Genomic DNA, 57,671 nt, shown 5'->3' with positions numbered 1-57,671 from the left:
GAATCAATTAAATTTATTAAAGAAGATTTACCAACACCAGACTGGCCAATAAAAGAAGTTCTTGAATTTTTCAAAACCTCCTTTATTTCGTTAATGCCCTCAAAAGTTTTAACAGAGGTTTTTAAAACCTTGTATCCTAAATTTTCATAAATTTCAGAAAATTCTTCAACCTTTTGACTTATTCCTTTATCAATTTTATTAATCACAATAATAGGAACAATATTTTGCTCTTCTGCAACAACAAGAACCCTGTCAATAAAAAAATTTTTTATCTCAGGAAAGTTGGCAGAATTTACAATCAAAACATTATCAACATTAGAAACAATTGTCTGTCTAAGATCTGCTTTTCTGTTATAACGCCAAAGAATATTTTTTCTACTTAATCGCTTATCAATATACACTTTGCGAGAGCCATAAATATACCCTAAGACCACATCTCCTGGAACTAAAGGACTATACTCCTTACAACCTGTTTCTAATATCTTACCTTTAAAAATTCCTTCATAAATTAATTTACTGCTAAGCTCTAAAATAGAATATATATTATTAACTCCCCAAATAACTTCAAATTCAAGATAATTCAAACTATCATTCCTTTAAAGTGGAGGTTATATTTTTTGCAAAAATTTTGATAAAAAGTAAAATTTTCATTACTAGTTAAATAAAACTCATCTGCAAAGTCAACATCATTTTTATAATAGCTATCTTTATATTTAGAAAAATTTATTGATCTAATAAGATTTTGTACCACTAATTCACGATTCTCATAAACAGGAATTTTTAAAAAATCTTCTATCATTGACTTAAGATGTAAATAATGTGTACACCCAAGAAAAACAATTTCTCTACCGGTATTTACAACTTCAGATTTTAAAGCCTCTAAGCATCTCAGGGCATCTTTTTTGTACTTCTTCCCATATTCAACAAAATTAACAAGCTCTCCAGCTGCTTTTACAATCAAATCATTATGCATATTTACTTGATCCTTAACAAATTTGCTCTCAAGAGTAGTATTTGTTGCAATCAAAAGAACTCTTTTTAAAGCAAGATCAGAAACCAAGCTTACCTCTGGCAAAGTATAAACTACTGGAAAAACAAAATTTAATTTATTGTATACACTAACAGAAATTGTATTGCAAGCCAAAATTAATGCATTAACATTATAAATTTTTTTAAGTCTCTCAATCAAAAACAAAACTGCTTCTAAAAGATACTCAGGGCTCTTCTTCCCATAAGGAAAATTTTTATTATCAGCAACATAAACATATTGACACCCCCCTAATTTACTTTTAATATATTCAAAATAAGAAAGTCCCCCTATTCCTGAATCAAAAATAATTATTACTTCTTTGAAATTTTTCATTACACAATAATAATCGCCCCTAAAAAATAAAGTATAAATATTAACAAAGTTAATTTCAAGAATTAAAATAATAAAAATTATTAAATGTTTTTTTAAAAAAAGTTTTAAACTATAATAAAATTAATTTAACAATATTAATAAGTATTTGGAGTGATAAATAAAATGTTTGCAAGCATTAAAGATATTTTAGAAAATCCAATTTTAAACAACAATGTTACAATAAATGGTTGGATTAGAACCAAAAGGAGTAATGGTAAGATTGGATTTATAGAAGTTAATGACGGCTCAACTCTTAAAGGAATTCAAGCTGTAATAAACGAAGAAGAAAATCAATTTGACGAAAAAGATCTAAAAAAACTAACAACAGGAGCAAGCATATCGTTAACAGGCCTATTAGTAGAAAGTCCTGCAAAAGGACAAAATTATGAAATAAAAACATATAGTTTTAATGTAATAGGAGAAGCAGATCCAAAAACTTACCCATTACAAAAAAAAAGACATACTTTCGAATTTTTAAGAGAAATAGCTCATTTAAGAATACGAACCAATACATTTGGGGCTGTAGCTAGGATAAGAAACAAAATTTCATACAAAATTCATGAATATTTCCAAAAAAATGGTTTTTTTTATATTAATACACCAATAATTACATCAAACGATGGAGAAGGTGCTGGAGAAATGTTTAGGGTTTCCACACTAAAATTTAATAAACTAAACAATTCACTTAGCAATATTGATTTTAAAGACGATTTTTTTGGAAAAGAAGCTTTTCTCTCTGTCACCGGCCAGTTACACGGGGAAGCATATGCAATGGCTTTATCTAAAATATATACATTCGGCCCAACATTTCGAGCAGAAAATTCTAACACCACACGCCACGCTTCAGAATTTTGGATGATAGAACCAGAAATGGCTTTTTACGAGCTTAGCGACAATATTATCTTAGCAGAAGATCTCTTAAAATATCTTTTAAGTTCAATTTTAAACGAATGCCCTCAAGATATGGATTTTTTAGAAAATTACATTGAAAAAGGATTGATTAAAAAACTAGAAAACGTAATAAATTCAAGTTTTGAAGTTATTACCTATACTAAAGCAATTGAAATTCTTGAAAGCTCAAAAAAAAGTTTTGAAATAAATCCTTACTGGGGAGTAGATTTACAAACAGATCATGAGAGATACTTAACAGAAGAGATTTTCAAAAAACCAGTAGTGGTTATTGATTATCCAAAAAATTTCAAAGCATTTTACATGAAAATAAACAAAGACAATAAAACCGTAAAAGGAATGGATGTACTTGTTCCAAGAATTGGAGAGATTATAGGGGGAAGCGAAAGAGAAGATGACTTACAAAAATTAGAAAATAGAATAAAAGAATTAAACCTAAACATTGAGCATCTAAACTGGTATCTTGATCTAAGAAGGTTTGGTTCCACTCCTCATTCTGGCTTTGGACTTGGACTTGAAAGATTGGTGCAATACTCAACAGGAATATCTAATATAAGAGATTCAATACCATTTCCAAGAACTCCTAAAAATCTTTATTTTTAACCAAACAAAAGGAAACAAGGAAATGAAATTAACAAAACTCTATAAATTAATACTGCTCTTTCTTTTTACATTAAGATTATTTTCAGTAAAAGACGAAAAATTAAAAAACAAATTAGAATTATTTTCCAACGTAGAAAAAAAAATAAAAAAAACCTCTAAGATTCACAATTCAAACTCAAGCTTCAAAAATACTAAAAAAGAATCGATTTTTAAAAAAGATATACACGGTGAAAAAAATATAAATTCCAATATATACATACAAAAATCAAAAAAAATTAATTACCCTAACAAAAATTCAAACAATAAAATTAATCAAAAAACTGCAAATAATGGAAATTATACAACAAATCGCTATGTTAAAGTTTATTCTAGCTATGAAAATGATAGCTTTAAAGCAATTAAAAATACTAATGAATTCCCAGTTAAAACCGAAAAAACTCATGTGCTAATCGGTCCGATATTAAAAGATAATCTGGGAATAATAATAAAAATGTTAAAAGCAAAAGGATACACTTTAATAGAATATATAGAAGACAATAATTAAGATTTATTTTTTGACAAAAATTTTAAAATCTCATCAAGCTCATCATCTATATATTTAAAACTATTCTTATATTCACTTTCATTTAATCCTGTCAGCTCATGATTTCCATAATGAATCCAGGTATTTAATTCTTCTTGGGTAGAATATTTATTAACATAATAATCAGGAATATAATCTACAAATCCATGATCCTTATAATCGTAAACTGCTATTTTAACATTTTTATTTTCTATACCCTTTTTTAGAACCTCACCCCTCAAATAAACAATAGTACGACCTGTATCAAAAATATCATCGACAAATAAAACCTTATCACCTGCCCTTAAATATTTTGGATCATAAGTCCAACCATCTATCATTATCTTTTTCTGTTCATTAAAAATATCATAAGATCTAGCAACAACAGCAGCATATAAAAGGGGTTTATCTACTTTTACAAATTTAAAAAATTCACTAATAATATTGCCAAGATAGGCTCCCCCTCTCAAAGAGACATACATAATATCTGGTATAAATCCATCTTTATAAATTTTATAAGCAAGCTTAAACCCATTAACTCTTATCTCTTCATAAGAAATATATTTTTTCATAATTTAAACTTATTCCTTCTTAATAACAATAAATTTTATTTCATCAAAATACTTAACTTGCAAATTAACAGATAAATACTTACACAAAATATAACATTACAATATAAAACAAAGCTTAATAAATTATACATAAAATAAAAAAGGGCTAAGATCAACTCTTAACCCAAAACTAAAATTTACTAAAACGTAATTTTAAAAGAATCATTTCCCCTTAAAATTTTATAAGTATTTTTTCCAATCTCAAGAGCATCATAAAATTCTCTTAAATTAGAAACACTTTTCGAATTTACATCAAGAATTACATCTCCTGACTTCATCTTAATATTTGATGCTAAATTTTTATCAATATAATCAACAACAACACCTTTAATCCAATTTCTTAAATTAAGCTGAGCTTTAATATCTTCAACTAATGGATACACAACAAAACCTGGAAACATTTTTGAAGAAGAAAGTTCTTTATCCTTAGGTCTAACAGCAAGAACAATCTCAATATTTTTTTTAACATTGCCTCTTAAAATTTCTACACTTATTTTCTCACCAGCATAAAAATCGCTAATATATGATGTAACGTCTTGAAAAACACTCATAGAAACACCATTAACCTTCATAATAATGTCTCCTGCTCTAAGGCCTGACTTAATAGCAGGTGAACCTGGATAAAGAGAGGCAATAATTGCAGATGAAACATCATCACCTTGAACCCCCAGGCTTTTTAATACCTCAACATCTCTTGTCTTTAACGGATAAAAAGAAATTCCAAGCCATGCTGATTCAATTTTTTTACCTTTAAGGAAAAAATCTACAGTGCTTTTAATATTATTAACAGGAATTGCAAACCCTAGCCCAATATTTCCACCAGAATTTGAAGCTATCCAAGCATTAATCCCAATAACTTCACCTTTTGTATTTACAAGAGGCCCTCCTGAATTACCTCTGTTGATTGCAGCGTCAGTTTGAATAAATAAATTCCTTGATTGTAAATTAGGATTCGCAGAACGTTGCAATCCGCTGACAATACCTGCTGTAACTGTAAAACTAAATTGAAAAGGACTACCTACCGCCATAACCCAATCACCTATTTCAAGCTTATCACTATCCCCAAGATCAGCTACCTTAATAGTTGAATCGTCACTTTCAAAACTAATAAGGGCAATATCCTTTTTTTCATCTTTGCCAATTAACTTAGCCTTGTGCTTTTTCTTATCATAAGATACAACTTCAAGTTCAGTTGCCTTATCCACTACATGACTATTTGTAACCACATAAAATAATGATTTTTTTTGGGAATCTCTACCAATTATTACCCCAGACCCTGCCCAATTGCTTTTTCTCTCAGAATCAAATTCTGGCATATCAAAAAAGAAAAATGGAATAGGAAAACTCTGTTTAATTACTCCTGTTGCATGAACTTCTACAGATGATGGTAAAATTTTCTTGGAAACTTCTCTAAAAGAATCTTGTAGGGTTTGTACTGTACTGCCCTTTTCTTCTGCAAAAACAATATTGCTTCTATTAGAAGCTAAATAATGCATTCCAATAAAAAACCCAATACCCAAAGCCAAAAAACTGAGAATAAATCCAGAAAAAAACTTTTTTTCCACTTTCATAACCTCCACATAATTAATTAATTTTATAAACAATATTTTTAATATTTGATTAATTTAAAATTTAAACTTCACTTAAAATCAAAGGCAGCCCATCAACAACAGCAACGGTGTGTTCAAAATGTGCAGAACAACTAAGATCAGATGCATAAACAGTCCAACCATCGCTTTTTATTGAAACCTCATGCCCCTTTAAGTTTACCATAGGCTCAATAGCCAAAACCATACCTTCTTGAATTCTAATATTTTTAAAAAAAGGAGCATAATAATTTGGAACACTCGGTTCTTCGTGAAGTTGAAATCCAACACCATGACCTGTATATTCTCTAACTATTCCAAAACCAAATGGTTTTATATACTCTTCTATTGCTTTTGATATATTCAAAATTCGATTTCCCACTTTCATCTCAGCAATACCCTTGTAAAGAGAAGCATTTGTAACTTTTAAAAGTTTATCTATGCTAGGATCCACACTTCCCACTTTAAAAGTTTTTGCCATATCACTATAAAATCCATCAAGAATAACTCCACAATCAATACTAACAATATCTCCATCAGCTAGTTTTCTTTTCCCGGGAATACCGTGAATAACCTCTTCATTAACAGATGCACAAATAGTTCCTTTAAACCCATGATAACCTTTAAAAGCGGGCTTAGCTTTATTTTTAATAATAAAATCATAGGCTATTAAATCAAGTTCTTTAGTGCTAATACCAGGAACAATATTTCTCTCTACTTCTAACAAAGTAAGCGCTAATAAGCTCGCTGAAGCTTTTATTTTTTTAATCTCGTCTTTAGATTTCAATCTCAGTTTAGTCAAAATTCAACTTCCTTTCTCTAAGTGTATCTATCATATTTTTATAAAGCCTTCCTTCATCGGTTTTGTAAAAAGAATAAGAAGTTAAAATAGACTCTTTACCTTTTTCCATTTTTCCCAAATAAAGATAATTAATTCCTTGTTTTAAATAGATTTTTGCTACAAGCTCACGCTCATAATGGGTATTAGCATCTTTATCATAAAAACTACTAGGCAATAAAGATATTCCTTTATTAAAATATTTTTCTGCTTCATTATAATCTTTCTCAGAAAATCTCAAAACTCCAAGATTATAATAAACTCCAAACATATATTTTGATGATTTATTGTCAAAAATTACCCTTTTTGAACTAATAAAATCTCTTTTAAGGAAAAAATAATAAAATTTATAAAAATCATACCAATCTTGTTTATTTCCAGAAAAACTATAAATTTTAAAAAATAAATCTAAGTCCTTTAAATCTGAATAAAGCAACAAATTCCAAGCCAAAAATTGGGCAATATTAGAATTGTAGTCTGTCTTGTAAAATAGTCGCCACAAATAAGATTTTTTTGCCTCATACTCAGAATTTGCATAATTTAATGCAAAATAAATTTTAAAAAATAAAGGGTCTTCCTTGTAATTAGCTATAATTTCATTAGCTTTAAAATAATTTTTCATTCTAAAATATATGTTTGCTAAATAATAATTTATTATTTTATTGTCCTTAAACACCTCAATAGCCTTATTTAAATAGGAAATCGCTCTTTTAGGATCATTCTCATTATTAGCTATAATTGCAAGATTTAAATAAACAAGAACATTATAATCAGGAAATTTTGTATAAAGCTTTAAATATTCATTTTTGGCATTCTTAATATCTCCTTTTTTAAAATAAGCATCAGCAAGCAAAAAAAGTAAGGTAGGGTCATCTCCATTTTTAAAAAACTTAAGATTGGAAATGGTAAAATCTAAATCATTAAGATTGTATGAAATATATGCAAGCTCTTTGAAAAAGTTTTTGTCTTCTTTAATTTTAAAAAGTATGCGCTTAGCAGCATCCATATTTTTTTTATCTATATATAAAAGCATTGCATTTACTAAAAATGCATTATTCTTAAGATTTAAACCTATCTCTTCAAAAACACGAGCATCCTTTTCTTTATAGATTTTATCAATAAATTTGTTCAAATCTAAAACCTTATTATCTGCACTTAAATTTTTCATAAAAACTTCATCGTAAAGACTTTGATACTCTTCACTATTTAAAAGATATTGATTTGCAATTCTATAAGCATCTTTTAAAGATCCAATTTTAAGCTTAGAATAAACTTCTAAAGCTCTTAACTTCAAATTACCCGGTAAAACTTTAACACTAAGATTTACTATATCCCTCATAAGATGATAATCGCCTGTGTTTAAAGCCCAAACTTTAGCCCTTTTAATAAGAGCTAACCATTTAAATTCAGTATTAGCATAATATGATGAAAACCGTATTGCTTTTTTAGCATCAGCAAATTTCTTTTTATCGATATAAAAATCAATTCCTATAATAAGCTTACTAAAATCTTTTTCACCTTTCAAAAAATATAAAATATTGGGATTGAAATATAAATAAAAACCACCTAAAAAAACCGATAATAAAAATAATAAAATAAACACCAAAGTTTTATTTTTTTTCAATACAATTCTCCATATTTTTTAATAAAGCATCAAGTATGCCATTTATAAACTTGTAAGAATTCTTACTCCCATATTTCTTGGCAATCAAAATTGCATCATCAATTACAGCACGCTTTGAATTTTCAAAATTTTGGAACTTCAAAGAATAGACACCCATTCTAAGTATTGCAAGATCAACCTTATCCATTCGATCTAAAGACCAATTCCAAGAAATATTCCTAATCAAGCTATCAATATGCTCTAAATTATTAAAAGTACCATTTACTAAAGAAGAATAAAACGACTTAATAGATTCATTTTCTATATCAAATCCTTTATCCTCAATATTGAAAATATCAAAAATATCATCCATTGCGCTTTGATTAATATCAATACTATAAATCTTTTGAAAAGCCAAAACTCTAACTTCATGCATTAAATCCATACCAAAATTATATAAATAAAAATATGTTTTATTGTAAACTAGAATCCAAAATTTGTATATTTGCAGATTTATTAAGCTTACCATACACATCTTGCTGCACTTGGACAACAATTTGCTGTTGCTGAATATTAACCATGTTATTTCTTATTGCATCTTTGACAATTAAATCTGTAGTAGGAGATACTTTATCATTCAAGCCTAAAAATCTCTGCGCATATTTTTCTGTAACTTTAACAATATGAAACCCTTCCTTTGAAGCAATAGGCGAAGATATATCACCCTTATTAAAATTAAAAACCTCTTTTATAAAATCAGATCCAAGAAGATTTTGAGCATTTTGATCATCCCTTGACAAAAACCCAAGATCGCCGTTTTTGGCTTTAGAAGACTCATCATTTGAATATTTTCTTACAGCTTCTTCAAAAGTAATTTTTTTTGATCTTATTTGGCTTAAAATATTTTTTGCTTGATCTAAAACATCTGATCTCTTTTTATCCTTAGTAGAAAAAAATACATGACTAACTCTTGAAATATCGGGATTTACAAATTTAGTTTTATTAGCCTCATAATACTCAATAATTTCTTTCTCGCTAGGAGTTTTAACTTCAGAAAACTTAGGCTGAGCCTGCTTTAAAATAAGTTTTTGGGAAGACAAAGATCTTTTCATTGAAGACAAAAGCTCACCCCAATTTGTACCTTGTTTTTCTATCATCTGCTTAATTTGCTCATCAGTAAAATTTACAAGCCCAAATTGAGTTCTAATAGTTTGTATAACCTCATCATCTGAAATTTTAATTCCTTGCTTTGAAGCCTCTTGGCTAAAAAGAACATCCGCTATTAAAACTTGCAAAACTTGCTTTTTCTCAGCAGTAGTCAAGTCTCGACCTTGGGTCTTTTTAAATATATCAACCTTAGAGTCAAAACTGGTTTTAGTAATAATTTCATTTTTATATAAATTAATAATAGCAACAGGAGTATTTTGAGCAAAAGAGTTAATCCCCACAGTTCCCAATATTACCAAAAATAAAAAACTCTTCATAACATAACCTCTTATTAATGAATCACTTACCCACTAATTTAACAAAATTTTACATTTAAATCTAGTTAACAAAACATTTTCATCTATACAAAAAACTAGAAATTCCTTGTCCACCGCCAACACAAACAGATACTATTCCTTTTGTTTTATTCTTCATTTTCATAGAACGAGAAAGTGTTAATAAAATTCTTGAACCACTAACTGCAAATGGATGTCCTAAAGCAATAGCCCCACCATTTACATTAATAATATCACTAGTCATATTGTATTTTTTAAACAAAGCCTTTTCAATGCTTAATGCTTGAGCTGCAAATGCTTCATTCACCTCAATCAAATCTATTTCGCTAGGGTTTAAACTTAATTTATTAATAATACCTTCAATAGCTGTATAAGCTCCAAAACCCATATAAAGCGGATCAAACCCTACACTTTTAAATCCCCCAATATAAGCTAATGGCTTTGCTCCTAAGCTTTTTACTCTCTCCTCACTTGCTAAAATTAAAAAACAAGCCCCGTCATTTAAACTAGAAGAATTTCCAGCAGTTACTGTACCCGATTCTTTAAAAACAGGCTTAAGAGATGCCAATTTATTCGAAGTTAAATTATCTCTTAGTTCCTCATCGCTTGAAACAACCCTACTAGAATTAGTCTTCTTATCAAAAACAGTCAGAGGATAAATTTCATCTTCAAAATATCCAAGTTCTCTTGCCTTTAATGCCTTCACATGAGAATTATATGCAAATTCATCTTGCATCTCTCTTGTTATTCCATATTTTTCTGAAAGATTTTCCGCTGTAAGTCCCATGGAAATAAAATTTAGAGAATCTATTAAGGCATCCTTTTGAATTGAATCTTCTAGTTCAAAATTACCCAATTTAAGACCATCAAATCTAATCTTTCTGGGCAATAAATAAGGAGCATTGGTTAGATCTTCCACTCCTCCAGCTAAAACAATATCATTGTTTCCAAGAACAATAGAATTAAATGCAAGCTCTAAAGCCTTAAGACCAGAACCACAAACTTTATTAACACTAAATGCAGGCACACCACTGCCCAAACCAGACTTTAAAGCAATTTGCCTTGCAATATTTTGACCAAGTCCTGCAGATATTACATTCCCAATGATAACCTCGTCCACTTCACATAAATTATTTCTTCCAAGCAAAGCTTTAACAACTTTTGAAGATTCATCAATAATATTTAAAGCCCTAAAAGAACCTCCGAACTTGGTATTAGGCATTCTAAGTCCATCAATAATAGCTACTTTTTTCATCAAAACTACTCCTAAAGTCTTAGTAAACTATATTGAATTATACAATACAATATCACTATAAAAACTAAGCTTATTAATAAAAATAAACTATCTAACTTAAATTGCTTAATAATAGCACTAAAGTGTTATAATTTTTAAGTGCGCTTTAAAAAAATACTTTTCACAATATTTATAATTTTTGCTTTAAAAGCCTATTCTTATAATTATGCAATCCAATACAAAAATGAAGGCATTGATAAATATTATTTCGAAATATTAAATGATGGATTCGGATTTTCATTAAGCGATTTTTTTGATGATTTAAGAAGTGGCTCTCTAATTTTCACCTACGCCTCAAAATACAATTTTATAATAAACTTAGAAGCACACATGTTAACTTTTAGAGGTTATAAAGACTCGTCAAAATCTTTAATTAGTAGAACAGACTTAATTGAAATAGGGTTCATGTACTACTTTCCAATATTATTGCTAATTAATGAAAAAAATTTTGGAGAAATAGACTTGGGAATTGGAATTAAAAACTTATTATTTGGAGACTGGGGAGGGCATTTAATGCAAAGCATAATCCACCTCATTTTAAATCAACACCGTCCAATTCCAAGCATAAAAAGCTACGATGGCTACAATTATAGAGGGTTTTTAAGCTTTGCTCTAAATTACTCATACATGAATTTTTTAAATTTAGAAAATTATATAGATTTATCTTATTTTGCAGATTATTTTATCAAAAACAGTATTGGAATTACTTTAAAAAACGAAAATATTGGGTTTGATATAAAACTTTACACCCAAATTCAAAATCAAATCAAAAGCCTTAAAACATATTCAAAAATACAAGAAGCTGAAACTGGAATTGGAATAAATTACCAACTTTACTCTAAAAATTTTTTCATAACAAACAATTTAAACATTAAAAATTTTTCAACAAAAGAAAATTTCTTAAGCGTTGGGGGATTTGGAATAATTATTACGCCTGAAGAATATATAAAAATATCAGAATCAAAAAATGAATTTAATATTATAAGTAATAATTTTTACTTTGGATTTGATATTATGATTCCATTTAAAATAAGAAATTCAATATTTTATAAAATAAACGAAAACATCAACTATTATTTTTCAATATCAACAAATTATTACACTAATTACAATGAAACTAATAGCTTTACAAATAGAGTATCATCTGGCATCATGTATGAATTTTTACCCCAAAAAACATTCAATCCTTACCTCATTGCAGGTTTATTTTTTGCCTACAACCAAAATAACCAAGATATTAAAAGCATCTTCAGGCCAATAAGAATAAAAAACGTTTTTCAAGCTGGAATTGAAAATGAATTAGGATTTTTATTTAAAATGCTAAAATACCGCAATACCGAATATATTTTCAAAATATATTCAAAAGTAAGTTATGTCCCCCTAGCTTACAACCTAGATGAAAAAAAATTAGAAAAACATTCTATTAACTTTAATTATTTAGGAATTGGAATAGTAATTAAATAGCATATTAAATTTAATTAATACTGATGATCTTTGTTAACAAACTTAGTAATGTGTGGCAAAAATAATATATCTGCCCTGCCTGTGGGACCATTTCTATGCTTTGCCACAATAACCTTAGTTTCTATTGGTTCTATCTCAGTAGAAGACTCAAATTTAAAATCCTTATCTCTATGAAGTAAAATTACAATATCGGCGTCTTGCTCTAATGCTCCTGACTCTCTTAGGCTAGCAAGATTAGGTTCTCGCCCTTCTGTATCTCTTGTAAGCTGAGATAATGCAATAATAGGAATCTCAAGCTCTCTAGCAAGCTCTTTAAGAGATTTACTAATCGAAGCAACTTGTTCATGCCTTGGAAGATTTTTTGTTTCAAAAGAAATCAGACTGATATAATCAACAAATATTATATCTATACTATAAAACCGCTTAAGCTTCCTAGCTTGAGTTGCTAAAGTTAGCAAACTAATATTGGGAGTATCTTCAATATAAAGCTCAGCATCACTAATCTCATTTACAACATCATTTAATGATTTTATCTCTTGTCCAGATAAAATGCTATTTTGAACTTTAAAGCTATCAATACAAGATTGAGACGATATTATTCTTTTTATTAAAGCATCCGCTGTCATTTCAAGAGAAAAAAATCCTACTTTTTTCTTTCCTTCTTTTCTCAATGCTATAGCAGATGCAATGTTTAAAGCAAATGCTGTCTTACCGATACTAGGACGAGCACCAACTATAATAAAATCACTATTTCTAAAGCCCCCAATAAGAGAGTCAACTTTTCTAAAACCACTTGGAATGCCAAAATTTGCTTCCTTTTTCTTCATACTACGTTCATATATTTCATTATGAACACGTTCTGCAATAACTTTAGCATGATAAAGGTTTTTACTAGAATAATCTAATTCAATTGAAAGAATCTTTTGTTGAGATTCTTCAACAATCTCATTAATAGTTTTTGTAGAATCATTTATATAGTCATTAAGTTCTTTAGAAACATTTAAAATACTTCTACGAACACTCTGCTCTTTTACAATTTTTGCATAAACATTTATAGTTCTATCTGTTGGCAAATAAACTGAAAGTGAGTCTAAATAATCTGGCAAATTAATTAAATCTTTTTTAATCAAAAGTTGTGTTTTTGATACATGCTTAGATACTTCTTCAAAAACAGTAATAGGATCAATATTTTCTCTTTTTTCATAAAGCGAAACCATTGCTTTGAAAATCAACTTGTGGGTTTCGTTGTAAAAATCGTCAGCTCTTACATGAAAAGCAATTTGCTCTAACTTATCTGAATTATAAAATATACTAGAAATTACCGCCTTTTCTGCACCATCATTAAAAAGAAGTGTAGAATTTGAAAAAGCTGCTAAAGCCACAAACTATACCCTTTCTCTTTCAGCTTGCTCATCTACTTTATTTAACTTTTTATTTAAAGACTTTTTATCCTCTTGCTTTTCTTCTTTTTTTATCTCTACTTTAATAATAGAGCTAATGCCTTCATAAAGCTTAATTGTTACATCATAAGTTCCAAAAGTCTTTAAAGTTCCACGATGTATATCTATTTTTTTTCTCTCTATATCAAAACCAAGTTTAAGAAGTTCCTCGGCAATATTTAAACTGTTAACACTATGAAACAATTTACCAGAATCATTAGATTGCATAAAAAATTCTAATTTAACAAGATCAAGTTTAGATTTCAGATCGTTGGCAATTTGTTTTTTTGTTTCTTGCTTTTTTAATATTGATCTTCTTTTTTGATTAAAAATTTCAACATTATGTTTATTTGAAAAAACTGCAAAACCTTTGGGTAATAAATAATTTCTTGCAAATCCATCTTTTACCTCTACAATATCTCCTTCTCTTCCAAGATTAATAAAATCTTCTTTTAAAATCACTTTCATAATTACCCCTAAATAACTATTTTTTTACAAAAGGCAATAAAGCCATATATCTTGCCCGTTTAATTTCTAATGCCAATCGCCTTTGATGTTTAGCAGAAGTTCCAGTAATTCTTTTGGGTAAAATTTTACCTTGTTCGGTAATAAATTTTTTAAGAAAATCAAAATCTTTATAATCCGGATGTTTACCAGAATCACAAAACTTACACGATTTTCTCTTAAAAAATCTGAAATTTGGATTTTTTTTAAAACCATCCTGCTGATTTTCAAATCTTGAATCTCTTTGATTTACATCTCTATCTTTATACATAAACTTAAACTCCATTAAAAAGGTATATCTTCATTAAATTTATCATCATCAATATCAATATCCTTAATTACATCTTCTCTTTTATGATTTGGCAAACTATTAACATCTGAATCTTGTTGCATTTGAAAAGTATTAGAACCTGAGCTAAACATTTGCAAATTGTCTACAAATATATTTACCTTACTCCTCTTATCACCCGTATTCCTATCTTGCCAGCTTTCATACTTAAGAGATCCACTTACTACAACTTGCTTACCCTTTTTCAAATACTCATTGAGACTTTCGGCTCTTTTTGAAAAAATAACACAATCGAAATATTGCGGATAATCAATCCATTCATCATTTTTTTTCATTCTTCTATTATTAGCTAAAGAAAACCTAAGAACAGCCATACCACTTTCTGTATAAGAAAGCTCTGAATCTCTTGTAAGCCTACCCGATAATACTAATGAATTAATATCAGCCATTTAAAACCCTCTTATTTTTCCTGAACATCTGCACTTTCAGAACTTATTGGTGTTTCGATCTTAGAGCCACTTTTAGGATTTTCTTTGTCAATATTATCTCTAAATTCTCTAAAATTTCTTCTTTTAATTTTTTTAGTATTAATCTTTCTAACTATTTTGACCAAAATCATATACCTAAGTAAATTTTTAATTAACTTAAGCCTTGATTCAAGCTCTTTTAAATTATTACCTTCCATACTAAATTCTATTATTTCATAACGACCCCTAGCTTGCTTTTTAATAGGATATTCTAAGGCCCTCTCCCCAATAAAATTGCTAATAATATCAGTTGCACCGAACAATTCTAGGGATTTTTTAACCTCTTCTAAAGAACCTTTATATTCAAACTCTTCACTTTTAAACAAAAAACATGCCTCATACCTTTTAATCATCATTTAAACTCCTCATGGTCTAACGCATTGCAAAACATGCAACAAAGGTTACTTTGTTAGTATATAAGAGAGACTAATTTTTTTCAACAATAAAAATTTATTTATAACGCAGAATAAAACTAAAGCATGATCTAAACTCTTAATCTTCTTCTAATTCACTAAGCTTATAAGCTTTTCCTAATTTACCTTGTTTTTCAAGTTTTTTATCTTCTTTCATTTCAATATAAGTCTTAAAGCCTTTTTTAACATTGTCAACTGCAACCATAACACTAGCTTTAAAAAGACTTTTTGGAGAATAGGTATCAATAGCCTTTTTAATATAAAAAACATTAGATCCATAAAAAAGCTGCACTTTGCCATTAACAAACCCTATCTTAAGAACTCCGGCTTCTTTAAGCAAATCATTATCAACAAGCTCAGTATTAATAACATCTACATGTAACCTTGTAGAACAAACATCAAGCTTTGTAATGTTATCAAATCCACCAAGACCTTGAATTAAAAGATGTGCAATTCCAAGACCCTCTAGCTTGCCTTCTTGACCTTCAAAAAATGGATCATCTGCAATAAATATTTGAAAATCAAAATATCTATAAAGACAACTAAAAGTAAAATAATAAAGAGCAAAAAAGACCGCCCCCAAAGGTACCATACTAATCCAATTTGTCTTAGAATTTCCTTGAAGCATTCCAAACATAAAAAAATCCAAAAATCCATTAGAAAAAGTATTACCAATCGTAACATCAAAAAAATTAGCAAGCAATAATGCAAATCCCGAATAAATGGTATGAACAAAATAAAGCAAAGGCGCTGTGAAAATAAATAAAAATTCTAAAGGCTCAGTTATTCCTGTAAAAAAAGCCGTCAAAGCGCCAGAAAAAAGAAGAGCTGCAATCCTACTTTTATTCTCATGAACAATGCCCTTGTAAACTCCTAATGCTGCTCCAGGCAATCCAAACATAATAGATAGATAAAACCCACTACCAATCTTAGCAAAGCCTGATGAAAATTTAACAAGTGATGGGTCTAATAACTGCGCGTAAAATATATTCTTAAGACCCCTAACAGTATTACCATTAATTGTCTCCACTCCACCTAAAGAAGTAAACTCAAAAGGAAAAGATAAAATAGAATGCAATCCTAAAGGCAATAGCAGCCTATTTAAAAATCCATAAAGAAAACTACCAAAATATTCAAATCTAAAAACAAACAAGCCTAAAGATGTAATTAATTTGTCAAAACTTGACCAAATTAAACAAAAAAATATCGCTAAAATAACACAAAAAGGCAAAAGTATTACTGTGGGCATAAAATGACACTCTGAAAAAAATATAAAAGGCTTTGGCAGCTTCATATTATAAAATTTATTATGCAAATAACCAACCAAAAGCCCTACCGCTAAAGAACCTGCAATTCCCGTATTTAAAGTTTGAACGCCAAGAAAATTTATACGCCCCACAGAAGACATTACCTCTGCTTCAACAAGGCCTGAAAAAGTTTCAATAAAATAATTTCCAGTAATATTAAATGTTAAATAACCAATAAGCCCTCCTAAAGCTGCTATTCCCTGTCCCATTCTTGCAACTCCAACAGCAATTCCAATAGAAAAAATTAAAGGCATATTGAGAAGAATAGCATTGCCTATAGCCTTCATTAAACCCAAAACATCTTGAAAAAAGAATTTATCAATATAAACAACATTAGAAGGATTTGAAAATACAGACCCAATACCAATCAACAAACATGAAACTGGTAAAATAGAAATGGGCACTCGTAGTGCTTTAGAAAATTTTTGCAAACTTGAAAAGTTAATTATTTTAATAAAGTTAATCATGCTAAGCCTCTCCAATGCTAATTTCAGCAAACACTATTTATTATAAAGCTTTTTTTACAAAAAAAAAATTATTTATGAAACAAGCTAAATAATAAGATTAAATAAATCAAACAAGACAAGATTTAATTTGATCTTGAGAAAAATTTGCAATTAAAGTAATGTATTATAAGTTTTTTATAAATACATGATCAACCGGAGGCAAAATTATGCTTACAGAAAACAAAATTAAAAATTATTCATTAAGTAATGTTAATACAAGTAAAATACCAAAGAATGAGCTTTTTAGTTCTATATCGCATCTTTTTGGAATAATTTTGTCTATAATTGGAACAACAATTCTTATTACAATATCTACCCTTAAGAAAAAGGATTTACATATACTTGTATTCTTTATTTACGGATTTTCAATGACTCTATTATATGTAATGAGCACTCTTTACCACATATTCCCAAAAGGAAGTAAGATAAAAAAAATCTTTAGAAAATTTGATCATATTTCAATATTTATTCTAATAGCAGGAACATATACTCCTGCATGTGCAATCCTTGTGCCAAACAAATCAGGACTAATAATCTTATCTATAGTATGGAGCCTGGCTATAATCGGAATCATTTTTAAAGCAATATTCACAAATAGCCCGGGTTGGTTTAATGGGTCTATATTTATAATCATGGGGTGGCTCATCCTTTTTAAAATTAAGCCCATTTACAATGCTCTTAACGGAAAAGGATTTTTTTGGTTAGTTTTTGGTGGAATCGTATATACAATAGGCGGAATAGTATATATTTTAAGTAAAAAATTCAATCCAATAATTAACATGAAAATGCATGATGTATTTCACATATTAATAATAATTGCATCGGTATCTCACTTTTGGCTTATGCTAAAATACATTTCTAATTTTTAATTTAGTATATGTAAAAGGCCCTTAAGATCATTAAAAAGGCCTAAACCAAAAAGAAACAGCGCTAAAAAAATACCAAAACTATAAAAAGAATAAATGGTTTTAGCCTTAAATCTTTTTCCACGTAAAAGTTCAATAAAGCTAATAAAAATTTGTCCCCCATCAAAAACAGGTATTACAATAAAAAACAAATTCATACCAGCAAGAATTAAGCTTAAAACAGAAATGTTATTAATCCAATACAATAGTCCTAAAGAATAAGATGAAGAGAGAACTCCTATAATTCCAATAGGGCCTGACACACTCTTAGAAGTATTTAAAAAATTTGTTAACAATAAAAAAATAGAATATAAAATGTCTTGCATAGCACTTACAACCTTAAAAAAAGAATTTTTAATAGCACTTGAAACATTTTCTACTTTAATTATCCTTTTTAAAGGTGGCGAAAAATATATTCCAATCATTTTACTTTTATCCTGAAATACTAATTTTGAAGAAAAAATTTCTCCATTCCTAGAAAACTTAATCTCCACAACATCCGAGTTTAAATTCTTAAGTAAATCATCTAAATCTCTTTTATTTTTTAAAAGAATATTATCAATGCTAATTATTTCGTCACCCGATTTCATTCCCGCAATCTTAGCAGGCGAATTTAAAACCACATCCGCTATCACAAGATCAATCCAAGGACCAATTTCTTTTAAAAAACCTTGCAAACTAACGGTCTCTTCAAAAGTAATACTTTCTTTCCCCCTTAAAACATCAAATGTAACTGTAGATTCTTTTTCCGGAATAATATTTCTCAAATCCGAAAAATATTCAATTTTTTTATTATTAACCTTTAATATAATATCACCATCTCTAAATTTATCTTTTAAAAAAGAATTTTTATTTAAAATACTAACCCTTGAAGAATGATCAAAATATATAACTCCCATCATACTTATAAAAATGAAAACAATAAATGAAAAAATTAAATTAAATAAAGGGCCTGCAAAATATATTAAAATTTTTTTAAAATGTGAAATTCCAAACAAAGAATCTTTATCTGCTTCTAATTCTTTATTTACCTTAAGTTCCTTTTCTAGATGATCAAATCCTTTAAGCTTACAATATCCTCCTAGAAGGATTGGAGAAAGTCTATATTCAGTATTATTAATTTTAAACTTTAATATACTAGGACCTATACCCACAGAAAAAACTTCAACCTTAACTTTAAAAAGTTTAGCAAATAAAAAGTGACCCAGCTCATGAATAAATATTATAAAACTAAGAGCCAAAACACTAAAAAGAATATACATGAAAATTTCCTCCAAAAAGCACTAAGATAAGTATAAATAAAATATTGGGCCTGTCAAAAGAAAAGAATCAATTGAATCAAGAGCCCCACCTCTACCGGGAATGATTTTCCCAGAATCTTTTACCCCAGCACTTCGTTTTAATCCAGATTCAAACAAGTCACCAACAATAGTAAAAACTCCAATTAAAATGCCAAAAATAATAGATTCTCCATAGCTTAAATTTATTAATCTAAAAACTACCGCAAATATAGCAGTAAACACAGAAAACAAAATGCCCCCAAAAAACCCCATTAATGTTTTATTTGGACTAATAATAGTAGGACGATAACTGTTTTTTCCTAAAAAATAGCCAAAAAGATATGCAAAAGTATCGTTTCCACTTACCATAGCAAAAAGTATTAACATTAAAAATGGAGCCTTAGGCAAAGTTGTAATAGAAACTATAAAAGACATTAATGCCCCAGGATATATAAGTATAAAAAGTATTGACGTTGCTTGAGATAAAAAGTTTCCAATCTCATGTTCTTTAATAAACACTAAATTAACAATCCAATTACTAAACACCAACGCTATGACTAAGTAATATACCACATTCATGCCTAAATAAAAAACATTAAAATGAATATACGTTAAAATTGGGGGAGTAAACCCTAAAAAAAAAGATAATATATTCGAAAGTCCTGATGATTTAAATTTTAATAAATCATTAACTTCTTTTGCTGCAAAACCACTAAACATAAAAATTAAAATATTAAGCAATAAATAATTTTTAAAATCTAAAAATATTAAAAATAAAATCAAAGGAACAAAAAATAAAAACGTTCCCAACCTTGCAAAAAAAGCAAATCTCTTAGCCTTACTCAATAAATCATCTCCCAAAATTTCTTCTTCTAAATTGAAAACAATCTAAATCCTTACTATACCTATTACCATAATATTCGGGCCACAAAACATTTGAAAAAATTAACTCAGAATAAGCAATCCTCCATAAGAAAAAATTACTTATTCTGATATTTCCACCTGTGCGTATTAAAAGATCAAGATCGGGAAGTTCTGGATTGTCCAAAAAATTGGAAAAAGTACTCTCATCTAAAGAATCTAAATCAAAATCGCTTGAAACAAATTTTCTAACAGCTCTAAGTATTTCATTGCGACCCCCATAATTGATTGCTAAATTTAAAACAAGATTGCTAAAATTTTTAGAAAAGTCAACAGAATCTTTTATAGAGCTTTTTACTTCTTCACTTAAAGAATCAACATCTCCTGAAACTATTATTTTTATTTCATTTTTTTTGTAAAAATTAAATTCAGCCCTCAAATAACTAGCAATTAAAAACATTAACTCTTTTATCTCACAATCATCCCTTTTCCAATTTTCAGTAGAAAATACATAAAAGGATAAATATTTGATACCTAACTTTAAAGAGTGTATAACTATTTCTTTTGCTCTTTTAAGACCCTCCTTATAACCTTCTGAAAAAGACACCCCCTTACCTAAAGCCCACCTTCTATTACCATCCATGATAATTCCAACATGACTTGGAAGAGAACTTTTATTCATGGCTTTAAACTTCCATTATTTCTTGAATTTTAGATTCCAAAATCGTATCTATCCTTTTAATACAAAGATCTGTAGATTTCTGAATATCGTCTAAAATTCTTTTTAAACTGTCTTCTGTGATTTCTGATTCTTTTTCTTGCTTTTTAACCTTATTTTTTAATTCCTGTCGTATATTTCTGGTTGAAATTTTATGCTCCTCTGCTATTTTTTTAGCATGCTTTACAATATCTTGACGCCTTTCACTAGTTAAAGCTGGAACCTTAATTCTAATAACCGAACCATCGCTTGAGGGGTTCATAGAAAGATCAGAATTAAGTATGGCTTGCTCTATCTTATTTAAAATGGTTTTATCCCAGGGTTGAATAACAACAAGCCTCGCTTCAGGAATTCTAATACTTGACACTTGGGTTATAGGCGTCCTTTGGCCATGGTAATTAATATAAATTTTATCAAAAATATTACTATTAATTCTGCCTGTTCTTAGCGTTTTATACTCATTGTCAAGTGATAAAAGAACCTTGCTCATCTTTTCATCTAGAAAAGCCTTATAATCTTCCATATAAACTCCCCCTTGCTGACAAAAAGCAGCACATTATCTATCCTATCCTTAAATACTTAAACTCAACTATTTCTATCTTACTTGATATTGCCTTTGAAACCTCTTCCAACATATCCCTAACGGTGATTTTATCATTTTTTACAAAACTTTGTTCAAGAAGAGAAATTTCAGAAAGATGTTTTTTTATTTTCCCTGCAACTATACCTTTGACTATGTTTTCTGATTTGCCACTAAGTTCTAATTGTTTAGCAAATATCTCTTCTTGCTCTTTAATATAATTCGGACAAACGTCATCATTTTTCAAATAAATAGGAGCAAGAGCAGCCACATGTAAAGTTAAATCCATGGCAAAATTTTGCAACATTTTATCTTCAGCTTTAGAAAAATCATCTACTTTTAATTTTACTAAAACACCTATCTTAGATTGTTCGCCATGTAAATAAATTTTTACAAATTCATTAGATTGAATTTCAGTAATAAAAATTTTTTTAACCTGAATATTTTCTTTTATTGTAGCTGCTAAATTTTTAAGCTCTAACTCTTGAGAAGTAGTTAAAGAATTTCTTCCGCTCTCTACCAATTCCTTAATTAAAGAATTACCAAAATTAACAAAATTGTGATTTAAAGCAACAAAGTCTGTTTCACAAGAAACAAGCAAAAGACCCGCATGAATATTATTTGAATATGAGAATACTCTACCTTCTTTTGCATCTCGGTCAAGTCTTTTCTCAGCAGAAGCAATTCCCATTTCTCTAAGTTTTTTTTTAGCTAATTCAAAGTCTCCACCAGCAGCAGACAAAGCTTTTTTACAATCTCCAAAGCCAGCATTAGTTTCTTCTCGAAGTTTTTTTACATCTTGAGGACTAATAATGCTCATAAATTATTTCCCCCTTCTTCAATAAAATCGCTTTTATCATTTTTAGTTTCAATTTCTTTCATCAAATCCTCTTCATTCAAATTTTCAATTATTTGAATACCAACCTCTTTATCACTTTCTAAAATAGCATCAGATATTATTTTGGTAAACAACGCAACAGAACGAATAGCATCATCATTACCAGGAATTGGGCAATCAATAACATCTGGATTACAATTTGTATCAACCACAGAAATAATAGGAATTTTTAATTTTCTAGCCTCATTAATAGCTATTTGCTCTCGCTTAGGATCAATGATAAAAATAGCACCAGGAAGCGTTTCCATGTCTTTGATACCTGATAAATTTTTAGCTAATTTTAATTTTTCACGATTGAGTTGTGAAATCTCTTTTTTACTTATCATATCAAAAGTTCCATCAACTTCCATCTTTTCTAGCTTTTTTAATTTTTGAACAGATTTTCTAATCGTATTAAAATTAGAAAGCATGCCCCCAAGCCATCTATTATTAACATATGGCATATCACTTCTTCTTGCTTCTTGTTCGATTATCTCGCTAGCTTGCTTTTTAGTTCCAATAAAAAGTACCTTTTTGCCATCTTTTATAACTCTTTGAACAAGCTCATAAGAATCTTTAATGCCCTGTAAAGTCTTTTGAAGATCTAAAATGTGTATTTCATTTCTCTCGGAAAAAATAAATCTTTTCATTCTAGGATCAAGCCTTTTTACCTGATGCCCAAAATGAACTCCGGCCTCTAACAAGCTCTTCATTGTAATAATTGCCAAATCAACCTCCTATTATCCTTCTCTTTTACTCACTATGACACCTCATAGCGGAAATTATCTCTTATTTAATAAGAACTATAATAAAACAATCTAATCAATAAGTCTACTGCACTAAAAATAAACATTTACTCTTTAACAAAATTATTAACAAATCAATTAATAAAAAATATTAAAAAATAATTAGCCCCTAGCTCTTTTAAAATCATTCTTTTACAAGTCGTTCTTATTTCTTTCAGAGAATTTAATCAAACCTATTAAAATCACTGAACCCAAAATAGGAAATAAATAAAGAATAAAATCTATTTGCCTTTCATAATAATCAGAATAGAAAAAAGGGATAAAAAATAGAAATATAATGCCACCTAAAAAGCTTATTAAATAAATTACTAAAAACTTAAAATTCAATATGTTTAAAAACATAACAAAAAAGCTTACCAAAAAAGAAATAACAATGTTTGTTAAAATCAAATGAGAAAAAAATACTATCACACTCCCTCCTCCCTTAAAATCAACTAATTCAAACTGAATCCCGATAAATCTCCAAGATCAATAAGAACACTATAAGCATCGTCAACAATGCTGCCTACACCCATAACAAAAATTGCCAAATTGTATTTAGGGGCAATGTCTTTTGTAAAAAAATCGTCGTTTATATGTTTTAAATCAATTGGTCTTTTCTCTTTGTCTAAAGAATTGGACTTTTTAATAGATTTTGAAAAACCTATATATTCCCCTTTGTCAATATAAGACCTATATATGTTTTTCTTTTCAAGAAGAACAGGAGATGAAGAAGTATTTCCATTTCTTACAATAATAAAAGCCTCACCGGGAACATCTTTTCTTAATTCTCCAAAATTTATCTCAAAATACAAAGGTAATTTACTATCGACCCATTCTTTATCTAATTTAAAAACAGGCTTACCTGAATACATAGTAGAACTTAAATTTATTTTATAAAACCCTCTATTATTAAATTCACTAACATTGTCAAAAACACCCTTTAAAGCTTCAAAATCTTTTTCCACACTTTTTCGAAAACTACTTATATGATAATTGGCGCCTTCCGGATAAAACTTGTAATATATATCAAAACCCCTTAACTTTTCAGCTGCTTGATTAGAAAAATAACCTGCTGGCAAAAAAAAAGCCACAGAATCTCTTGAAATTCGATTGTCGATCTTTTCTGGCGGAGGAAGGATTAAAATATTGTCAAGACCACATCCAAAAAACCCTAAACAAAATATAAAATATAAGATAAAAAAAATTATAAAACCTCCCTAAAAATACAAATTAATTTTGCTTAAGTTCTAAAATTTTATTATTTGCTATATTTATATATAAATTATTTTCATATGGAAACTTAACAATCTCTTCATATACTTTCACAGCAAGATCTTTATCTTTTTCCTCAATCAATATTGCCTTACTTAAAAGAGCTCTTACCTTTAAAAACCCTAAACTGGTGCTATCAATAAGATCCTCATAAACCAATAAAGCATCTTCTTTTAATCCCATTTTTTCATAAATTGCAGCTTTATTAATAAAAGCAATTTCGCTTTCAATACCTTTTGCCTTAATAACAATATCTAAATCCTTAATAGCCTCATCATACTGTGCTTGACTTTGTAAATAAATAGCTTTAGCCAAATAAAACCTTGAAATAAAGTAAGATGAAATTTCTTTTTCCTTTAAAATAAATTCTTTTATCCTAAGAGATATTTTTTCTCTCTCTTTGACATCATTTTCTTTTAAAAAATCATTTAAATCCTTTTCAAGATTTTCAACTATTTCTCCACCACTCTTTACATAATCTTTGCCTAAAGAATTATAAAAAACAACAATAATAGATACAAACACAAAAATAATAGCAATAAAAAAAACTAAAAGATTGTTCTTAGCCATTATTCATCCCTCTTTAATAAATTTTCAAATGGTTTATAAGATTCCTCATCATTACCTTTAAATAAATAAGAAGAAATCTCTTCTCTTGATCTTTGATTTTCATATTCTCTATAAGAGAGCAACACCGATTTGTCTTTAAAATCAATACTTGTTATTACCACTTTAAGCTTATCTCCAATGCTCAATTTTTCAAAAGTTTCTAAACTAGATTCTTTTGTATCTCCTAGTTGAATTTTGCTAATAAATCCCATTATTTTATTATAAACTCTTACTTGAAAGCCTTTTGATTTTTTCTCTACAATCTCAACCTCAATAGTATCACCTTTTTTATAGCTTTTAGAAAAATCTTCCCAAGGGCTCTCTTCTAGCTGCTTAATTCCTAATCTAACATTTCTCTTTCGCTTGTCAACCTCAAGCACTTTTCCATTCACTAAATCACCTATTTTGAAATATTCCTCAGGATCAATCTCTTCAAGCCAAGAAATATCAAACTTACTCACATAAGCATCTATGCCTTCTTCAATATTTACAAAAGCACCTGTTTTTGTAATATTAGTAACAACCCCTTGAATAACTTTTCCAATAGGATATTTCTCAGTTAATCTCTCCCAAGGATTTTCATTGATCTGTTTAATACCCAGAGATATTTTTTGATTTTCTTTATCTATCTCTAAAATCTTAACTTCTACTATCTGACCAAGTTTTATTAATTCTTGAGGACTCTTTACTACCCTTATCCAAGAAAAATTACTTATATGTAAAAACCCCGACAATTCGCTGTCAAGCTCAATAACAGCTCCAAAGGGTAAAATTTTTGCAACCTTCCCTTTTACAATGCTATCAATTTTATATTTAATATCTACAGAATCCCAAGGATTTGCTTTTAAGGCCTTAAGAGATAATTCCATTTTGCCTGTTTGTGGATTTATTTTAATAATTTTCAATTTTAACTTATCACCAACTCTAATAAAATCTTCAATATTTTCAACTTGATTAAAAGCAATATTTCTTTTATGTAAAATTCCTGTAACAAAATTTTTAATTTTTATAATTGCACCATATTCTGTAATACGATCTACCACGCCATCAACCACATCTTCTTGATTATAAGAACTTACCAGCTCTATTCTCTTAGCAAAATCTCTTTCTCTTTCTAAAGTTCGCCTATCAAGAATAAGCCTCAAACCATCTGCTTCGCTTGCCTCAAGTATGTAAAATTCAACAATAGAGCCTCTTTTTAATTTTTCATCCTTAGATTTAGAGCTTAAATAAAAAGGCATAAAGCCAGAAACATTTTCATTAATTTGAATCTTATAGCCATTCGAAAGCTCGACCAACACTTTACCTTTAATTACTTTTTTATTTTGAATATATTCACTTACTTTATCTTGAAAATTTAAAGAATCAAGCTTTTCAACACTCAAAATTAGTCCCAATTCTCCACCTATTCTTTCAACGATTGCTTCAAGTTTATCACCAATTTTGGGAACATTTTCAAATTCTTCAATCTTGATAAAGCCTTCAGATTTATAGCCAATATCTACTAGAACATAATCCTTCATAATGTTAACAATCGTCCCAGAAACACGACTTCCAAGTTCTACTCTTTCAAGCACTTTTAAATAATTTTCTTGTAAATCTTTTTGATTTTCCATTCTCACCTCTCTCTTACTTTTTTCAAATTAAACTTTTCTATTATAATATTACATACATCGTCTAATCCTTTATAGCTTGTATCAAGGTAAAAAACCCCTTTTGATAATTTCAACTTACCATATTGTTTATTCTTGTCAACATCGTCTCTTATTTTAAGAGTGCGCTCTAATTCTTCTAAAGTCTCATTTCCATTTCTTTGTTTATATCGCCTTAAGGCTCGAACTTTAACAGAAGCATCCAGATATATTTTAAATTCGGACTCTGGAAAAACAATAGTAGTAATATCTCTACCTTCTATTATATAATTATCATCGCTAAATTTAACAACCTCTCTTAATTTTTTATTCACAAAATTTCTTATTCCAATATAAGAAGAATAAAAAGAAACCTGAAAATCAATCTTATCGTTTAAAATTTGATTTTCAACATCCTCTCCATTAAGCAAAAAGCTAGAATCATTAAAACTTATATCATTCTCAAGAACCAAATTTAAAAGTCTACTCTCATTAATAAAATCGCAGCTACTCATAAGAGATCTTTGGGCAATTAAAGTTATTATTCTATAAAGATACCCAGAACTGATAAATTTAAAACCCAATTTTACACTAAGCTCTCTTGCAATTGAACTTTTTCCTGATGCTGAAGGTCCATCAATTGCTATTATCATTTAACCTCTCCAGCATAGATTTCAACCTATTTATCTTAACCAAAGGAATAATTTTAACTTGACCTTCCTTTAAACTATCTAAATTAATATTGCCAATTCTAATTCTATGAATTTTTTTTAAAAAAACACTCTTGCTTAAGAATACTTTTCTTATCTCTCTATTTTTCCCTTCGTCTAAAATCAATCTGGCAGAATTTTTATTTAAAATTTCATAAGATTTTAATTTAAAAAATTCTTTTTTTATCTTTATACCTGACTTAAAAGAAATAAGTAAATTTTCATCAATATCTTTTTTTGATTCTATAATATATTCTCTTTCAACTTTTAGCCTTGGATGAATAATATCGTTTGCAAATTTGCCATCATTAGTGAATAATAATAGTCCAGAACTTTTAAAATCAAGCCTACCAATTGAGAATACACGCTCTTTAAATAAAGGCTGAACCAAAGATATTGCTAACTTTCTCCCATTAGCATCAAAATTCGAACATAAATAATTTTTAGGCTTATTAAGAGCTAAATAAACTCTATCCTTACTTTGAAAATCTTTAAAAAGATAAACCTGTTTCTTATAAATTATTCTATCCCCTAAAGTGACCTTATCCCCGAGCTTGGCAATAGAACCATTAACTCTTACAAGCTTCTTCCTTATCAACTCTTCGCAAAATCTTCTTGAGCCTACCCCCTTTTCAGCTAAAAACACATGAATTCTGGGTGTTTTAAGTGCAATCATTAATTTTACAACCTCGATACAATACTAATTTATTATCCAGATAGCCTAAATTCACAATATTAAGCATTTTGCACTCAAGAGATACCAAAAAATAAGAAAATCTCTCAAAGGAATAATTGCCAGCATTAAAATCTAAAAGAGAGTCAAAAATTACATTACTCTCTTTATTTAAAATAGAAATAATTTTCATTTTTTTTTCAAAAATTTTCAATTCATATTTATTACAAATAACTTTAAATTTTTTATTACACAAAGAATTTTTCTTAATAACTTTTTCTTTCAATACACTAGACTTTCTTTTCAGATTTTTCTTTTTATTATTATCATTAGTAATAGCATTAATATTTTTAACAAAATTACTACTATTACCAAAAATAAAATCTTCAATCATTTTTGAGTCATAAAATTTAAAATTCTTTATTTGATTTAATTGTAATTTTTCACTTTCTCTATTCTTACTATAACCTACTAACCTTTCCACAATCTTACGCTCTGATTTATCTTTATATTCAAGCTTTAATGGGAATAAAATTTGAGTTTTCCAATAAAACAAATTATTAGCAAGATAAAAAAAATCGATCAATCCCTTAATACTTATATTAAGGTCACTTGAAACAACTATAAATTCTTCAATTATTTGATTTAAACTTAAAGTTCTTAAAACATGTCTATTTATACTAACATATTCAAAAAAAAGCTCTATTCCACCTTTAAAATTATCAAGGCTGATAGAGTAACTACCTAATTCCGACATTTAAATTTTCCCTAATATTCACTTTCACCTTCCTTGAATTCAATCAAACTAACATCTTCTTGATCAAAATTATTAAAAATTATTTCTCTAAGCCTCTTATCCAAATCATTTGCAAGTTCTACTTCTTTACTAAGACACTCAATAACACTCTCTCTTCCCTGTCCTAACTTATTATCTCCTAATGAATACCAAGAACCCGTCTTTTGTATTAAATTATGCTTAATAGCAGAATCCAAAATACCAGCTTCCCTAGAAATACCTTTCCCAAAATAAATTACCAATTCTACTTTGCGAAAAGGTGGGGCAACCTTATTTTTTACAATTTTAACTCTTATCTTATTGCCAATAACATCGTCGCTTGAGCCTGATTTGGTTATTTGTTCAATTTTTCGAACCTCAAGTCTAAGAGATGAATAAAACTTTAAAGCATTCCCACCAGTAGTGGTCTCGGGATTGCCAAACATGATACCAATCCTCATTCTTATTTGGTTAATAAACATAATGCAAGTATTAGATTTAGAAAGTATGCCTGTAATCTTTCTAAGAGCCTTGCTCATTAACCTTGCTTGAAGACCGATCTGAGAATCTCCCATTTCTCCATCTATCTCTAATTTTGGGGTCAAAGCTGCTACAGAATCAACTACAATTAAATCAATACCACCACTTCTGATTAAATGTTCTGCAATCTCAAGAGCTTGTTCTCCGGTATCAGGCTGACTAAGCCAAAGCTCTGAAACATTAACTCCTAAAGCTTTCGCATAAACAGGATCAAGAGCATGCTCAGCATCAATAAAAGCAGCTATGCCTCCTTCTTTTTGCACCTCAGCAATTGCTTGAAGGGTTAAAGTGGTTTTGCCAGACGACTCAGGGCCAAAAATTTCTATTATGCGCCCCCTAGGATACCCACCAATACCAAGAGCTTCATCTAATACAATAGATCCACTTGACATGCTCTTTATACCTTTTCCAACAGGAGATTCTCCCATCTTAATAAGACTTCCTTTTCCGAAAGTCTTTTCTATTTGAACTCTTGCAAGCTCAATAGCTTCCTCTTTATTTGCTCTCTCTATACCAACAGTAACTTTTTCTCTTTTTTCCTTTAACTTTGACATTCCTAAATTTTTCCTAGCTAAATTTTATGGGTTCTATTTTCTTAACAAAATATCTAAAATTAGTATTATTTATAATAAAATTGAGACTATCGCCTTCCTTAGAATCAAGCAAATTTTCTCCAAAAGGTGACTTATACGAAATAATGCCCTCATCAGGATTTGATTCCCAAGGCCCAAGTATTAAATAAGTTTCATCTTTGCCCGTAATTTCATTTAAAATGACAACTTTAGTCCCAAAACCAACAACAGAACTTTGAAGATCTTTGGTATCTATAACTTTTGCATTCTCTATTTCCAACATTAAGGAGTTTAATCTTTTTGTTAAAAACTGTTGTTTTTCCTTAGCTGAATGATATTCAGCATTTTCTTTTAAATCACCAAGTTCACGAGCTTTCCCAATTTCTTTCGAATTTTCTGGAATTTCAACTTCCTTTAAATGCTTAAGCTCTTTTTGCTTTTTATTCAAAGAACTTAATATAGTTAAAAATCCAATTTCCATTCTCTCACCTGCAAGCTGCATCTTTTCATCCTCAAACTCAACAGAATCAAATAATTGCCTTATTATAGATTTAATCTCTAAAAGATCTTTAGGAGGGAAATCTTTTACATAAAAACAAGTCATATAAACTCTCTTTGCAAGCTCTTCATCTCTAAAGCACTCTAAAACCGATTTAAGATATCCATCTTTAACTAAAAGATTAATTACCATTTTATAGATTCTTTTACTTGCAACAGAATTATTTTTATTATTAATCTTGATAACACTATCTGTTAAAATTTTAATCAAATTGACTAAAAGATCTGCATCTGAATAACTCAGTTCAATGGAATAGGTTTTAGAGTGCTTCAAAATCCAAATATAAGCATCCTTATAAACCTTATAATTTTTTATAACATAATTAAATAATTTTTCCACTTCTTTAGGATCTTCTTTATAAAGTGATTCAACCAATTTCTTATTAACAGAATGAGGAAAAAGCTCCTTATAGTACAAAATCCAATTGCCAAGTTCTTTTTTAATTAAAATGACCAATTCTTTTTTAATTTCCGCATTCAAAATTGAATCAAAAAGATCTACTATTCCTTTTGAATACTCCTTTAACAAAGATTCCAAATTAACATCTTTTTCTATATTAACTTTTGATGACAATTCTTCAGAAAAATTACTTAAAGATTTAAGAATAACGTAAGAGCTTATAACGTGATGATCAACCTTTGTAAAATTGTTTACATAAATTAAAAAATAATTAAGCATCTCTTCTTCAATATGCAAATCCTTAACAATTCCTTTAACATTACAATAGTTTATAAATATCTCGTATCTTTTATAAAAATCTTTCTCAATTTTAAATTTATCATACATTTTTTCATTCAAATTGGAAGATCTCTCATTATATACATAACAATCAAGCTTACTAGAATCCATAACAAAATGGGGATTATCCTTTAAAATTTGCTTTGCTTTCAAGCTCCATGAATTCCAAGAACTTTGAGTCATCAAACTTGGCACTAGCTCTTTTTTTATTCCCTTCAAATCAATAGCTTTATAACTTTTGATAATAACTTTTATAGCCCACTCAATATCTTTTTTTACTCTATCTGCAAGTTCCTCTTTGGGCGTTACAGCTTTTAATACCCTAATATCCTCTCTATTAAGAGGAGAAAGAGCCGACATTGCCATATCAAAGCCAATAAAATGCCCTCTTTTAGAAACAAAATCAACTGTAATGCCGTGATCATTTACATCTTTTACTATTCCAACAGACCAAGTCTGGTGATAAACAAAGTTACCCTTTGCAAAAAACAAATATTTTTCAAAATCTGAATATACATCAACAAAATTTTTATCTAAGTTTTCAATATCAGACTTTATAAGATAATCTTCAATATTTTTTACATCTTTATATCTTTCTCTTAAAAATTTAACTAAATTTTCTCTTGCCTTATGATTTTTATTGTCAAGCTTTAAAATACCTTTTAAAATTTCTATTGTCTCATCAATATTATCAGTTAAAGAATAATGATCAAATAAATCTTCATAAAGAACTATAGCCTTTTTAAATCCAAGATCCTTCTCAATTTTTTGCAAAATAAGCAAAAAAGAATCAAAATCACCCGAAACATAATAAATAAGCTTTGCCCATACTTCTCTGATTCCTGACATTTGTTTTTTATCAATAAAACGATAAATAGCTTTTCTAAAATAGAAAATTGATTTTTGCAAATCAATAGTTTCATAATAAGTAGCAAGTTGTCTTACAAACACAGTGTCATCAATATCTGCTTCAACAATTCTAGTCCAAATATTTGGAAGCTTATCATTTTCGTTATTTTGGGCATATATTTTTGCAAGGGTATAAAGAGCATGCTTATTCTCAGAAATAGAAAGCATTTCATTACATATATGCTCAACAAGAGCCCACTTTAAGTTTTGAGAAAATAAATCAATAACTGCAAGCAAATTCATATCATTTAAAGGTCGCCTGCTATATATAAGCATTCCAGAAATATAAAGACCTGCTATGCTTTTTTTAACATCCTTTAAATGCCTTCCACAAATATCAAGCACATCCTCTGTTAACCCCTCATCAATTATATTATCTATCAAATCATCCAATTCTTTTATTTTAGCAAGAGAATAATTATTAACAACTATTCTTGTCCACTTATCTTCTTGTAAAATACTATCTAATTTCTCTATGGTAACATTAGACATTAAACTCTCCTAATATCAATTTTTAGCATCAAACAACTAATTTACATACTGTTGATAAATTCCTAAGTCTATTTCTTTTATGTATAACAAAATCTCATCAATGCGTGCTCTATCCTCTTTTATTCTTACATAATGATCAATAAGCCAAAAATACTTATTAATAAGCCTTGGAAGTAGTATACTCTCATTTATTGATCTATAAGACTTTTCTTTAAGTTCATTGCGCAAACTGTAAACAGACTGCTTTAGCTGTCCAAGCTCTATAGGTCTTAATTCTCTTTTAACATTGAAAACACCATTAAGAGAGCCGTAAACAGGAATCCACTCTTTTATAAGATCATCTGAAATATTTCTGTCAGACTTAATAAGATCTATTAATCTTAAAATCATATCGGACTCAAGAGAATATATATCTATCTTTTGAGGATTGATAAAAAAAGCCTCTCGAAATAAGACTTTAGCCTCTTTAATTTCATCAATCAACGCATAAGAATCAGCAAGCTCTGCAACAACATCTGAGTTTTCCTTAGCATTCCCTAATATTTTCAAAAAGACATTAATTGCTTTTTCGTAATTCCCCATACCTTTATAAGACTTAGCAATTTTTATTAAAAGATCCAAATTTTCTGGATGTAGTTTGTATATATTTTTATATATGTAAAGACAAGTTTGAAACACAAAATATTTTATAGAATTACGACCTTGCAAAAAATTACAACCCATCTTTTTCAAATATCGTCCTGCAAAATTATTCCACTCTCTTATTAAAAATTCTGCCTTTTCATAATCCTGCCCTATTCTATCAAGGCTTTCAACTTGCCCATTCCAATACACAGAGCTTTTCAAAGCTGTCAAAATTTCAATATTATCAAAATCAAGAGAATGCGCTTCTTCGGATTTTACTAAAGCTTCTTTAAAATTGCCTTTTCTAAAATCTAAATAAATCTCTTTAATCAATTCAACGATTCTTTCTGATGACACATCCCCACCACTTTAAAAAATATATAAAAACCCCCAATACACTTTACATAATTATATCATTTATCAATTTTTAGTCAAACAAGAAATTAAGGCAAAATAACAATATTCTGTTTATTATTCTTTTAAAAGAAACTCTTATATTATAATATTAAAAAGAAAATTGTGGGGTCAAATTCTAGCTATATGGAGTCTAATAAAATTATTAACAAGGCTATTTCTTACTATAATTCAAAAAAATATTCACAATCAATAAAGCTACTAGAAAAAGAAATTTTTTTCTACAAAAATTGCTATTTGTATCACTATGTTTTAGGAATGTCTTATCTTCGCATTGGAAACCTTGGCAATGCTCAAACATATCTTAAAAAAGCCTATACTTTAAACCCAAGCGAACCAAATATAAAGCAAGCTATTGCTATACTTTTAGTAAGTCAAGGCAAAGAAGAAAAAGCTATTCAAATATGGCTTAAAATGATAGAAGAAAATCAAGAAGTTGAGAAATCAGAACTGTCTCTTGAAATTATTCGAAAAAATCCTGTTAAAGGATCTATTTTTTTAAAAAATAGCAACCTATACGAGAAATTGTTCCCAATAATTAAAACAATACCTGATAAAAATTTAACAAAATTAATCATAATAATTGCCATTGGAGGAATTATATTAATTTCAATCTTAGCAATCTATTTTATTTTTTATAAACAAAAAACAACAATATCCACAAATTGGCAAGCAGAAATAAACAAAAACTTAAACAACATTGCAACTTACATTGACGACATTAAAATAAATAATAAAGAAAAAATAAAAAATGACGAGGGACAATTTATATTAATACTAACCAGCGACGAAATTAAAAATTCTTTCGAAAAAATAAAAGATTACTTAAAAACAGGAAAAGATAATTTTGCAAGAGTAGAAATAAATAAAATATTAAATTCAAATGCATCAGAATCTATAAAATTAAAAGCCAAAAATCTTGCGAGTTTCATCTCAAGGCCAGACTTTATTGAGTTTAATGAATATCTAAACTTAAAAGATATTAAAAAAGATCCAGCAATCTATTCAAACGTATATGTAAAATGGGAAGGAATAGTAAATAATATAGAAAAAAAAGACAACATAATTCAATTTGATTTTTATGTAGGATACAACAAAAATGTGCTCTCAGGAATTATTCCAACAAAAACAACCTTTGATATTGACATTGGCTTTAAAGACAGCGTTGAAATACTTGGACAAATAGAATACAAAAAGAATAAACTCACCTTAAATGCAATCACAATTAGAAAAATAGATAAAAACTCAAGTTAATCTTGATATCTTTGCCTAAATTTTTCAAAACAATTAGCATTTAAGATTAAAAAGGGGTACACAGTAACTTTTCATTGCATTTGATAACATTTATTGACTCTTCAAAAGAAAGCAGCAACTCTTCTTTTTTTGTCAAATCTCTTACTTTCATTTTATTTTCTTTATATTCTTCTTGACCAACAAAAACTAAAAATCTTATTTCTTTACTTAAAGCATATTCTATTTGTTCTTTAATATTTTTGCCATTTTTATTTTTAAAATAAACTTCACAAGAAATATTTTTAACCTTAGAATAATCATGATTTCTAAACCTAGTAGCAAGCTCATAATAATAATTTTGCAAAGCACTATCTAGATTTACAATTAAAACTTTAGACCTGGCCTTGGTAACAAATATTTTAACATAACTAAACTTTTCAAGATCAATTATATCCTTTATTCTATCAACACCAAAAGATCCCCCAACTCCTGAAACCTTTTGCGTAGAGCCTGAGAACGAAGAAACCAAATTATCGTATCTTCCCCCACTACAAACACTACCCATATTACTACCAAACACCTCAGATTCAAAAACAATCCCTGTATAATAATCAAGCCCTCGAGATATTTTAAGATTCAAATTAAAAGAATCTTGAATTTTTAATAAACTAAGATGCTGAAAAACATCTTCTACTCTCTTAACAGACTCATTATCACCTAAAATGCTTTTTAAGACTTGTATTTTGTCTTTAAAAGTACCTTGCAAGTTCACTAAACTTAAGATTAAATCTACTGCTTCTTTTTCGATCTCAAGAAGCAAAGTCTCTTTAACCTTGTCAATTCCTATTTTATCTATTTTGTCAATATTTCTTAAAATAAAAAGAGATTTTTCTTTAATTCCTAACTGTTCAAAAAAAGAATTTAATATACCAAGATGGGAATAATGGATAATAAATTTTTTATTAATGCCTTCTATGAAATTTAAAAAAATCTCTTCAAGTCCATAATACACAACAGAAAGAATCTCAGCATCGCCTCTAAAACTGTCCTCTCCAACTATATCAAAATCGAATTGCATAAATTCTCTGTACCTACCTTTTTGAGAATTCTCGCCTCTAAAAACTTTTCCAAATTGAGAGCGTCTGAAAGGAAATTTCAAATCGGAAATATTTGTAGCAACAAATCTAGCAAAAGGAACAGTTAAATCAAATCGCATGGAAACATCTCTACCTCCATTATCTTTAAATCTATAAATTTGCTTTTCGGTCTCATCCCCACTTTTTTTTAAAAGTAAATCCGAATATTCAAGAACTGGAGTATCTATTAAATCAAAATTATAAGAATTAAGAACGCTAAATATCTGCCTAACAATATGAATTCGAATCAAAGAATCTTTTGGTAAATAATCTTTAAAGCCTTTTAAAGTTTTAATGTCCATTAGATTTATACCCCCTGCTACATAGCAATTTACTTTTTCAGAATATAATAACATATAATAATATAGATGCAAAAAAAAATGAATAATTTTTTATTTCCTATAGTCATAAAATAATTTAAGGGGTCTAAAGCTCATGACCAAAAGACTTAACAATAAGTATCGAACAAAAACAATATTAACAATATTCTTGGTTATAACTTTGCTAACTATTTACAAATATTTAATATTAATGGTCTTCAATAACAGTCCAGACAATATAGTATCTTTAAAGTCAAATGATATTGTTAAAAGGGGAACAATTTATGATAGAAATGGCAAACCAATAGCATTCTCTTCAAAATCTTACTCAATTGGAACAAATCCTCAAAAAATAGAAAACATTGTCAACACATCCGAAACTCTTGGTGCAATACTCCAAATTGATTCAAGAATTTTAAAAGAAAAGCTTTCCTCAAATAAAGGATTTTTATATATAAAAAGAAAAATAAAAAGGGAAGAATCTGATTTAATCAAAAGAATTCAAGCTGAAGGTAGGCTCTCAAACATTACCTTATATCCTGATTACACAAGAATTTATCCTTTTAGATACACCACAAGTAATATTACTGGCTTTGTGGGAATAGATAATCTTGGCCTTGAAGGCATTGAATTTTCTCTAAATAGTATCTTAGGAAAAGACAAAACCAGACAACAATTTTTAAATGAAGAATTAGAAACAAATAATATCTACTTAACAATAGATATGAATCTACAACAAGGTGTTAGCAAAATAGCTAAAAAATACTTTAAAGAAAATAATCCCGAAAGTTTAATCACTTTAGTAATGAACTCCCAAAATGGAGAAATATTGTCCATGGTTCAATTTCCTCAATATGATGCAAACTTTTATTCTGAATATCCTGAAGAAATACGAAAAAACCTTTCTTCATCGTTAACCTATGAGCCTGGAAGCATTAATAAAATTTTTACAGTTGCAATACTATTAGAAAGTGGAAAATTAAATTTAAAAGAAAAATTTTTAGACAATGGAATATATCAAAAACAATTTCCGTCAGGAGAGAAAATCACAATCAAAACCTTAAATCCTCCCTATAAATATATTGATTCTACAGAGATTTTAGTTTATTCATCAAATGTAGGAATAGCTTACATTACTGAAAAAGTTAGCGATGAATACTTTTACAAAAAACTTTTAGATTTTGGATTTGGAGAAAAAGTTGGATTTCCATTTCCTGGAGAAACAAAAGGATTGTTAAATCATTATTCAAAATGGTCAGGACGAAGTAAAGCTACAATTGGATTTGGACAAGAAATAGGGGTGTCAGCGGTTCAAATATTGCAAGCCGCAAGCACACTAGGTAACAATGGAATAATGTTAAAACCCAGAATAATAAAAAAAATAAGCACTGATAAGGGAGAAAATATTAAGAAATTTGATAAGGAAGAAATAAAAAGGGTAATATCCAAGAATTCAGCACAAAAAGTTTTAAAAATGATGAGAGAAGTTGTAAATAAAGGTGGAATTCCAAATCTTAAAATTAAAAATCTCGACATTTCTGCAAAAAGCGGAACATCTCAGGCCATTGATAGAAAAACCGGAAAATACTCAGAAGAAGACTATACATCCTCTATCTTGGCAATATACCCTACAGAACAACCAAAATATATTATTTATATTGTATACAGATATCCCAAAAAAATAATATATGGAACAAGAATAGCAGCTCCAATGGCAAAAGAAATAATAGAATTTATTGAACATCAACAAAATACAAACTCATATAAAAAAATCAAAATGCCATCAAAAATTAAAATCCCTAAAACCGTCACTAACCATAAAAACAAAGAATATTTGCCAAATTTTATCAACCTCTCTAAAAGAGAATCAATAGACATATTAAAATATTATAAAAATACTATAAAAATAAAAATAAATGGTGACGGATTTGTTTACAAGCAAAGCATACCCCCTAATACAAAATTAGAAGACATAGTAGAGCTTGAGCTGCATTTAAAATAATAATCAAGTAAATAAATTTTTAATTTCATTTTTATAAAAATTTAAAATATAGCTTCGCTTAATATCCATCTTAATAGACATTTCTTTACCAACTTCAAATGGTTTTTCTAAAAGAGTAAACTTCAATATCTGCTCAAAAGGCTTAAATCCATTGGTTCTATTGATTAATTTTTTTATTTCATCATTTACAGCCTTAAGAACAATATTGTTTGCAATAATTTGACGTCTATTATTAGCATCAAAAATTTTTTGCCCAACACTTTCTAGATACTTATTTATTTCTTCAAAATTTGGAAGAATAAGGGCGCCTAAAAATTTTTGATCTTGTCCTACAACAACCGCTTTTTCTATTAATATTGATTCTTCAAGCTTAATCTCAATTGGACCAGGCTCAACATTCTCTCCATTATTCAAAACAATTGTATCTTTTTCTCGGCCAATAATTTGAACAACATTGTCCTTGGATAATTTTGCAATATCCCCCGTGTTTAAAAAACCATCAGAACCAATAATCCTGCAAGTTGCCTCCCTATCATTATAATATCCAAGCATTACTTGAGGTCCTTTTACAAACAAAATTCCTTTTCCGGGCTTTTCAAGTTTATTTCCATCAGCATCTCTAATCTCAGCAACAGTTCCAGGTAAAATTTTACCGCAAGTCCCAATAATCACTTTTTTATGTTTATTAGAAGCCACTCCAGGTGAAGTTTCTGTTAATCCATAAGCATTAGCAAGTTCAATGCCAATTGAATTAAAAAATCTAACAACAGACAAAGACATACTCCCACCACCAGTAATTCCAACAACAAAATTATTACCTAAAATTTTATTTATTTTATTAAAAATCAAAATATTTCCCAAAGCTTTAAAAGGAAATAAGCAGATTAACCCAAATGTTCCTAAAATTTTTTTTATAGGAAAAAATAAACTAAACCCATTATCCGGATAAAGCCCCATCACCACCCTATAGCAAATATCGCTAAGAAATGCCAATTTTACAAAAAAATGAAAAATTATTCTAAAAATAAACGGTTTTTTAGAAACTTCTTTGTAAATATTTTGCCTTATTGCAATCCAAAGCCTAGGAACTGCTGCAATATAATGAGGATTAATATTCTTAATATCATTAAGCATGGCTCTTGGAACAATAGTAGAAAATAAACAAACCATACCCTTGAGGAAAATATTGTAAGAAAAAGACCTTTGAAAAGAATGCCAAATTGGCAAAATGCACATAAATATTTGCCCCACTTGTGTATCAACCATTAAGCTAAAGCTAGAAACCTGATAAAGAAGATTAGCATGGCTTAGCATTACTCCCTTTGGATGACCCGTTGTTCCAGAAGTATATATTATTGTTGCCATATCATTAGAATCAACTTTACTTGCAATCTCAATAATTTCTGAATCTTTTCTTAAATTATCTCCAAATAAAATGCAATCACTATAGGTATAAATTTCAAAATCACTATACCTTAGTCTATCTTCTTTGTTTAAATTTTCAATAATAATAAATATTGGTTTTACTGTAAATGGAATTCTAACAAACATATCAAGAAGAGTTAAATTTTCTAAAATAACTATACTTGGAAGAACGGAGTTAAAAATAATTTCAGCTTCAAAAAGAGTAACATCAGAGCCTTTTGGAATATCAACAGCACCCAAAGATAAAATTGCAAAATCTATTACAGTCCATTCAGCCCTATTCTCAGAGCAAATAAATATTTTATCTTGATGCTTAACATTGATTGACTTTAAAAAGGAAGCAAGCCTTAAAACATTGTTTTTTAAGTCGCCATAAGTAATATGAGTATATCCATCGCAAACTTTATATATTTGAGCAATTTTATCCTTTTGTTGATCAGCCACTTCAAAAAATGCCTTTGCTATCGACATACAATCCTCCTTTCAACAAAATTAATATGGTTTATTATATCATTATTAACCATAAATTCATAAAAAAGTATTCATAAAGCCTTCTACTAAGACAATCGAACACTTATTTTGAAATAAGTGTTCTAATTATTTAAAAATGTCTATAGGAATATTAACATAAATTTAATCACCCGATTGCAACATTCTTAATTTTTTAAAATTAATACCCTTTGCTGATTAATTACTCAAAACAAAAAAATTAATCCCCTCTGTGGGGTAAGAACGATTCAAATCATCTACAATATCCTTCAATCTATTAACAATAGATTGATTGGAAGTATAAATAATTAGAATAAAATTTTCTTCTGGCCAAACACCGTTACCATGTTTTTCCCCCTTCCTACCTTTTCCGTAAACATTTTCTATCTTAGAATAATATATAAGCTCTCCTAACTCTTGTTCTATTTTTTCCATATATTCAAAAACATCAAGCTCTAAAGATAAGTTGGAAATTATTTCAATCCTATACTTATAAAATTTAGTCATATCAATCCCCATCTTCTTCAAATAGATTATCATAACTACTTTTAGCCGAATTATTAATTTTTAATGATTTTTCAACATCTGCATTAGAAAGCACTCTTTTTAACCTAAGTTTAAAACTTAAAACAATATTGGAAAAAATTTCAAAAAGCATGGGGATAAAAAACAAAGTAAGAAATGTGCTAGCTGTCATTCCACCAATGAAAGTGAATGCGATTGGCTTTAAAAGCTCATTTCCACTCCCACTAGAAAATGCCATTGGAATAAGACCTATTATTGAAGTCAAAGCAGACATTAAAATTGGTCTAAATCTTGAACGGCAAGATTCAACAATTGCTTCTCTTAGCTTAAATCCTCTCTTGATCAATAAACCAGTATAATCTACAAGTACAATTCCTGTATTTACCACAACACCAACAAGCATAAGCATTCCAATTGCCGCAAAAATAGAAAGTTTTTCTCCTGCAAGAAAATGTATAAGCACAACCCCTATTGCCGTTAAAGGAATTGTAAAAATAATAATAAAAGGTTTTAAAAAAGATTCAAATTGAGAAGCCATAATACCAAATACAACAATAATAGCCATCATAATGATTATTTTAAACTGATTCATGATATTTGAAAATTCATTATATTCTCCTTCAACCTTAAGCACCGTGCCCTCTTTATGAGGCACTTTATTATTAATAAAATCTACAACTTTTGCAGTTACTTGAGTTAAATTATCATTTGGAGAAATGCCCGCATTAAGATAAATAGTTAAAGCTTGATTTTCTCTATAAATAGATTCAGCTTTATTGGTTTTTTCAAAAGTAGCTATTGATGAAAAAGGAATTTTAACTCCAGATGAATTTATAATAAATATTTTTTCCAAATCTTTTAAATTTTTAACATCCATTCTATCAAGCTTGAGAACAATATCATAATTAAGTCCATTCTCTACATATTGCCCAGCAACAATACCATTAACATTAGCCTTCAACTCATTTAAAATGGTATTCATGTCAATACCATAATTATAAGCTAGCGCTCTGTCTATCTCAACGCCAATTTGAAGTTGAGCATCATTTATACTAAGTCTTGGATTTACAAGTTCAGGAATTTCCTTTTTTAACATAGAAACTAAAATTTTTCCATAATCTTTCATATATTCAAAATCATTCCCTGAAATTTTAATTTTAATAGAATCTCCACCACCTAAAGCATTGCCACTGGAAGGCTCAATATTAAATTCAGGATAAAGATTTCCAATACGATTCATAATTTTATATTTAATAGCATCGTAATCTATACTTTTAATCGACTTATCTTGAAACTCTTCCTTAAGAGGAAACAATACATTAAAAGTTATTCTGTCAGCATCCAAAGTAGAAATAATGCTTTTATATCCTTTAGCCTCACTTTTTACAATTTCTAAAAATCTATTAGAATAAAATTTTGCATATTCCAAGCTAGTTCTATGAGGAAAATTTAAATTAATACTAATTGAATTATCCTTTCCTCTATCAAAAGTTGTCACATCTAGCAATAATCCTAAAAACAAACTACCAATAAAACTAAAAAAAACAATCAGGCCAAAAATCAATTTATGATTTAAAACTATATTTAATAAATTGATATACAAAAATTCTAAAAAATAATAAATATTAAGAAAAAAAACATCGATTTTCCTAATAAAAGCATTCTTAATATTTCTTTGAAAACTTGTGTATAAGCCGACATAATGGCTTGATAAAACAGGAACTAAAAAAATCGCAACTAAAAGAGAAACACCTAAAGAAATAACGATCGTAAATGAAAAGTCTTTAAAAAAATCTCCATACACTCCAAGTTCTGATTTAAAAATAAGAAATGGACCAAAAACACAAATAGAAGTAAAAGTTGACGATGTAATAGGCAGCATCATCTCTTGGGCTCCTAGAATGGAAGATGAAATAAGCTTTGCTCCTTTTTGCCTATATTTGTATATATTGTCTATTACAACAATTGAACAGTCAACAACCATTCCAATCCCAAGAGCAAGACCTGCAAGACTCATAATGTTAAGAGAAATATTTACAAAATACATTAAACAAAAGGTTAGAATAATTGCTATTGGAATAGAAATTCCAATAATTATTGTGGCCCTAAAGCTTCTTAAAAAGAAAAAAATAACAAATATTGCAAGCATAGCCCCAAAATAGGCTGAATTTACAACCGTTGAAATGGACGCTTTAATAAAATTAGTACTATCAGAAGCAATTTCTAATCTCATATCTTTAGGCATAGACAATTTCAATTTTTCTATTTCACTCATAACAACATTAGAAACTGCAATAGAATTAGCATCACTACGTTTTTGAACCGATAAAGAAATTGAAGGCAGACCATTATATTCAACATATTCTGACAAATCTTCAAAATCGGTTTTAATATTAGCAATATCTTTAAGTTTTATCTCAATAGGAGATAAATTTATGCCAGAAGAACTGTCGGGCATCTTATAAGCTATAACCACATTACCTATCTCTTCAATTGATTTAAATTTTCCCGACACTTGAACCAAATATTCTAAATTGTTCTCTAGTATATTACCGGCTGAAAGTTCTAAATTTTGAGATGCTATAATCGAAGATACTCTTGACAAAGAAAGCCCATAAGACTCTAATCTGTTTTGAGAAACTTCAATTAAAACACGCTTTTTACTCCCCCCGTTAACAGTAACAATTGCAACTCCATCAAGCCTTTCAAGTCCGGGCTTAATAATCTCGTCAGCATATCTTTTAAGTTCAGAAACTGGCCTTACAGAATTAATAACAATTTCCATTACAGGAATATTTTTAAGATTATATCTAAAAATTCTGGGAGTCTGTGATTTACTGGGCAATGAAGATTTTACCAATTCAAGAACATCTCGAATTTCATTTAAAACCAAATCTAAATCGGTTCCATGATAAAATTCAAGTGAAACAATGCTATTTTCTTTAGAAGAAATGCTATATATATTTTTTAAATTCTTTAACGAACTCAAGCCACTCTCAAGGACTCTAGAAACACTCTCTTCAACTTCTTTAGGAGAAGCACCAGGATAAACAGTGTTAATACTTATTTGGGGAATATCAATTCCAGGCAAAAGATCTACTTTTAATCTTGAAAAGGTATATAAACTTATCATCATTAACAACGAAAATAAAATCAACATTGTTATTGGTTTGCTAACTATTCTCTTTACCAACATAACTATCTCCCAACAAACTAAATATTACTTTCAGCTGAAAGACTCTCTTTTGTATCTACCAAATTTATTAGAGTTCCATCAGAAAGAGTAGACATACCTTCTACCACAATTAAATCATCCTCTTCAATCTCGCCCGAAAGAGCTACAATACCATCTATTTCAAAAAGTACTGTAACGGGTAACATTTGAACGCTTTTACCCTCTAAATCAAGCCTAAATACAAATTTCACACCCTCTCTCTCAACAATAGCCTCTCTTGGAATCTTGATCACATCTTTAAAACGTTTGGTAATAAGTTTAACTTTAGCAAACATACCAATAATCAGTTTATCTAAATTGCTACCAATAGGGGTAAGATATACCTCAATAGTGCGACTTTTAGAATCTAAAACAGGAGATATCTCTGAAACTTTGGCTTTAAACTTTTCATTAGGATAAGCTCCAACCTCAACAATAGCATCATTTCCAACTTTAATATTTGCAATATATTTCTCAGACACATAAGTTAAAATTTGCTTTGCATCTATTTTTCCTACTACTGCTATACTGGACTGAGAATTAACTGTTTCACCAATTTTTTTTCTAATATTTAAAATATATCCTGAAATTGGCGCTCTTACTGGACTTTTCAAATATACAGAACCAGGCCTTGAAGGATCAAGAGTTGCAACTATTTGTCCCTTTTGAACATAAGCTCCAAGTTTTATTCTCAAAGAAGTTATTTTACCTGCGGTATCTGGAAAAATATCTGCCTTAACTTTTGTATCTATATCTCCATTTAAAGACAAATAATCACTTAAAACTCCCTTCTTAACTTTTATGGCAATTACTGGAAATCTATAAGAACTCTCTTCATCCTTATTAATATTTTTGTCATCTAGCTTATTCTTACTAACACAAGCAACTAAAACTAAGGCTAAGACTAAAAAATATTTTTTTAAATATAAGTCAATGTTAAAAATCAAATTCATAAAAATACCTCTTAATCTAGTGAATTTATTAAATCCTTATATTCAAGTATAGAATTAGAATAATTCAATTTATCTTCAATAAACTTCAAATCGCTTTGCTTATAAACAAACTCAATATCATTTAATTTAGAAAGATCTATTACTCCGGAATTAAAAGCATTAAATGCCATTTGATAATTTTTATTAGCTAATTCTACATTAATCTTAGAAGCATCAAGAATAGCTTTATATCTTCTAATATCCTTTCTTTTTTGAACAATACTAGATTTTAAATTTCTAATTTTACCTTCAATATTGTTTTGCAATATTTTTAGTTGATAGTTGTTATCCTGTATTTTTGTAAAACTCTTTGAAAATGGAAATATTTCGGTTAAACCATAATTTAAGCCAAAGGATGCCAAAAATCCACTTGAAAAACCTTTGGAATTTTCATTAAATGATCTATAAGGAGAATAAGAAAATGACAACGAAAGGCTTGGTAAAAAAGTATCTAACCAAAGCGAAGCAATAAGCTGCTCTGTCATCTTTAAGCGCATATTCAACTCCTTAATCTCTAATGATTCATTAAAATTTAATGCTTCATTAAATAATGAAAAATCTATTGTCTCGTCTGGCAATTCTCCAATAATTTCAAAATCTTGATCTGGATCTAATCCTATTAATAATTTGAAAATTTCTTTTGATTTTTCAAAATTAATAATCTGGCCATCTAAATCTGGTTGAGATCTTTTATGCTTAAGCTGTGCATCAAGAAAATCTATTTCCGATATTAATCCATTATTATAAGCAATTTTAGCTTGTTCAAATTTAAGCTTACTATTTAGTATTTGACTTTCGAAAACTTTCAAAGTGCTCTTTAGAGCTATCAATTGATTGTAAGACTTAAGAACATTAAGCTTAATATTACGAACAGCACTTTCCCTTTCTATTTTTGCATTTTCATACTCCAACATAACAAGCTCCATTCTCTTTAAAACAGAAGGCGACAAAGAAAGACCAATCGAAATTCCAAATCCCAAGCTCCAATAATCTCTCTCAAACTCACTTAAAGCAGAAGAATTTCTACTAACTGTAGAACTAAGGTTAACATTTGGAACAAAAACATTCCATGCATTATTTTTATAAAGTTTTTTTATATTTTCCTTATACAAAGCATTTTCTGAATCTAGGCTACTTTCTAAAGCCATATTTACAGCTTGCTTGGGCGATATTTGAATAATTTCAGCAAAAGAAAAAGAGACAGTCATAAAAATTAAAAAAATTTTTTTAATTTTAAGCCCCCTTTATAATAAAAATTAAAGCTTTAAAGTTATAAACCTTAATTAATATTTTCAATTCATTTGATTAATCATTATAATATAATACAATTCTAAACATGAACATTTTCAAAGTTTTTTTTATCTTAAATTATACTATTATTTTTTTAATAAAAATTTATCAAAACACTTTTTCTAAAATATTTGGTCTGCAATGCATATACAAACCTACTTGCTCAAAATATTCAATTAAATGTCTTAAAAAATATAATTTTTTAACGGCTTTAATATTAATGACACTAAGAATAATAAGATGTAATGCATTATTCAAAGGAGGAAATGATTATATTCCTAAATGCAATCCTATTTCAACATCTTTAAAAGAATTCCAAAAAAGATTAATCAAATAAAGTCTTATATTTTTCTGGAACCCACATCTTTACAATTTCTTTATTATTTTCAACAAATTCAACTGCATTGCGATACTCTTTGCCTGACTCTTTATCATTTCTATCCATTAAAGGCAATATTAAATCATCATTCCAATAAAAATGATCAAAAACATAATATGCATCAAGATCATCATTTTCAAGACCAAGCCTAACAAGAGTATGCACACTCTCAATTCCCCCCATAATTAAATCAGGATCATCAAGGAACTTAATATCATACCTAGAAAAAGCCCAATGGGGCTTCCACAAAGGAACTAAAATCCACTCGTTTCTCTTTATTGAAGAATCCAAACTTGCAAGCATAACACTCTCGCTTGACGGAACTAGCTCATACTCTTTACTTAACCCATAATAATCAAGCGCCTGTTCTGTAACAATCTGAGTCCCCGCACCAGCATCTATTCCAATCATTTTATTCTTAAACTTAGCCCCTTTGCCCTTAAGCTCACTAATACTAGAAATTGGAACATAACTTGGAACTACAAAACCCTGAATGGTTCCCTCATAATTTGCACCAAGATCAACAAATTTTGTTTTCAATTTTTCGTAATAAAATTTATCAGCTGTTGGAACCCAAGAAGATACTGTACCATCTACTTTTCCAGATGCCAGGTATTGATACATTACGGATGTAGTAACTGAAAATATTTCTGCATTGTAACCTATTTTCTCAAAAACAACCTTCAATACATTTGTAGCTGCTGTTTCTCCGCCCCAATTCACATATGCAATTTTTACCGATTTTAAATTCTTTGAACTTTTTCTTTCATCACAAGACAAAAAAACAATACAAATACAAAATCCAATGAATAATTTATACATAAAATATCCCCCTTATTTATTATATATTTCTAAAAATCTTTTAAATTTATTTTCTCTCTTTCCAGTATAATGATCTGTATTTAAATAGCTAAATTTAATAAAGATAGATTGCATAATTCTATCTAAAATAATAGCTATAATAACAACTGCTAATCCAGATATTAAGCCCTCACCAAAATTTAATCTTTCTATAGAGTAAATCACAGTCCTACCCAAACCAGACGACCCAACCATTGCAGCAATTACTATCATAGATATCGCCATCATTATTGACTGATTAATACCTTCAATTATACTCTGAAGAGAAAGGGGAAGCTGAACTTGCAAAAGAATACGTAAATTACTACTACCAAAAGACTTAGCAGCTTCTATTACTTCATTTGAAACTTGAACAATTCCCAACCTTGTATATCTAATAACAGGAGGCATAGCAAAAACTATTGTAGCAAAAATAGCAGAAGCTGTACCCATTCCAAAAAAAGGAATCGCGGGAATCAAATAAATAAATGGGGGCATAGCTTGCATTAAATCTAAAATGGGCTTTAAAAAAACATAAAATCTTGGAAAATATCCCCCAAAAATACCTATAGGAATTCCCAAAATCACAGAAACAAATACAGAAACAAATATAATAGCTACTGTATCCATTGAAGCTTCCCAAAGATTAAAATACAAAATAAAAAAAAATCCAGGCAAAATCAGAAATATTAATCTCTTTTTCAAGAAAACAAAACTTAGCAAGCATACAATCAAAATCAAAAGAATAGGGTTAATAAAAAGAAATAAATTTTTTAAATTTTCATATAAAAAAATTATACTTTTAGAAAAACCTACCCCTTCAGAAATTGAAAAATTATCAACCAAAAAATCAAAAAAATTATCTATTTTTAATATAAAAAAATCTTTACTCATAAATTTCTACCTTGCCAATAAATCGGAAATTTCATTTAAATTAATATATCCAACAACAACTCCCCTTTCTTTTATTATTAAATAGTCTTGCTTATTCAAGTATTCAACAATTTTTTTTATTTCATCATTTAGCTCTAAATTTAAAGATATAAGATTATTATATCTTTTATTAAGAGATTTATCGTATAAACTAAAATTTTCATCTTGATATTTAATAATAACATTGAAACCATTATCACTACCAGAATTTAAATCAAAATCATCTTTTAAAATATCTTTTATTTTTAAAATATTTAAAACAGGTAAATTTTTAATAAAATGAGATATAAAATCTGTGCTGGGATTAGCCAAAATTTCCAAAGGTTTGCCAACTTGAATAATCTCTCCATCTTTCATAAAAGCAATTCTATGTCCCAATTTAAAAGCTTCAATTAAATCGTGAGTAATAAATACAACTGTCTTTTTAAGCTTAGCTACTAATCTCAAAAGTTCTTCTTGCATTTCTCCTTTAATTAAAGGATCAAGTGCCGAAAAAGCTTCATCCATTAAAAGAATATCTGGATTAACTACTAATGCTCTTGCTATTCCAACTCTTTGTTTCATCCCTCCAGAAAGTTCGTTAATATACTTATATTTTGAATCTTCAAGTCCTACAAGATTTAATACCTCAATAGCACGTTCTTCTCTAATCTTCCTGGGGATATGCTTAACCTCAAGTCCATAAGTAACATTTCTTAATACATTCATATGTGGGAAAAGTCCAAAATTTTGAAAAACCATTGCAAATTTATCTTTTCTTAAATTAGAAAGATCCTTGCGATTTATAGCATTCATTTCCATGTTATTTACTAAAATAGATCCCGAATCTATTTTATAAATACCATTTAAGCATCTGACTAAAGTAGATTTGCCACAACCTGACATTCCCATAATGACTAAAATTTCATTTTCATAAACATCAAGATTAACATTGGCATTTGCAATAAAAATAGAAGATTCTTTGTAAATTTGCATTCTATCTTTGCCATCTTCATAGTCTTTTATAGCTTGACTTATCTGCTTTTTGTCAACATAATAAGAAAATACTTTATAACAATCTCTAATTTTAACAGTAACCCTATCCAAAGCAAACTCCTCAATAAGCCTGCATTATACTCATAACACATCATTATAAATTATACTAAAAATTATTAAATTTTTATCGATCAAATATAAAAAAACAAAAGACCCTTAAAGGATCTTTTGTTAATAATTTGTACTAATTACATAAAATTTTATCTAAGCAATGATAAAACATATTGAGGAACTTGATTAGCTTGTGCAATCATTGCCATTGCAGATTGTGTTAAAATGCTATTGGTTGTAGCTGCTACAACTTCATCTGTCATTGTAGCATCTTTTATTTGAGCATAAGATGCTTTTAGATTTTCAATAGCATACTCAGTACTATCTTTTATAGATTCAAGTCTATTTTGGAAAGCACCTAAATTTGCTCTTTGATCACTTACCATTCTAATAGCATTTTCTATTTTAGCAAGCGATGTATTAGCATCAACTGTAGTTGTAACATTAACAGGAGAATTAACCCCGCCTTGAGAAGGTGCTGTAGCAGGTGTTGGTTGTTGAGCTCCTTCTTGTTGAGCACCTTCTTGAACAGGCGCAGTCTGAGCAGCTTGGGCTCCCTCACCAGAAAATAGATTTGCAACATTAGCTGCATAAATATTTACTGCAATAGCTTCATCTTGATTTGCTCCCACATGAACTCTTAAAGTCCAAGAAGTTTGAGCTCCTGAAAGTGACGCTGGTGTGTTAATTTTTGCAGGCTGCATTCCAAGCTCTTCAGCTGTTTTTACATTTTGAGAAGCTGATTTGTTTGACAACATGTGCATTTGGTTATATTGAGCTTGATCAGCAATTCTATTAATTTCGTCTGTAAGTTGTTCTATTTCAATTTGTATAGAACCTCTGTCTGCGTCTGAATACGTACCGTTACCTGATTGAACTGCCAATTCTTTCATTCTTACTAAAACTTTTTCTACTTCATTTAAATTTCCTTCTGTTGTCTGAATAAAATTGATAGCTTTTGAGGTGTTTCTAGAAGCTTGTGATAAGCCTCTTATTTGAGCATTAATCTTACCAGAAACCCCCATACCAGCAGCATCATCAGAAGCTCGATTAATTCTGTACCCACTAGAAAGCTTCTCTTGAGTTTTACTAAGATTAGCAGCATTAATACCATTATTTCTTGAAGCATTAATAGCTGACGTATTATGATTTATAATCATATATCATTCCTCCATGATAAAGTTTAATTATTTATTTTTAGCAAATCCTTTTGCCTGTTAAAAAGAATAGCACAAAAAATTAAAAAAAAGAAACATAGACAGCAATGCATTAAAAATAATTGCTATTATCTATTTCTTTGATTAAAATCAAAAGACTTTAATGTATTTTCCTGATCTTTCATGCGCTTAACGGTAAAATCCAAGGTATTAAGTTCTCCTTCTACTTTTCTCTCTCTATCATCGTACTTCTTTTTATAATCTTCAACTTTATTTTTTTGATTAATAATTTTCAAGTCGTAATTTCTTATTTTATTATAAATAACTCCTCCAGAAGTCACAAGAGGTGACAAACAATCTCCTAGCATTTTAGCAATCCCATCATCATATACTCTGTCACCATTAAGGTCAAATAAAAAAAGTTCTCTAACATTATCAATATTATTGCGAATCGATTCATCAAACTTTTTCTCATCAAGTCTTAAATATCTAGAAAGTCCCCCAGAAGAAGAAATAGAGTTAGTAAAAACTCCCATCTGATTAATTATTGAAAAATTAGGATCACTAGTAACATAGGGCTTAAAAATTATTGATTCTAATCTGGATTTAAGATTTTTCAATAAAAATTCAGACCTTAGAATGCCTAAATTTTTATAAGCCTCTTCTTTTTGAGACTCACTAAGATAAGTTAACTCTTCAACTATATTAGACTTTTGATTGCCAAATTGATCTTCATTGGAGCTTACAATATTAATCTCAGCAAGAACCTCATTATAAGCACCAATAAAATCTAAAAGAACTCTCTTAATCCCCTCATAATCAGGCTCAACTTTGGCCTCAACAGCATCACTTGAAGCTTTTTTTAAACTTAATGTCACATTTGGAACTAAATCATTAATAACATTTGAATCTCTCTCAACATCTACCCCATCAAATTTAATTTTTGCATTCTCAGCAAAACTTTTAGCATTTATTGGCAAATGCCCATCTCTATTTTTTGGATCAAAAACTTCGACATTACTAATCACAATTACTTTATTATTTGCTTTATTTTCAATATTTATTTCTTCTAGATTAGAAAGAGCTCCAATATCAACTTCAACTTCTTCAAAATTATTTGAAATATTTATTAAAGGAAGTTCTAAGGAACCTTCTTTGTTGCATATTTTTACCATATTCATTTGAATATATTTTTTCTCCAAAGGAGTTTTTAAATCAGATCCAAGATCAACTACACTATATTCACTATCAACTTTCGCATCCTTAAATGTAGCCTCTCCGGGATTAAAAATAATCTTACTATCAGGCTCTTCTAAGCCTGTATCAAAATACTTAACTTCAAATTTAATTCTACTCCTAGATGTAATTTCAATATCTTCAGGAATTTCAATCGACACCTCTGAAAGCGGATTTAAAACAAGATTATTTTTTTCAAAAGCAAGCTTATTATTACTACTAAATTGATTTGCAACAATATCTGAAAGGTTAGGATTAAAATTGGTTTTCAGCTCACTTAAAATCCCAATTTGCTTAGCAAAAGATAATCCCTCCCCTTTGATAACAAGTTTGTTTTCTTTACCTTCCTTTAAGGATTGCAAAATAAAACGACTATTTCCATTTTTATCGCTTTTTACTATTTTTGCAGTCAAAAAACCCTTTCCCTTGTTATTAATATCCCTCACAAGTAAATCAATATTGCCATTACTTTTTACATTAATTTCTTTCTTACCAACTAAAAATATATAATCTCCTTCTGGTATTGTAACTTTTTTAGGATCAAAGTTTGAAGATAAAAACACATCAGCGGATGCTATTTGATCAACAATTAATTTATGAGTCTCATTCTTGGATCCATATCGAGTAGACAGGGTTAAAACTTCACTATTACTAGAATTTCCTGACATTAGATTAAAAGGACTGTTAAGTGAGGTAAGTTCTTTTGCAAGAGAATTTAAAGTAGAGATTTTTCTATTAATTAATTGCCAAGCACTTTTCTCTTGCTCTAAAGACTCAAGCTTCTTAAAAGAAGAATCGATTTTGGCTTTATCAGGCTTAAGCATGGATTCACGAATTTCTTTAGTATTATATTTGCTCTCAAGTCCAGGAACAAAAAATCCTGATGCCATAATAATGCCCTCCAAAGCAAATTATATCATTAATAAAATTTAAAATAAAATATAATAAATTAAAAAACAAAAACCTTAAAAAAAAATTAATGTTTATAGTAAAATAAATTAAAAGGAACATAAAAATGCTAAATTTTTGCTTATTCAACTCAAAATCCGTTTTAACTGGAAATGACAAACTAGATAATTCAGCGGTTCTAATTAAGGATAATAAAATTTTTGATATTGTAACATCTGATAGACTTAAAAAAATGGATCTCAGAGAATACCAAATGATTGATACAAAAGGCAACTATATAACTCCCGGTCTTTACGACAACCATATTCATGGATTTCACGGTTATGGAACAGACCAGTGTTCAACAGAATCAATACTTAAAATGTCAGAACATTTAGCACAATACGGAGTAGTAGGATTTTTGCCAACTCTTTATCCAAGACCAATAGATGAAATGATTCAAACAATAAAAGCTTGCACAGCGGCAATTGGTAAAGAAAAGGGAGCTAAAATTCTAGGACTTCACCTTGAAGGGCCATTTTTTTCTCCTGAAAAAAGAGGAGCACACCCTGTTTCTTATCTTCACGAACCTAGCATTAAAGTTATGCAAAAACTAATAGATGCTGCTGGTGGGGTATTTATAGGCTCAAACGGCAAAAGCAAAACACACATAAGCACAATGACTGTTGCTCCCGAGCTTAAAGGCATGAGAGAACTTGCAATATTTTGCCTTGAAAATAATATAAACCTTCAGGCAGGACACACAAACGCAAAATATGAAAATATGATAGAAGGATTTCAGGTTGGAATACTTCACACAACCCATTTTTTCAATGCAATGTCAAAACTTGACCACAGAAATCCAAACGCAATAGGAGCAGTATTAATACATGGTGACGTTTCTTGTGAAATTATTGCAGATGGTTATCATATACACCCAAAATTAGTTTTAATGCTTAGAAAGCTTAAAGACATAAGTAAAATAGTCCTTGTAACTGATGGACTTACCCCAAACCTCCAAAATTCTGGAAAACTAATTGCAAACGGAGATGAAGTTTATATTGCAGAAGATGGATTATTCCACAGCGTAAAAAGCAACACAATAGCTGGATCAACACTTACAATGATACAAGGTCTTAAAAATTTAGTAGAATTCGGCTACAGTTTGAGTGATGCTGTTCAAGCAAGCTCCTACAACCCAACAAGAATTCTTAATATTGATAAAAAGGGATTAATATGCCATGGATACGATGCAAACATCAATGTCCTAGACAAAGATTTTAACCTAAAGTTAACAATGATAGAATCTAAAATAATTTTTAACAATCTATAACTTTAACCCATTTAAAGGAGATCGCAATGAGATTAATAATTAGACCTACTTATGAAGACATATCAAAGTGGGCAGCCAATCATGTAGCACAAAAAATTAAAGAATTTTCTCCAACAAAAAAAAATCCATTTATCCTTGGGCTTCCAACAGGAAGCTCCCCAATAGGCATGTACAAGAATTTAATTGAATTAAATAAAAGTAAAAAAATTTCATTTCAAAATGTCATAACTTTTAACATGGATGAATACATAGGAATCGAAAACAATCATCCTGAAAGTTACCATTCATTTATGTGGAAAAATTTTTTTTCTCACATTGATATTAAAAAGGAAAACATAAATATATTAAATGGAAATGCTTTAAATCTTAAAAAAGAATGTGAAGAATATGAAAAAAAAATCAAATCTTTTGGGGGAATCATGCTTTTTGTGGGGGGAATCGGACCTGATGGTCACATTGCTTTTAACGAACCAGGCTCCTCATTAACATCAAGAACAAGAATTAAAACTTTAACTCAAGATACAATTATTGCTAATTCAAGATTCTTTGAAGGCAATGTGAATAAAGTTCCCAAAAGCGCTCTAACTGTTGGAATTGGAACAATTATGGATTCACAAGAAATTTTAATAATAGTAAACGGACATAACAAAGCAAGAGCATTAAAACATGCTATTGAAAAAGGTGTTAATCATATGTGGACAATTAGCGCACTTCAATTACATAAAAATGCAATCATAGTATCTGACAAAAATGCAACTTATGAACTAAAAGTGGGAACAGTAGAGTACTTTAACGACATAGAAAGAGGAAACTTTAATAATGACTTAAAATAAATTAATTAACATTAAATAAAAGCTAATTGTTAACTTCATTATAAATTTTTGAAACTTCTTCCCAATTTAAAGCCTTTAAAAATGCATCAACATATTCAATTCTTCTATTTTGATATTTCAAATAATAAGCATGCTCCCAAACATCAATACCTAAAACCGGTTTATAAGACTTCATTAAAGGGCTATCTTGATTAGGCATTGAAATCACTTTAAGCCCGCTATTAGGACACAATACTAACCATGCCCAACCACTTCCAAAAATTTTCATTGCAGTATCTTTCAAGATAGCCTTAAGAACATCTAAGCTTCCAAAAGTTGCATTAATATCATTTTCAAACTTTTCCAACAGATTACTCTTGTTTCCTGGTTTTAAAGTTCTAAAATATAGAGTATGGTTCGAATAACCTCCAGCATTATTTCTTATTGGAGTTTGAAATTCATCTGAAAAATCCTGAATATTTCTTAATATATTTGAAACGTCTTCTAAATGACTTTTGCCCATTTTTTCTAAAATAGAATTCAAATTAATTACAAAACCATTATGATGCTTGCTATGATGAATTTCCATAGTTTTAGCATCAATATAAGGCTCAACAGCGTCATAATTATAACCAAGTTCTGGCAATTTAAACATAAAAACCTCCTATTCTAACTTCTGCCATGACAATTTTTATATTTCTTCCCACTCCCACAATAACAAGGTTCATTTCTACCTATTTTAGGAGAACTTCTAACCACTTGAACATTAGAAATGCTTTTATTTTCATTAATAACAATCCCTGAAAGTTCTTTATGGATTGAATTAACATTTTTAGACTTCTTTGTTGACTTAAAATTGGAAAAATTGCTATCCAATTTCAATTGAAGAACACGCCTTATGGTAGAAACTTTAATATCTTTAATAAGCTCGCTAAATATTAAAAACCCCTCTTCTTTGTACTCCGTAATTGGATTTTTATTAGCATAAGACCTTAAATAAACAGCCTCTCTTAAAGAATCTAAATTTGCAAGATGCTCTTGAAATTTAGAATCAATGTTTTTCAAATATTCATATCTTAAAAATCCATTAAAAAGATCTCTGCCTATCAAATTCTCCTTCTCATCTAAATTTGCCTTTGCTATTTGCATTAATTTATCCTTTAAATCAAAAGAATTAATATTTTCAATAGAGCCAAGACCCTCAAGCATATAAGCAAAAATCAAATTTACTTCATTTAAAAAAACATTTGAAACTGAACTACTTTTTGTTCTCTCAAGCAAAAAAGTAAGATATTCTTCTAAAGCAATAAGAATACGATCCTTAATAGCTGTATCTTCAAGAATAGAATTTCTCTGAGCATAAATAAAATCTCTCTGCTTTGTAATAACATCGTCATACTCTAATAAATGCTTTCTAATTTCAAAATTTCTATCTTCTACTCTTTTTTGGGCATTAATCAAAGATTTGGTTAAAAGAGAATGTGTAATGGGCTCTCCCGTTGCCATTCCAAGCTTACCCATTAATGCCCTTAGGTTGTCTCCAGCAAAAAGACGCATTAAATCGTCTTCAAGCGACACATAAAATCTTGAACGACCAGGATCACCTTGTCTTCCACTACGCCCACGAAGCTGATTGTCTATTCGCCTTGATTCGTGCCGTTCGCTACCAATAACATAAAGTCCACCAAGACTTTTAACCTCATTATAGTCTTTTAGGTAATCTTCCCTCTCATTTTTAACAGCCTCTTGAAATTCTTCAAGGCTTACATTAGTTCCAATTTTTTTTCTAACCCTATGTTCAATATTGCCCCCAAGTTTAATATCAGTACCACGACCAGCCATATTTGTTGCTATTGTAACCGCATGTTTTGCTCCAGCTTCAGCAATAATGAATGCCTCTCGAGAATGATTTTTTGCATTAAGAACTTCATGCTTAATTCCCTTATTTTTAAACATATCTGATAAAATCTCAGACTTTTCAATAGAAACGGTTCCCACTAAAACCGGTTGCCCTTTCTTGTAAGCTTTATAAACCTCATCTGTAATAGCATTAAACTTAAATTCTTCCGTATAATAAATAGTATCATCCTCATCTATTCGTGCTAACAATCTATTTGTTGGAACTACAATTACATCAAGATTATATATCTTATGAAATTCCTTAGCTTCTGTATCAGCTGTACCTGTCATGCCGGAAATTTTATTAAACATTCGAAATAGATTTTGAAAAGTAATGGTTGCCATGGTCTTATTTTCATTAGCAACTCTAACCCCTTCTTTAGCCTCAATAGCTTGATGAAGGCCATCAGAATATCTTCGCCCTGTTAAAACTCGACCGGTAAATTCATCTACAATCTCAACACCAGAGTCACCAACAATATATTCTCTATTTTTTAAAAAAAGTAAATGTGCCTTCAAGGCTTGAGTCATATAATGCACATAATTAAAATTTGAATCGGTATACATAGAACCACTAATAATTCCTTTAGAAACTA

The 57,671-nt window shown here is 28.9% G+C and carries 53 protein-coding genes (2 of these 53 only partly in view); 9 read left to right on the top strand and 44 right to left on the bottom strand.

Features of this window, described 5'->3' with window-relative positions; genetic code table 11:
• Both rsgA and murI read right to left on the bottom strand, forming a co-directional pair.
• A protein-coding gene (rsgA, locus tag HNR35_RS03765) for a ribosome small subunit-dependent GTPase A (protein WP_006434039.1) crosses the window boundary here: on the bottom strand, positions 1 to 584 show its 5' portion. The gene continues 340 nt to the left of window position 1, outside the view; only the first 584 of its 924 coding nucleotides appear in the window; its start codon is at positions 582 to 584; its stop codon lies off the left edge, out of view.
• A complete protein-coding gene (gene murI / locus HNR35_RS03760; protein WP_183224020.1) occupies positions 581 to 1,363 on the bottom strand; it encodes a glutamate racemase in 783 nt (260 codons plus the stop codon). Before murI ends, rsgA begins: the two co-directional genes overlap by 4 nt.
• A 162-nt stretch (positions 1,364 to 1,525) precedes the next feature.
• On the opposite strand from murI, the gene asnS reads away from it, so the two are divergent.
• Both asnS and HNR35_RS03750 read left to right on the top strand, forming a co-directional pair.
• Complete coding sequence (asnS, locus tag HNR35_RS03755; protein WP_183224018.1) at positions 1,526 to 2,914, top strand: asparagine--tRNA ligase; 1,389 nt, start codon at positions 1,526 to 1,528, stop codon at positions 2,912 to 2,914.
• A gap of 22 nt (positions 2,915 to 2,936) precedes the next feature.
• Positions 2,937 to 3,458: a hypothetical protein gene (locus HNR35_RS03750; protein ID WP_183224016.1), complete on the top strand. Its 522-nt coding sequence runs from the start codon at positions 2,937 to 2,939 to the stop codon at positions 3,456 to 3,458.
• Here HNR35_RS03750 and HNR35_RS03745 read toward each other — a convergent pair.
• From HNR35_RS03745 to HNR35_RS03715, 7 genes are all read right to left on the bottom strand, one after another.
• Positions 3,455 to 4,048, bottom strand: a complete 594-nt coding sequence (locus HNR35_RS03745) for a phosphoribosyltransferase (RefSeq protein ID WP_183224014.1) — start codon at positions 4,046 to 4,048, stop codon at positions 3,455 to 3,457. The two genes, HNR35_RS03750 and HNR35_RS03745, sit on opposite strands and share 4 nt — an antisense overlap.
• A 179-nt stretch (positions 4,049 to 4,227) precedes the next feature.
• A complete protein-coding gene (htrA, locus tag HNR35_RS03740) occupies positions 4,228 to 5,652 on the bottom strand; it encodes a DegQ family serine endoprotease HtrA (RefSeq protein ID WP_040353502.1) in 1,425 nt (474 codons plus the stop codon).
• Between the two features lie 67 nt (positions 5,653 to 5,719).
• A complete protein-coding gene (gene map / locus HNR35_RS03735; RefSeq protein WP_006434090.1) occupies positions 5,720 to 6,475 on the bottom strand; it encodes a type I methionyl aminopeptidase in 756 nt (251 codons plus the stop codon).
• Positions 6,468 to 8,135: a tetratricopeptide repeat protein gene (locus tag HNR35_RS03730; protein ID WP_183224012.1), complete on the bottom strand. Its 1,668-nt coding sequence runs from the start codon at positions 8,133 to 8,135 to the stop codon at positions 6,468 to 6,470. The genes map and HNR35_RS03730 overlap by 8 nt, the downstream gene beginning before the upstream one ends.
• Positions 8,122 to 8,550, bottom strand: coding sequence for a transcription antitermination factor NusB (gene nusB / locus HNR35_RS03725; protein ID WP_006434132.1), 429 nt, complete (start codon positions 8,548 to 8,550; stop codon positions 8,122 to 8,124). The genes HNR35_RS03730 and nusB overlap by 14 nt, the downstream gene beginning before the upstream one ends.
• Positions 8,551 to 8,587: 37 nt before the next feature.
• Positions 8,588 to 9,598 carry a peptidylprolyl isomerase gene (locus HNR35_RS03720; protein ID WP_183224010.1) on the bottom strand — a complete coding sequence of 337 codons (1,011 nt, stop codon included), beginning with the start codon at positions 9,596 to 9,598 and terminating at the stop codon, positions 8,588 to 8,590.
• A gap of 79 nt (positions 9,599 to 9,677) precedes the next feature.
• The gene (locus tag HNR35_RS03715) at positions 9,678 to 10,871 is read right to left on the bottom strand and encodes an acetyl-CoA C-acyltransferase (RefSeq protein WP_183224008.1); all 1,194 of its coding nucleotides are present in this window, start codon (positions 10,869 to 10,871) and stop codon (positions 9,678 to 9,680) included.
• Between the two features lie 138 nt (positions 10,872 to 11,009).
• Here HNR35_RS03715 and HNR35_RS03710 point away from each other — a divergent pair, with 138 nt between their 5' ends.
• The gene (locus HNR35_RS03710) at positions 11,010 to 12,374 is read left to right on the top strand and encodes a hypothetical protein (protein ID WP_183224006.1); all 1,365 of its coding nucleotides are present in this window, start codon (positions 11,010 to 11,012) and stop codon (positions 12,372 to 12,374) included.
• A 14-nt stretch (positions 12,375 to 12,388) separates the two neighbouring features.
• Here HNR35_RS03710 and dnaB read toward each other — a convergent pair whose 3' ends face one another.
• The 6 genes from dnaB to HNR35_RS03680 form a co-directional block, all read right to left on the bottom strand.
• A complete protein-coding gene (gene dnaB / locus HNR35_RS03705; protein ID WP_006434031.1) occupies positions 12,389 to 13,756 on the bottom strand; it encodes a replicative DNA helicase in 1,368 nt (455 codons plus the stop codon).
• A 3-nt stretch (positions 13,757 to 13,759) separates the two neighbouring features.
• The gene (gene rplI / locus HNR35_RS03700) at positions 13,760 to 14,281 is read right to left on the bottom strand and encodes a 50S ribosomal protein L9 (protein ID WP_006434128.1); all 522 of its coding nucleotides are present in this window, start codon (positions 14,279 to 14,281) and stop codon (positions 13,760 to 13,762) included.
• A gap of 16 nt (positions 14,282 to 14,297) precedes the next feature.
• Positions 14,298 to 14,588 (bottom strand): 30S ribosomal protein S18, encoded by a 291-nt coding sequence (gene rpsR / locus HNR35_RS03695; protein ID WP_006434081.1) that lies wholly within the window; start codon positions 14,586 to 14,588, stop codon positions 14,298 to 14,300.
• 14 nt (positions 14,589 to 14,602) lie between these two features.
• The gene (locus HNR35_RS03690) at positions 14,603 to 15,055 is read right to left on the bottom strand and encodes a single-stranded DNA-binding protein (protein ID WP_183224004.1); all 453 of its coding nucleotides are present in this window, start codon (positions 15,053 to 15,055) and stop codon (positions 14,603 to 14,605) included.
• A gap of 11 nt (positions 15,056 to 15,066) precedes the next feature.
• Positions 15,067 to 15,486, bottom strand: coding sequence for a 30S ribosomal protein S6 (gene rpsF / locus HNR35_RS03685; RefSeq protein WP_183224156.1), 420 nt, complete (start codon positions 15,484 to 15,486; stop codon positions 15,067 to 15,069).
• Positions 15,487 to 15,625: 139 nt separating this feature from the next.
• Complete coding sequence (locus HNR35_RS03680) at positions 15,626 to 17,320, bottom strand: PTS transporter subunit EIIC (RefSeq protein ID WP_183224002.1); 1,695 nt, start codon at positions 17,318 to 17,320, stop codon at positions 15,626 to 15,628.
• Between the two features lie 206 nt (positions 17,321 to 17,526).
• On the opposite strand from HNR35_RS03680, the gene trhA reads away from it, so the two are divergent.
• On the top strand, positions 17,527 to 18,228 hold the full coding sequence (trhA, locus tag HNR35_RS03675) for a PAQR family membrane homeostasis protein TrhA (protein ID WP_183224001.1): 702 nt from the start codon (positions 17,527 to 17,529) through the stop codon (positions 18,226 to 18,228).
• Here trhA and rseP read toward each other — a convergent pair.
• From rseP to HNR35_RS03595, 16 genes are all read right to left on the bottom strand, one after another.
• Entirely contained in the window at positions 18,225 to 19,526 is a 1,302-nt protein-coding gene (gene rseP, locus HNR35_RS03670) for an RIP metalloprotease RseP (protein WP_183223999.1), read from the bottom strand. The two genes, trhA and rseP, sit on opposite strands and share 4 nt — an antisense overlap.
• Positions 19,527 to 19,547: 21 nt before the next feature.
• A complete protein-coding gene (locus tag HNR35_RS03665) occupies positions 19,548 to 20,405 on the bottom strand; it encodes a phosphatidate cytidylyltransferase (RefSeq protein ID WP_183223997.1) in 858 nt (285 codons plus the stop codon).
• Positions 20,395 to 21,087, bottom strand: coding sequence for a polyprenyl diphosphate synthase (uppS, locus tag HNR35_RS03660; RefSeq protein WP_183223995.1), 693 nt, complete (start codon positions 21,085 to 21,087; stop codon positions 20,395 to 20,397). The genes HNR35_RS03665 and uppS overlap by 11 nt, the downstream gene beginning before the upstream one ends.
• A gap of 4 nt (positions 21,088 to 21,091) precedes the next feature.
• A complete protein-coding gene (gene frr / locus HNR35_RS03655) occupies positions 21,092 to 21,646 on the bottom strand; it encodes a ribosome recycling factor (RefSeq protein WP_006434136.1) in 555 nt (184 codons plus the stop codon).
• A gap of 37 nt (positions 21,647 to 21,683) precedes the next feature.
• Positions 21,684 to 22,523, bottom strand: a complete 840-nt coding sequence (gene tsf / locus HNR35_RS03650) for a translation elongation factor Ts (RefSeq protein ID WP_183223993.1) — start codon at positions 22,521 to 22,523, stop codon at positions 21,684 to 21,686.
• A complete protein-coding gene (gene rpsB / locus HNR35_RS03645) occupies positions 22,520 to 23,308 on the bottom strand; it encodes a 30S ribosomal protein S2 (RefSeq protein WP_183223991.1) in 789 nt (262 codons plus the stop codon). The genes tsf and rpsB overlap by 4 nt, the downstream gene beginning before the upstream one ends.
• A gap of 210 nt (positions 23,309 to 23,518) precedes the next feature.
• The gene (locus HNR35_RS03640) at positions 23,519 to 23,797 is read right to left on the bottom strand and encodes a hypothetical protein (protein ID WP_183223989.1); all 279 of its coding nucleotides are present in this window, start codon (positions 23,795 to 23,797) and stop codon (positions 23,519 to 23,521) included.
• A gap of 23 nt (positions 23,798 to 23,820) precedes the next feature.
• Positions 23,821 to 24,513 carry a hypothetical protein gene (locus tag HNR35_RS03635; protein WP_183224154.1) on the bottom strand — a complete coding sequence of 231 codons (693 nt, stop codon included), beginning with the start codon at positions 24,511 to 24,513 and terminating at the stop codon, positions 23,821 to 23,823.
• A gap of 85 nt (positions 24,514 to 24,598) precedes the next feature.
• Positions 24,599 to 25,210, bottom strand: a complete 612-nt coding sequence (locus HNR35_RS03630; protein ID WP_183223987.1) for a tetratricopeptide repeat protein — start codon at positions 25,208 to 25,210, stop codon at positions 24,599 to 24,601.
• Positions 25,210 to 26,865: a 30S ribosomal protein S1 gene (locus HNR35_RS03625; protein ID WP_183223985.1), complete on the bottom strand. Its 1,656-nt coding sequence runs from the start codon at positions 26,863 to 26,865 to the stop codon at positions 25,210 to 25,212. Before HNR35_RS03625 ends, HNR35_RS03630 begins: the two co-directional genes overlap by 1 nt.
• Positions 26,866 to 26,867: 2 nt before the next feature.
• Positions 26,868 to 27,533: a (d)CMP kinase gene (gene cmk, locus HNR35_RS03620; RefSeq protein WP_183223983.1), complete on the bottom strand. Its 666-nt coding sequence runs from the start codon at positions 27,531 to 27,533 to the stop codon at positions 26,868 to 26,870.
• Positions 27,517 to 28,266: a pseudouridine synthase gene (locus HNR35_RS03615; protein ID WP_006433402.1), complete on the bottom strand. Its 750-nt coding sequence runs from the start codon at positions 28,264 to 28,266 to the stop codon at positions 27,517 to 27,519. The genes cmk and HNR35_RS03615 overlap by 17 nt, the downstream gene beginning before the upstream one ends.
• Positions 28,253 to 29,020 carry a hypothetical protein gene (locus tag HNR35_RS03610; protein WP_183223981.1) on the bottom strand — a complete coding sequence of 256 codons (768 nt, stop codon included), beginning with the start codon at positions 29,018 to 29,020 and terminating at the stop codon, positions 28,253 to 28,255. Before HNR35_RS03610 ends, HNR35_RS03615 begins: the two co-directional genes overlap by 14 nt.
• 11 nt (positions 29,021 to 29,031) lie before the next feature.
• Complete coding sequence (recA, locus tag HNR35_RS03605; RefSeq protein WP_183223979.1) at positions 29,032 to 30,132, bottom strand: recombinase RecA; 1,101 nt, start codon at positions 30,130 to 30,132, stop codon at positions 29,032 to 29,034.
• 13 nt (positions 30,133 to 30,145) lie between these two features.
• Positions 30,146 to 32,848 (bottom strand): transcription elongation factor GreA, encoded by a 2,703-nt coding sequence (gene greA / locus HNR35_RS03600; RefSeq protein WP_006433485.1) that lies wholly within the window; start codon positions 32,846 to 32,848, stop codon positions 30,146 to 30,148.
• Positions 32,849 to 32,884: 36 nt separating this feature from the next.
• The gene (locus HNR35_RS03595) at positions 32,885 to 33,829 is read right to left on the bottom strand and encodes a tetratricopeptide repeat protein (protein WP_183223977.1); all 945 of its coding nucleotides are present in this window, start codon (positions 33,827 to 33,829) and stop codon (positions 32,885 to 32,887) included.
• Positions 33,830 to 34,012: 183 nt separating this feature from the next.
• Here HNR35_RS03595 and HNR35_RS03590 point away from each other — a divergent pair, with 183 nt between their 5' ends.
• On the top strand, positions 34,013 to 35,140 hold the full coding sequence (locus HNR35_RS03590; RefSeq protein WP_183223975.1) for a tetratricopeptide repeat protein: 1,128 nt from the start codon (positions 34,013 to 34,015) through the stop codon (positions 35,138 to 35,140).
• 46 nt (positions 35,141 to 35,186) lie between these two features.
• Here HNR35_RS03590 and hisS read toward each other — a convergent pair whose 3' ends face one another.
• A complete protein-coding gene (gene hisS / locus HNR35_RS03585) occupies positions 35,187 to 36,557 on the bottom strand; it encodes a histidine--tRNA ligase (protein ID WP_183223973.1) in 1,371 nt (456 codons plus the stop codon).
• A gap of 133 nt (positions 36,558 to 36,690) precedes the next feature.
• Here hisS and HNR35_RS03580 point away from each other — a divergent pair, with 133 nt between their 5' ends.
• Positions 36,691 to 38,577, top strand: a complete 1,887-nt coding sequence (locus tag HNR35_RS03580; protein ID WP_183223971.1) for a penicillin-binding protein — start codon at positions 36,691 to 36,693, stop codon at positions 38,575 to 38,577.
• A 3-nt stretch (positions 38,578 to 38,580) separates the two neighbouring features.
• Here the strand turns inward: HNR35_RS03580 and HNR35_RS03575 are convergent, their stop codons facing one another.
• From HNR35_RS03575 to HNR35_RS03555, 5 genes are all read right to left on the bottom strand, one after another.
• Entirely contained in the window at positions 38,581 to 40,473 is a 1,893-nt protein-coding gene (locus HNR35_RS03575; protein ID WP_183223969.1) for an AMP-binding protein, read from the bottom strand.
• A gap of 216 nt (positions 40,474 to 40,689) precedes the next feature.
• A complete protein-coding gene (locus HNR35_RS03570) occupies positions 40,690 to 40,998 on the bottom strand; it encodes a PG0541 family transporter-associated protein (RefSeq protein WP_006433564.1) in 309 nt (102 codons plus the stop codon).
• Between the two features lies 1 nt (position 40,999).
• Entirely contained in the window at positions 41,000 to 44,212 is a 3,213-nt protein-coding gene (locus HNR35_RS03565) for an efflux RND transporter permease subunit (RefSeq protein WP_183223967.1), read from the bottom strand.
• 17 nt (positions 44,213 to 44,229) lie between these two features.
• Positions 44,230 to 45,183 (bottom strand): efflux RND transporter periplasmic adaptor subunit, encoded by a 954-nt coding sequence (locus tag HNR35_RS03560; protein WP_183223965.1) that lies wholly within the window; start codon positions 45,181 to 45,183, stop codon positions 44,230 to 44,232.
• Positions 45,184 to 45,194: 11 nt separating this feature from the next.
• Positions 45,195 to 46,430: a TolC family protein gene (locus tag HNR35_RS03555; protein WP_183223963.1), complete on the bottom strand. Its 1,236-nt coding sequence runs from the start codon at positions 46,428 to 46,430 to the stop codon at positions 45,195 to 45,197.
• 128 nt (positions 46,431 to 46,558) lie between these two features.
• On the opposite strand from HNR35_RS03555, the gene yidD reads away from it, so the two are divergent.
• Entirely contained in the window at positions 46,559 to 46,849 is a 291-nt protein-coding gene (gene yidD / locus HNR35_RS03550) for a membrane protein insertion efficiency factor YidD (RefSeq protein ID WP_183223962.1), read from the top strand.
• Here yidD and HNR35_RS03545 read toward each other — a convergent pair.
• The 5 genes from HNR35_RS03545 to fliD all read right to left on the bottom strand — a co-directional run bounded on the left by HNR35_RS03545 (position 46,838) and on the right by fliD (position 53,033).
• Positions 46,838 to 47,713 carry a glycine betaine ABC transporter substrate-binding protein gene (locus HNR35_RS03545; RefSeq protein WP_183223960.1) on the bottom strand — a complete coding sequence of 292 codons (876 nt, stop codon included), beginning with the start codon at positions 47,711 to 47,713 and terminating at the stop codon, positions 46,838 to 46,840. The two genes, yidD and HNR35_RS03545, sit on opposite strands and share 12 nt — an antisense overlap.
• A 12-nt stretch (positions 47,714 to 47,725) precedes the next feature.
• Positions 47,726 to 48,625: an ABC transporter permease gene (locus HNR35_RS03540; protein WP_183223958.1), complete on the bottom strand. Its 900-nt coding sequence runs from the start codon at positions 48,623 to 48,625 to the stop codon at positions 47,726 to 47,728.
• 6 nt (positions 48,626 to 48,631) lie between these two features.
• Positions 48,632 to 49,750 (bottom strand): ATP-binding cassette domain-containing protein, encoded by a 1,119-nt coding sequence (locus tag HNR35_RS03535; protein ID WP_006433513.1) that lies wholly within the window; start codon positions 49,748 to 49,750, stop codon positions 48,632 to 48,634.
• A gap of 149 nt (positions 49,751 to 49,899) precedes the next feature.
• Positions 49,900 to 50,910 (bottom strand): flagellin FlaB, encoded by a 1,011-nt coding sequence (gene flaB / locus HNR35_RS03530; protein WP_006433449.1) that lies wholly within the window; start codon positions 50,908 to 50,910, stop codon positions 49,900 to 49,902.
• A 125-nt stretch (positions 50,911 to 51,035) separates the two neighbouring features.
• On the bottom strand, positions 51,036 to 53,033 hold the full coding sequence (gene fliD / locus HNR35_RS03525) for a flagellar filament capping protein FliD (protein ID WP_006433462.1): 1,998 nt from the start codon (positions 53,031 to 53,033) through the stop codon (positions 51,036 to 51,038).
• Between the two features lie 125 nt (positions 53,034 to 53,158).
• Here fliD and nagA point away from each other — a divergent pair, with 125 nt between their 5' ends.
• Together nagA and nagB are read left to right on the top strand one after the other, a co-directional pair.
• Positions 53,159 to 54,364, top strand: coding sequence for an N-acetylglucosamine-6-phosphate deacetylase (gene nagA / locus HNR35_RS03520; protein WP_183223956.1), 1,206 nt, complete (start codon positions 53,159 to 53,161; stop codon positions 54,362 to 54,364).
• A 26-nt stretch (positions 54,365 to 54,390) separates the two neighbouring features.
• Positions 54,391 to 55,197, top strand: coding sequence for a glucosamine-6-phosphate deaminase (gene nagB, locus HNR35_RS03515; RefSeq protein WP_183223954.1), 807 nt, complete (start codon positions 54,391 to 54,393; stop codon positions 55,195 to 55,197).
• A gap of 22 nt (positions 55,198 to 55,219) precedes the next feature.
• Here nagB and HNR35_RS03510 read toward each other — a convergent pair whose 3' ends face one another.
• Both HNR35_RS03510 and secA read right to left on the bottom strand, forming a co-directional pair.
• Positions 55,220 to 55,831 carry a superoxide dismutase gene (locus tag HNR35_RS03510; protein ID WP_183223952.1) on the bottom strand — a complete coding sequence of 204 codons (612 nt, stop codon included), beginning with the start codon at positions 55,829 to 55,831 and terminating at the stop codon, positions 55,220 to 55,222.
• 14 nt (positions 55,832 to 55,845) lie between these two features.
• A protein-coding gene (secA, locus tag HNR35_RS03505) for a preprotein translocase subunit SecA (protein ID WP_183223950.1) crosses the window boundary here: on the bottom strand, positions 55,846 to 57,671 show its 3' portion. It continues 874 nt past the right edge of the window; only the last 1,826 of its 2,700 coding nucleotides appear in the window; its start codon lies off the right edge, out of view — the gene reads right to left on this strand; its stop codon occupies positions 55,846 to 55,848.

It is taken from the genome of Borreliella spielmanii, from assembly GCF_014201705.1.
Lineage (GTDB): Bacteria > Spirochaetota > Spirochaetia > Borreliales > Borreliaceae > Borreliella > Borreliella spielmanii.
This window is presented reverse-complemented; position numbering and strand designations above follow the sequence as displayed.

What these genes read in the sequence shown, in the direction of transcription:
- murI (WP_183224020.1), bottom strand. Translation starts at nt 1,363, where the DNA reads ATGAAAAATTTCAAAGAAGTAATAATTATTTTTGATTCAGGAATAGGG.
- asnS (WP_183224018.1), top strand. Translation starts at nt 1,526, where the DNA reads ATGTTTGCAAGCATTAAAGATATTTTAGAAAATCCAATTTTAAACAAC.
- HNR35_RS03750 (WP_183224016.1), top strand. Translation starts at nt 2,937, where the DNA reads ATGAAATTAACAAAACTCTATAAATTAATACTGCTCTTTCTTTTTACA.
- HNR35_RS03745 (WP_183224014.1), bottom strand. Translation starts at nt 4,048, where the DNA reads ATGAAAAAATATATTTCTTATGAAGAGATAAGAGTTAATGGGTTTAAG.
- nusB (WP_006434132.1), bottom strand. Translation starts at nt 8,550, where the DNA reads ATGCATGAAGTTAGAGTTTTGGCTTTTCAAAAGATTTATAGTATTGAT.
- HNR35_RS03720 (WP_183224010.1), bottom strand. Translation starts at nt 9,598, where the DNA reads ATGAAGAGTTTTTTATTTTTGGTAATATTGGGAACTGTGGGGATTAAC.
- HNR35_RS03715 (WP_183224008.1), bottom strand. Translation starts at nt 10,871, where the DNA reads ATGAAAAAAGTAGCTATTATTGATGGACTTAGAATGCCTAATACCAAG.
- rplI (WP_006434128.1), bottom strand. Translation starts at nt 14,281, where the DNA reads ATGAAAGTGATTTTAAAAGAAGATTTTATTAATCTTGGAAGAGAAGGA.
- rpsR (WP_006434081.1), bottom strand. Translation starts at nt 14,588, where the DNA reads ATGTATAAAGATAGAGATGTAAATCAAAGAGATTCAAGATTTGAAAAT.
- HNR35_RS03690 (WP_183224004.1), bottom strand. Translation starts at nt 15,055, where the DNA reads ATGGCTGATATTAATTCATTAGTATTATCGGGTAGGCTTACAAGAGAT.
- rpsF (WP_183224156.1), bottom strand. Translation starts at nt 15,486, where the DNA reads ATGATTAAAAGGTATGAGGCATGTTTTTTGTTTAAAAGTGAAGAGTTT.
- HNR35_RS03680 (WP_183224002.1), bottom strand. Translation starts at nt 17,320, where the DNA reads ATGATTAACTTTATTAAAATAATTAACTTTTCAAGTTTGCAAAAATTT.
- trhA (WP_183224001.1), top strand. Translation starts at nt 17,527, where the DNA reads ATGCTTACAGAAAACAAAATTAAAAATTATTCATTAAGTAATGTTAAT.
- rseP (WP_183223999.1), bottom strand. Translation starts at nt 19,526, where the DNA reads ATGTATATTCTTTTTAGTGTTTTGGCTCTTAGTTTTATAATATTTATT.
- uppS (WP_183223995.1), bottom strand. Translation starts at nt 21,087, where the DNA reads ATGAATAAAAGTTCTCTTCCAAGTCATGTTGGAATTATCATGGATGGT.
- frr (WP_006434136.1), bottom strand. Translation starts at nt 21,646, where the DNA reads ATGGAAGATTATAAGGCTTTTCTAGATGAAAAGATGAGCAAGGTTCTT.
- tsf (WP_183223993.1), bottom strand. Translation starts at nt 22,523, where the DNA reads ATGAGCATTATTAGTCCTCAAGATGTAAAAAAACTTCGAGAAGAAACT.
- HNR35_RS03630 (WP_183223987.1), bottom strand. Translation starts at nt 25,210, where the DNA reads ATGGCTAAGAACAATCTTTTAGTTTTTTTTATTGCTATTATTTTTGTG.
- HNR35_RS03625 (WP_183223985.1), bottom strand. Translation starts at nt 26,865, where the DNA reads ATGGAAAATCAAAAAGATTTACAAGAAAATTATTTAAAAGTGCTTGAA.
- cmk (WP_183223983.1), bottom strand. Translation starts at nt 27,533, where the DNA reads ATGATAATAGCAATTGATGGACCTTCAGCATCAGGAAAAAGTTCAATT.
- HNR35_RS03615 (WP_006433402.1), bottom strand. Translation starts at nt 28,266, where the DNA reads ATGATTGCACTTAAAACACCCAGAATTCATGTGTTTTTAGCTGAAAAG.
- HNR35_RS03610 (WP_183223981.1), bottom strand. Translation starts at nt 29,020, where the DNA reads ATGTCGGAATTAGGTAGTTACTCTATCAGCCTTGATAATTTTAAAGGT.
- recA (WP_183223979.1), bottom strand. Translation starts at nt 30,132, where the DNA reads ATGTCAAAGTTAAAGGAAAAAAGAGAAAAAGTTACTGTTGGTATAGAG.
- greA (WP_006433485.1), bottom strand. Translation starts at nt 32,848, where the DNA reads ATGTCTAATGTTACCATAGAGAAATTAGATAGTATTTTACAAGAAGAT.
- HNR35_RS03590 (WP_183223975.1), top strand. Translation starts at nt 34,013, where the DNA reads ATGGAGTCTAATAAAATTATTAACAAGGCTATTTCTTACTATAATTCA.
- hisS (WP_183223973.1), bottom strand. Translation starts at nt 36,557, where the DNA reads ATGGACATTAAAACTTTAAAAGGCTTTAAAGATTATTTACCAAAAGAT.
- HNR35_RS03580 (WP_183223971.1), top strand. Translation starts at nt 36,691, where the DNA reads ATGACCAAAAGACTTAACAATAAGTATCGAACAAAAACAATATTAACA.
- HNR35_RS03575 (WP_183223969.1), bottom strand. Translation starts at nt 40,473, where the DNA reads ATGTCGATAGCAAAGGCATTTTTTGAAGTGGCTGATCAACAAAAGGAT.
- HNR35_RS03570 (WP_006433564.1), bottom strand. Translation starts at nt 40,998, where the DNA reads ATGACTAAATTTTATAAGTATAGGATTGAAATAATTTCCAACTTATCT.
- HNR35_RS03565 (WP_183223967.1), bottom strand. Translation starts at nt 44,212, where the DNA reads ATGTTGGTAAAGAGAATAGTTAGCAAACCAATAACAATGTTGATTTTA.
- HNR35_RS03560 (WP_183223965.1), bottom strand. Translation starts at nt 45,183, where the DNA reads ATGAATTTGATTTTTAACATTGACTTATATTTAAAAAAATATTTTTTA.
- HNR35_RS03555 (WP_183223963.1), bottom strand. Translation starts at nt 46,430, where the DNA reads ATGACTGTCTCTTTTTCTTTTGCTGAAATTATTCAAATATCGCCCAAG.
- yidD (WP_183223962.1), top strand. Translation starts at nt 46,559, where the DNA reads ATGAACATTTTCAAAGTTTTTTTTATCTTAAATTATACTATTATTTTT.
- HNR35_RS03545 (WP_183223960.1), bottom strand. Translation starts at nt 47,713, where the DNA reads ATGTATAAATTATTCATTGGATTTTGTATTTGTATTGTTTTTTTGTCT.
- HNR35_RS03540 (WP_183223958.1), bottom strand. Translation starts at nt 48,625, where the DNA reads ATGAGTAAAGATTTTTTTATATTAAAAATAGATAATTTTTTTGATTTT.
- flaB (WP_006433449.1), bottom strand. Translation starts at nt 50,910, where the DNA reads ATGATTATAAATCATAATACGTCAGCTATTAATGCTTCAAGAAATAAT.
- fliD (WP_006433462.1), bottom strand. Translation starts at nt 53,033, where the DNA reads ATGGCATCAGGATTTTTTGTTCCTGGACTTGAGAGCAAATATAATACT.
- nagA (WP_183223956.1), top strand. Translation starts at nt 53,159, where the DNA reads ATGCTAAATTTTTGCTTATTCAACTCAAAATCCGTTTTAACTGGAAAT.
- nagB (WP_183223954.1), top strand. Translation starts at nt 54,391, where the DNA reads ATGAGATTAATAATTAGACCTACTTATGAAGACATATCAAAGTGGGCA.
- HNR35_RS03510 (WP_183223952.1), bottom strand. Translation starts at nt 55,831, where the DNA reads ATGTTTAAATTGCCAGAACTTGGTTATAATTATGACGCTGTTGAGCCT.